Source organism: Pseudomonas sp. EpS/L25, assembly GCF_001512295.1.
Lineage (GTDB): Bacteria > Pseudomonadota > Gammaproteobacteria > Pseudomonadales > Pseudomonadaceae > Chryseomonas.
Genome location: NZ_LNUP01000014.1, coordinates 308607 through 364595, shown reverse-complemented (window position 1 = coordinate 364595; position 55989 = coordinate 308607). Strand labels below are relative to the sequence as shown.

Below are 55989 nucleotides of genomic sequence, written 5' to 3'. Positions count from 1 at the left end.
CTGCACGCTGCGCACCGCTTGCTCGGCCAGGGCCTTGAGGTCGGCCCGCGGCGTCTGGCCGGCGATCAGCACCACGCCGTTGTAGCTCACCACCACGATGTGCGAGCTGGCGAGATCGGGGCTGGCCTTGGAGATGTTGACCGAGGCCTTGGTCTCGATCAGGGCATCGTCCACGGTGCTACCCAGGGTACGGGTGCCGCGGTTGTCGTCGATGGGCTTGTCGCGGCTGGCGGTGACCACGTTGCTGCAGCCGGCCACGACGAAGGACAGCGCCAGGAGGGCGAGCAGGGGAGCTTTCTTCATTCTTCGCTTCCGAACAGTTGCTGATCGATCTGGTCGCACAGGCAGTGGATCACCAGCAGGTGCACTTCCTGGATGCGGGCGGTAACCTTGGCCGGCACGCGGATCTCGACGTCTTCGGGCAGTAGCAGCGAGGCCATGCCGCCGCCGTCGCGGCCAGTGAGAGCGACCACGGTCATCTCGCGGTCATGGGCGGCCTGGATCGCCTGGATGACGTTGGCCGAGTTCCCACTGGTGGAGATGGCCAGGAGGATGTCGCCGGGCTGACCCAGGGCGCGGATCTGCTTGGAGAACACCTCGTTGTAGCTGTAGTCGTTGGCGATGGACGTCAGCGTCGAGGTGTCGGTGGTCAGCGCCAAGGCGGGTAGGCTGGGGCGTTCGCGTTCGAAGCGATTCAGCAGTTCGGAGGAGAAGTGCTGGGCGTCGCCGGCGGAGCCGCCATTGCCACAGGTGAGGATCTTGCCTTCGTTGAGCAGGGCCGCGACCATGACTTGGCTGGCCAGATCGATATGAGGAATCAGGACTTCCATGGCCTGACGCTTGGTTTCGATGCTGTCCCGGAAGAGTTTCTGGATGCGGGCGTGGGTGTCCATCGCGATATCTTTGACCTGTGCAGTGGAGGGCCTCAGGCCTCGAAGGCCTGTTTGATCCATTCGAGAGCCTGAGGGGATGCGCCGGCCGCGGGGCCGATCGCGATCACATCGAACCGGCAGGGCCGCTTGGCCCAACGCGCTTCGGATTGCAGAAAGAGGGCGGCGCTGTTGACCAGTCGCTGCCGCTTGCGGGCATCTATGCTTTCCGCGGCGCCGCCCCAGGCGGTGTGCCTGCGGGCGCGTACCTCGACGAATACTACTGTATCGCCGTCGAGCATGACCAGATCGAGCTCACCGCCACGCCAGCGCCAGTTGCGCGCGATCAGTTGCAGGCCGCGCGCCTGGAGGTGCTGCAGGGCGCGTTCTTCGCCCTGCCTGCCACGCTTGAGATGCGGGGCCTCGGTCACGGCGTGCTGAGCGACGGTGGCACATCGCTAGCCGGCAGCGGCGCGGTGCCGGCGGGCAGCGGCTGGGCCGTGCCGTTGCGGAATTCCGCCCAGGGCAGGTGGCGCACCACGCGCTGATCGGCCGCGACGCTGAGGTTGCCGGAGAGTCCGGGCAGCTCGGAGTTGGGCAGTGCCTTGAGCTGCTGCAGATGCAATGCCAGCAGGTAGGCGTCGGCGCCCATGGCGTAGAGGCGCCCGATGCTGGTGCCGGCCTGGGGCCATTGGGCGGTGATCTTGGCGCGCAGCGGATTGCTCGGGTCGAGCAGCCAGGGCGTTTCGCAGAACAGGATGCCGTTCAGGTCCTGGTTGACGCCCGGCTCGTTCACCCCGCTGTTGAGGTTCGAGGTGGCGTACACCGGCAGGTCGCGGGCGTTCTGGTAGGCCAGGATCGGCTTGATCTGCCGGGCCTGGGCCGGTGTGGCGGCGAGGAAGATGAAGTCCATGCCCTGCCGCATCTGCAGCAGGCTGGTGATGCGGTTGGCGATCTCCACCGGCTGGCCGATCCGCTCGGCGGCGACCAGGCGCCCACCCAACTTCTGCCATTCATCCTGGAAGGCGGCCAGCACGCGGGTACCCCAGTCGCCTTGAGGCACCATGGCGCCGGCACTGCGCTTGCCATCGGCCCAGGCCCGGCGCGCGGCTTCGCGGGCTTCGTCCTCGGCGGCCAGGCCGAACTGGAAGAGCTGCGGCGGCTGGGCGCCCTGGCTGTCGCCATAGTTCAGGGCCAGGGTGTTGATCGGCAACTGCGGGCGATCGCTCAGCTGCTTGACCAGGTTCTTCTCCAGGGGACCCACCACCAGCTGGATACCCGCCGCCTGGGCCTGGCGATAGAAGGTGTCCAGGGTACCGATCTGGGAACTGTCGTAGACTGTCACGGCTGGCGCGGTCTGGCCGGCGGCCAGGGCTTCGTAGCGGGCGGCCATGAAGCCGTCCTGCAGGGCGCGGGCGACCCCGGCAAGCTGCCCTTGCAGTGGCAGCAGCAGGGCGACGCGGTTGAGCGGCTCGCGGGCCAGGGTCTTCAGGCGTTCCAGGTCATCGGGCAACTGCCGCGCGGCAGGATGGCCGGGATGCTGCTTCTGCCATTCCTCGATGGCGGCCAGTTGCTGGTCCAGGGCCAGGTTGCCGCGGGTGACGGCGGCCAGGGCCAGCCAGCCATTGAGGTCGGCGTCCTTGACGCTCTGGCGCAACTGGGCGTCCGGCAGGCTGGTGACCAACTGCCAGATCTGTTCACGGTTGTCGTGGGCGGCATCGCCATCGAGCAGCGGGCCAAGGAAGATCCGCTCCTGGACCGCGGCCAGCGCCTGGTTATTGGCCGCCAGGGCATCGGCCTTGGTCAGGCCGCTACGAATCTGCTGCTGGGCCGGCAGCTCGCCCAGTTGAGCGAAGCTCGGGTGGTCGAAGCGCTTGAGTGCCTGCGCCGGCTGCTTGTCCAGCAGGTCGAGCTGAGCCAGCAGGGTCTGGGCGAACATCTGCTGCGCCGGCTTGAGGCCTTCCAGATTGATGGAGCCGAGGATCTGCCGTGCCTCGCGGGAATTCTGCTCGGCATAGGCCTTGTCGGCCGCGGTCAGGCGCAACAGGTTGGCCTGCTCCGACTGACTGGCGCCGGCCTGGTTCAGCAGTTGCTCGATGCTGGCCTGGCTGGGCTGAGGCAACTCTCCGAGGTTACTCGTCATGGGCGTGCTGCTGCACGCGGCGAGCAGGGCGAAGGCGGTGGCGCAGAGCAGCGGACGCAGGCGGAACTTCATGCGGTGGTTCCTGAGCAAGGGTCGGGAAAGAGGCCGATTGTCTCACAGCACCCGGGTGCTGCGAACGCCGAGGGCGAGAGCGGCGTACACTGTTGGGCTATTTCCAGTCCATCAGGTTTCATCATGATTTCGCCGGGTACTCTTTATGTGGTTGCCACCCCCATCGGCAACCTGGACGACATCACCGCACGCGCGCTGAAGGTCTTGCGCGAAGTGGCCTTGATCGCCGCCGAAGACACCCGGCATTCGTCCCGCTTGCTGCGTCATTTCGGCATCGAAACGCCGCTGGCGGCCTGTCACGATCACAACGAGCGCGATGCCGGCGGACGCTTCATCACCCGTTTGCAGGCGGGGGACGATGTCGCCCTGATCTCCGACGCGGGCACGCCGCTGATCTCCGATCCGGGCTTCCACCTGGTGCGGGCGGCCCGTGCCCAAGGCATCAAGGTCTCGCCGATACCGGGCGCCTGCGCCCTGATCGCGGCGCTGTCGGCGGCCGGACTGCCGTCGGATCGCTTCAGCTTCGAGGGCTTCCTGCCGGCCAAGGCGGTGGGGCGCCAGGGGCGACTGGCCGCGCTGCGCGAAGATCCGCGCACCCTCATCTTCTATGAGGCGCCCCATCGGCTCGAAGAGTGCGTCGCCGACATGGTGGCCACCTTCGGTCCCGACCGGCACCTCGTGCTCGGCCGCGAGCTGACCAAGACCTTCGAGACCCTGCGGGGGCTGCCTGCCGAGGAACTGCTCGCCTGGATTCGCCAGGACCTCGATCAGCAGCGCGGCGAATGCGTGCTGCTGGTGGCCGGCTGGGCGGCACCCGAGGATGCCGAGGTCGATGCCGAGACGCTGCGGGTCCTGGATCTGCTGCTGGCCGAGCTGCCGATCAAGCGCGCCGCGGCCCTGGCGGCGCAGATCACCGGTGCGCGCAAGAACCTGCTCTACCAGCTGGCCCTGGAACGCAAAGCCGAGTGACTGGCGTTTCCTGGACATCTTTCCTTGTTATCCGGCACCAGTCTCTATACCCTTGCGCCGCGAGAGCCGACCGGGCAGTCGCTGTCGTGATCCGCAAGGATCGCGAGGGAGGAAAGTCCGGGCTCCATAGGGCGAGGTGCCAGGTAACGCCTGGGAGGCGTGAGCCTACGGAAAGTGCCACAGAAAATAACCGCCTAAGCGCGCAAGCGCCGGTAAGGGTGAAAAGGTGCGGTAAGAGCGCACCGCACGGCTGGCAACAGTTCGTGGCTAGGTAAACCCCACCTGGAGCAAGACCAAATAGGAATCCATAGGCGTGGCCCGCGCTGGATTCGGGTAGGTCGCTAGAGGCAGCCAGCGATGGTTGTCCCAGAGGAATGACTGTCCTCGACAGAACCCGGCTTACAGGTCGGCTCTCGCACTCCCTCTTTCCAGGCCCTCGCGCCTGGCGTCAAAACTCCCTCTTCACACATCACTTTAATCAATTGCGCCAATTGATTGACTTCATTTCCGTTTGTCGGAAATCGATGTCGTCCGTCTTGGCCGTGAACTCGTGCAATTTGCTTGAAATCCGCGTCCCACGCGGCCTGGGAACCCCCTCGCTTGCCTTGACTGAAAGTGGGCCTCCTCAATATAGTGGCGTCCGGTGGTACGAAGTGGGGCGAAGTGGGATTAAATGGCAAGGACAGCCTATTAGAGGACGCGAAATTGTTCCGGGGAGCGAACGCCATCAGTCTCGACGCCAAAGGGCGCGCCGCGATGCCGAGCCGGTATCGCGACGAGCTCATGGAGCGTTGTGCCGGCCAGCTCATCGTGACGATCGATGCCGTCGACCCCTGCCTCTGCGTCTATCCGCTACCCGAATGGGAAATCATCGAAAGCAAGCTGCGGCAGTTGCCCTCGCTACGTGAGGAGACTCGCCGCTTGCAGCGCTTGCTGATCGGCAACGCGGTGGACCTGGAACTCGACGGCAGTGGCCGCTTCCTGGTGCCACCGCGTCTGCGTGACTACGCCAAGCTGGACCGGCGCGTGATGCTGGTCGGCCAGCTCAACAAGTTCCAGTTATGGGATGAGGACGCCTGGAGCGCCGTGTGCGACGCGGATCTCCAGGCAATTAAGGAACCCGGCGGTATGCCGGATGAAATGCGCGATTTGATCCTGTGACCATGAACCCAGTCTTCCAGCACGTCTCCGTTCTCCTGGACGAGGCCGTACAGGCATTGGCGATCCAGCCTGCCGGCCGCTACCTGGACGGTACCTTCGGCCGCGGCGGTCACAGCCGGGCCGTGCTGCGCCTGCTGGGTGGGGAAGGGCGCCTGCTGGGCTTCGACAAGGATCCCCAGGCAATCGCCGCCGGCCAGGCGCTAGCCGTGGAAGACTCCCGTTTCGAGATCGTCCAGCGCAGCTTCGCCGAACTGGGCGATGAACTCGTCGCTCGTGGCTGGTCCGGCCAGGTCGACGGCGTGCTGCTGGATCTTGGCGTCTCCTCGCCCCAGCTCGACGATCCCGAGCGGGGCTTCAGCTTCATGCAGGACGGTCCGCTGGACATGCGCATGGACCCCTCCCGTGGCCAGAGCGCCGCGGCCTGGATCGCCACGGCCCCCGAGGCTGACATCGCCCAGGTGTTCAAAGAATTCGGCGAGGAGCGTTTCGCCAAGCGCATGGCCCGCGCCGTGGTCCAGCGCCGTGAAATCCAGCCCTTCGAACGCACCGGCGATCTGGCCAAGGTGCTCACCGAGGCCAATCCGGCCTGGGAAAAGGGCAAGCATCCGGCCACGCGCGCCTTCCAGGGGCTGCGCATCTATATCAACCGCGAACTGAGCGACCTGGAGCAGGGGCTGCAGGCGGCCTACGAGCAACTGGCGGTCGGGGGGCGGCTGGTGGTGATCAGCTTCCATTCGCTGGAAGATCGCATCGTCAAACAATTCATGCGCCGGCTGGCCAAGGGCGAGGCCGACCAGCTGCCGCGCGACCTGCCCATCCGCGCCAGCGTCTTCGAACCCTCCCTGCGCCTGCTGGGCAAGCCGGTCTATGCCAGCGAAGGCGAACTCGCCGCCAATCCCCGTGCCCGCAGCGCTGTCATGCGCGTTGCCGAGAAGCTGAAATGAGCCGCCTCTTCGTGAAGAAACTGCCCCTGGGCAGCAGCGTCATGCTGATCCTCTTCGCGGGCGTACTGCTCTCGGCGGTAGCGGTGGCCTACAGCGCCCATTGGAACCGCCAACTGCTCAACACCCTCTACGGCGAGATGGCCATCCGCGACAAGGCCCAGGCCGAGTACGGCCGGCTGCTGCTGGAGCAGAGCACCTGGACCGCCCACAGCCGGGTCGAGGCCCTGGCTAGCGGTCAATTGCAGATGCGCATCCCCGATCCGACCGAAATCCGGATGGTCAATCCGTGAAAGGCCTGATCGCGCGCCTGCCCTGGCGCTTCAGCCTGATCATCGGGCTGTTGTTGGTCATGGTCGGTACCATCGCCTGGCGCATCGTCGACCTGCACGTGATCGATCGCGCCTTCCTCAAGGGGCAGGGGGACGCCCGTAGCGTGCGGACCATCCCGATCCCCGCGCACCGCGGCCTGATCACCGACCGCAACGGCGAGCCGCTGGCCGTGAGCACCCCGGTCACCACCCTATGGATCAATCCCAAGGAGTTGATCGGCGCCGAGGATCGCTGGGCGACCCTGGCCGATGCCGTGGGGCAACCTCGGGGGGAGCTGGCCAAGCGCATCGAGCAGAATGCCAGCAAGGAATTCCTCTACCTCGCCCGGGGGCTGACGCCCGAACAGGGCGAGGCGGTGATGACGCAGGTCAAGGCGCACAAGATTCCTGGTGTCTACGACATCGAGGAATTTCGTCGTTTCTACCCGGCTGGCGAAGTGGCTGCTCACGTGGTCGGCTTCACCGACATCGACGACCACGGCCGCGAAGGTATCGAACTGGCGTTCAACGAGTGGCTGGCCGGCGTGCCGGGCCGCCGCCAGGTGGTCAAGGATCGCCGCGGCCGCCTGATCCGTGACGTCCAGGTCGCCAAGAACGCCAAGCCGGGCAATACCCTGGCGCTGTCCATCGACCTGCGCCTGCAGTACCTGGCCGCCCGGGAACTGCGCAACGCCCTGACCCAGTTCGAAGCCGAGGCAGGCAGCCTGACCATCGTCGACGTCAAGACCGGTGAGGTCCTGGCCATGGTCAACATGCCCACCTACAACCCCAACAACCGTCGTAGCCTCGAACCGGCCGCCATGCGCAACCGGGCGATGATCGACGTCATGGAACCCGGTTCGGTGATGAAGCCGATCTCCATGACCGCGGCACTGGCCAGCGGCCGCTGGAAGCCTACCGACAAGGTGAACGTCTATCCCGGCTCGCTGCAGATCGGTCGCTACACCATCAAGGACGTCTCCCACAGCGACGGCGCCCTGGACCTGACCGGCATCCTCATCAAGTCCAGTAACGTCGGCATGAGCAAGATCGCCTTCGACGTCGGTGGCGAAAACATCTACAACGCCATGCGCGCCGTGGGTCTGGGCCAGGACACCGGCCTGGGCTTCCCCGGCGAGCGCGTCGGCAACCTGCCCAACCACCGCAACTGGCGTCCGGCCGAGACGGCGACCCTGTCCTATGGCTACGGCCTGGCGGTGACCGCCGTGCAACTGGCCCATGCCTATTCGGTGCTGGCCAACGACGGTCGCTCGGTACCGCTGTCCATGGTGCGCCTGGACAAGGCACCGGCCAGCGACCAGGTGGTGGACGAGCGGGTCGCCAAGACCCTGCAGGGCATGTTGCAACAGGTGGTGGAAGCCCCCGGCGGCGCCTTCCGCGCCCAGGTGCCCGGTTATCACGTCGCCGGCAAGAGCGGTACCGCGCGCAAGACCAGCACCGGCACCCGCGGCTATGCCGAGAATTCCTATCGCTCCCTGTTCGCCGGCTTCGGCCCCACCAGCAACCCGCGCCTGGCGGCGGTGGTGGTGATTGATCGTCCGAGCAAGGGTGGCTACTACGGTGGCGTGGTGTCGGCGCCGGTGTTCAGTCGGGTGATGTCCGGCGCCCTGCGCCTGATGAACATCCAGCCGGACAACCTCCAGCCGCTGCCGGTGCAACAGCAGCAGGCCCAGGCCGCTGCCAGGACCTTGCTGGTCGGGGAGCGTGATCGATGAGCCGTCTGCTGAACGATCTCCTGCCAGGCGCTACCGCCGCCATCGAGATCGCCGGATTGGCGCTGGACAGTCGCGAAGTCCGTCCGGGCTTCCTGTTCCTCGCCGTCCCCGGGCTGCACAGCGACGGCCGTACCCACATCGCCGCCGCCGCCGCGCAGGGCGCTGCCGCCATCGCCTATGAAGCGGACGGCGCGCCCGCGCTACCGGCGCTGAACCTTCCCCTGATTCCCGTCCAAGGCCTGGCTGGGCAGCTCTCCGCCATTGCCGGTCGCTTCCACGACGAACCCAGCCAGCGCCTGGCGCTGGTTGGCGTCACCGGCACCAACGGCAAGACCAGCGTCAGCCAACTGATCGCCCAGGGCTGTGACCTGCTCGGCCAGCGCTGCGGCATCGTCGGCACCCTGGGCAATGGCTTCCATGGCGCCCTCGCCGAAGGCCGCCACACCACCCCGGACGCCATCAAGCTGCAGGCGACCCTGGCCGAGCTGGCCGCTGCCGGTGCCGCTACGGTGGCCATGGAAGTCTCTTCCCATGGTCTGGCCCAGGGCCGGGTGGCCGCGCTAGCCTTCAAGGTGGCGGTGTTCACCAATCTGACCCGCGACCACCTCGATTTCCACGGCACCATGGAAGCCTATGGCGAAGCCAAGGCCAGATTGTTTGCCTGGCCGGCACTCGGTACCCGCGTCCTCAATCTGGACGATGCCTTCGGCCGGGAACTGGCAGGGCGACCCAGTGCGGCGGCGACCCTGACCTACAGCCTGAGCGACCCGGCGGCCAGTCTCTATTGCCAGGATACCCAGTTCGATGACCACGGCGTGCGTGCCCGGCTGGTCACCGCCCAAGGCGAAGGCGAGCTGCGCAGCCAACTGATCGGTCGCTTCAACCTGAGCAATCTGCTTGCCGCCATTGGCGCCCTGCTGGGGCTGGGCCATCGGCTCGATGACATCCTCGCCATCCTCCCGCAGCTGCAGGGCCCCGCCGGGCGCATGCAGCGCCTAGGCGGCGCCGGTCGGCCGCTGGTGGTGGTGGACTACGCCCACACTCCCGATGCCCTGGACAAGGTGCTCACCGCACTGCGCCCCCATGTGGGCACCGCTGGCCGGCTGGTTTGCGTCTTCGGTTGCGGTGGCGATCGCGATCGTGGCAAGCGTCCGGAAATGGCTGCCGTGGCCGAGCGCCTGGCCGATCAGGTGGTGGTGACCGACGACAACCCGCGCACCGAAGATCCGGCCGTCATCGTCGCCGACATCCGCGCCGGTTTCCGGCAACCCGAACAGGTGCGCTTCGCTGGTCGTCGCGAAGCCGCCATCGCCCTGGCGATCGCCGAGGCCAAGCCGCAAGACATCGTGGTGCTGGCGGGCAAGGGCCATGAGCCTTACCAGGAAATCGCCGGTGTCCGCCATCCCTTCTCCGATCTCGACCAGGCCGAGCGGGCCCTGACCGCCTGGGAGCGCCAGCATGCTTAGATCCTTCACCCTGACCGAAGTGGCCGAGGCGCTGACCGGCAATCTGCTGGGGGCCGATGCCCTGTTCGACGGCGTCGGCACTGACAGCCGCAAGACGGTCGCCGGGCAGCTGTTCGTCGCCCTGACCGGCCCCCGCTTCGATGGGCATGCCTACCTGGCCGACGTGGCCGCCCAGGGCGCTGCCGCGGCCCTGGTCGAGCGCGCCGTCCCCGAGGTTCAGCTGCCCCAGCTGGTGGTGGCCGATACGCGCCTGGCGCTCGGCCGACTGGGCGCCTTCAACCGTGATCTGTTCCAGGGCCGGGTCGCCGCCGTGACCGGTTCCAGTGGCAAGACCACGGTCAAGGAATTGCTCGCTGCCGTCCTGCGTCAGCGGGGGCCGACCCTGGCCACCCAGGGCAACCTGAACAACGACCTCGGCGCGCCTCTGACCCTGCTGCAACTGGCCGCCGAGCACGCCTTTGGCGTCATCGAGCTGGGCGCTTCGCACGTCGGGGACATCGCCTATACCGTGAGCCTGACACGCCCGGATGTCGTTATCATTACCAACGCCGGTCAGGCTCACGTAGGTGAGTTCGGCGGCGTCGACCGCATCGTCGAGGCCAAGGGCGAGATCATCGAAGGCGTGGGCGAGGCGGGCACCGTGGTGCTCAATCGTGACGACGCCGCCTTCGCGACCTGGCAGCGCCGCGCTACCGGCCGCCAGGTTGTCGCCTTCGGCCTGGATGTCCGCGCTGATGTCCGTGCCACCGAGGTGAGCCTGGATAGCCAGGGCCGTCCAAGCTTCACCCTGCACACCGCCCAAGGCGAGGCGCGCATCACCCTGCAACTGCTGGGTGCCCACAACGTCGGCAATGCCCTGGCCGCCGCCGCGGCGGCCCTCAGCCTGGGCCTCGACCTGCCCACCGTCGCCCTTGGCCTCGCCGCAGCGGCGCCGGTCCAGGGCCGCACCCTGACCCGGACCAGCCAGCGCGGCGCCCAGGTCATCGACGACAGCTACAACGCCAACCCCGCTTCGGTGAAGGCCGGTATCGACCTGCTGGCCGCCCTGCCGGGCCGCCGGGTGGTGGTGCTGGGCGACATCGCAGAATTGGGCGAATGGACCGAGCAGGGCCACCGCGACGTGGGCGACCACGCCCGCGGCAAGGTGGACGCCTTCTACTGCGTCGGCCCCGCGATGGCCCATGCCGCCCGCGCCTATGGCGCCGAGGCCCGGCATTTCGCCGATCGCGAACAGCTGATCGAGGCCCTGGCGGACGAGGACCGGGCCGGAACCACCCTGCTGATCAAGGGATCCCGCAGTGCCGCGATGGACAAGGTCGTCGCTGCGCTCTGCGCCATCAATACCGAGGAGAAACACTGATGCTGCTGCTGTTGGCGGAGTTCCTGCAACAGTTCTACAAAGGCTTCGCCGTCTTTCAATACCTCAGCCTGCGCGGCATTCTGGGCGTGCTCACCGCCCTGTTGCTGTCGTTGTGGCTCGGCCCCTGGATGATCCGCACCCTGCAGATTCGCCAGATCGGCCAGGCCGTGCGCAACGATGGTCCCCAGTCGCACCTGTCCAAATCCGGCACCCCCACCATGGGCGGCGCCCTGATCCTGACCACCATCGGCATCAGCACCCTGCTGTGGGCCGATCTGCACAATCGCTATGTCTGGACCGTGCTGGCCGTGACCTTCCTGTTCGGCGCCATCGGCTGGGTCGACGACTATCGCAAGGTGATCGAGAAGAACTCCCGGGGCCTGCCCAGCCGCTGGAAGTACTTCTGGCAATCGGTGTTCGGCCTGGGGGCGGCGATCTTCCTCTACATGACGGCCAAGGCGCCGATCGAAACGACGCTGATCCTGCCGCTGCTGAAGAACATCGAGATCCCGCTGGGGATTTTCTTCGTTGTGCTGACCTACTTCGTCATCGTCGGCTCCAGCAACGCGGTCAACCTCACCGATGGCCTCGACGGCCTGGCGATCATGCCCACCGTGATGGTCGGCGGCGCCCTGGGCATCTTCTGCTACCTGTCGGGCAACGTGAAGTTCGCCGACTACCTGCTGATCCCCTACGTGGAAGGCTCCGGCGAGCTGATCGTCTTCTGCGGCGCCCTGATCGGCGCGGGCCTGGGTTTCCTCTGGTTCAACACCTATCCGGCCATGGTCTTCATGGGTGACGTCGGCGCCCTGGCGCTGGGCGCCGCCCTCGGCACCATCGCCGTCATCGTCCGCCAGGAAGTGGTTCTGTTCATCATGGGCGGCGTCTTCGTCATGGAGACCCTCTCGGTGGTCATCCAGGTCGCCTCCTTCAAGTTGACCGGCAAGCGCGTCTTCCGCATGGCGCCGATCCACCACCATTTCGAATTGAAGGGCTGGCCCGAACCCCGGGTCATCGTGCGCTTCTGGATCATCACCGTGATCCTGGTGCTGTTCGGTCTCGCCACCCTGAAGCTGAGGTAATCCCAGTGCTCATCGCTTCCGACCAGTTCCGGATCGTCGTCGGCCTCGGCAAGAGTGGCATGTCGCTGGTGCGCTTCCTCACGCGCCGGGGCGTGCCCTTTGCCGTGGCCGACACGCGGGAACAGCCGCCGGAACTCGCGACCCTGAGAACCGAGTATCCCCAGGTCGAGGTGCGCTGCGGTGAGCTGGATGCCGACTTCCTCTGCCGCGCCGCCGAACTCTACGTGAGTCCCGGCCTGGCCCTGGAAACGCCGGCCCTACAGCAGGCGGCTGCCCGTGGCGTACGGCTGTCGGGCGACATCGACCTGTTCGCGCGCCATGCCCAGGCACCCATCGTCGCCATCACCGGTTCCAATGCCAAGAGCACCGTCACCACCCTGGTCGGCGACATGGCGCAACGCGCCGGCAAGCGCGTGGCCGTGGGCGGCAACCTCGGTACCCCGGCGCTGGACCTGCTGGCCGATGACGTCGAACTCTACGTCCTGGAGCTGTCGAGCTTCCAACTGGAAACCTGCGAGCGCCTGAACGCCGAGGTGGCCACGGTGCTCAACGTCAGCGAAGACCACATGGATCGCTACACCGGCATGCCGGCCTACCACCAGGCCAAGCACCGCATCTTCCGCGGCGCCCACCAGGTGGTGGTGAATCGCGACGATCCGCTGTCGCGGCCCCTGATCGCCGATGGCGTGCCCTGCCTGACCTTCGGCCTGGGACGTCCCGATTTTCGTGCCTTCGGTATTCGCGAGGAGGAGGGCCGCCGCTACCTGGCGCTGGCCTTCGACAACCTGCTGGACGTCGAGGAACTCAAGATCCGCGGCACCCACAATCACAGCAATGCCCTGGCCGCGCTGGCGCTGGGCCAGGCCGCCGGACTGCCGCTGGATTCCATGCTGGAGGCCCTGCGTGCCTTTCGCGGCCTGGAGCACCGCTGCCAATGGGTGGGCGAGGTGGCTGGCGTCAACTATTACAACGACTCCAAGGCGACCAACGTCGGCGCCGCCCTGGCGGCCGTCGAAGGCCTGGGCGACGACATCGCCGGCCAACTGGTGCTGATCGCCGGTGGCGACGGCAAGGGTGCCGACTTCAGTGCCCTGCGCGAGCCCATCGGCCGGTACTGCCGCGCCGTGGTGCTGCTGGGTCGCGATGCGGCACGGATCGCCGAAATTCTGCCGGCCACGGTGCGAGAGGTGCGTGTCACCACCCTGGACGAAGCCGTGGCCGAGAGCCGCCGGCTGGCCCAGCCAGGCGACGCCGTGCTGCTGTCGCCGGCCTGCGCCAGCCTCGACATGTTCCGCAATTTCGAAGAGCGCGGACGGCTGTTCGCCCAGGCCGTGGGGGACTTGGCATGATCCTCAGCCTGCTGCGTCCCTATCCTTCGCCATTGGCCAGTCGCCACGGCATCGACCTCGACTTCCCGTTGCTGGCCGGCTGCCTGCTGCTGCTCGGCCTGGGCCTGGTCATGGTCACCTCGGCCTCGTCCGAGGTCGCCGCCGCCCAGTCCGGCAACCCGCTGTACTTCATGTACCGCCACCTCATCTACCTGGCCATCGGCTTCGTCTCCTGTGGCGTGGTGATGCTGATCCCCATGGCCACCTGGCAGCGCTTCGGCTTTCCCTTGCTGATCATCGCCTTCCTGCTACTGGTCGCGGTGCTGGTGCCCGGTATCGGTCGCGAGGTGAACGGCTCCCTGCGCTGGATCGGCTTCGGTTTCTTCAACGTGCAGCCGTCCGAGGTCGCCAAGGTCTTCGTGGTGCTCTACCTGGCCGGCTACCTGGTCCGTCGCCAGCACGAGGTGCGCCACACCTGGGCAGGCTTCTTCAAGCCCTTCATCGTCCTGCTGCCGATGGCCATGCTGCTGCTGCGCGAACCCGACTTCGGTGCCACCGTGGTGATGATGGGCGCTGCCGGCGCCATGCTGTTCCTCGGCGGTGTCGGCCTGTTCCGCTTCCTGCTGATGGTCGCCCTGGCGGTGCTGGCGGTGTTTGTCCTGGTGCAGACCCAGTCTTACCGGATGCAGCGCCTGATCACCTTCACCGATCCCTGGGCCGACCAGTTCGGTTCCGGCTACCAGCTGACCCAGGCGCTGATCGCCTTCGGTCGTGGCGGCTGGACCGGCCTGGGGCTGGGCAACAGCATCCAGAAGCAGTTCTACCTGCCCGAAGCCCATACCGACTTCCTCTTCGCCGTGCTGGCCGAGGAGCTGGGCCTGATCGGCGCCATGGCCACCGTCGGCCTGTTCCTTTTCGTCTGCGTCCGCGGCCTGTTCATCGGCCACTGGGCGGAGCAGTCCAAGCAGTTCTTCTCGGCCTATGTCGCCTACGGCCTGTCGATGCTGTGGATCGGCCAGTTCCTGATCAACATCGGCGTGAACGTCGGTCTGCTACCCACCAAGGGGCTGACGCTGCCCTTCCTCAGCTACGGCGGCAGCTCTCTGGTGATCTGCTGCGTGAGCATGGGCTTGCTGCTGCGCATCGAGTGGGAGCGCCGAACGCTGGTGGATACCGAGGATGTGGAATTCACCGAAGAGGATTTCGCCGATGTCCGCTAACGTCCTGATCATGGCCGGTGGCACCGGCGGGCACGTCTTCCCCGCACTGGCCTGCGCCCGGGAATTCCAGGCGCGCGGCTACACCGTGCACTGGCTCGGCACCCCGCGCGGCATCGAGAACGACGTGGTGCCCAAGGCCGGCATCCCCCTGCACCACATCCAGGTCACCGGCCTGCGGGGCAAGGGGGTGCGCTCCCTGGTGAAGGCCCCGCTGCAACTGAGCGGCGCGCTGTTGCAGGCCGTCGGCCTGATGCGCCGGCTCAAGCCGGTCTGCGTGCTGGGCCTGGGTGGCTTCGTCACCGGTCCCGGCGGCCTGGCGGCCAAGCTGTGCAACATCCCGTTGGTGATCCACGAGCAGAACGCCCACGCCGGTACCGCCAACCGCATGCTGGTGCCCCTGGCCGCGCGCGTCTGCGAAGGCTTCCCCGAGACCTTCCCGGCCTCGGCCAAGCGCCTGTCCACCGGCAATCCGGTACGGGCCGAACTCTTCAATGCGGTCACTCGTGCGCCGCTGGACGCGCGTCCGGCCAATCTGTTGGTGCTGGGTGGCAGCCTGGGCGCCGAGCCGCTGAACAAGCTGCTGCCCGAGGCCCTGGCGCAACTGCCGGCCGGACTGCGCCCGCAGGTCCGCCACCAGGCCGGTCGCCAGCATGCCGAAGTCACCGCCGAGCGTTATGCCCAGGCCGCCGTCGAGGCCGAGGTCCAGCCCTTCATCGGCGACATGGCCGCCGCCTACGCCTGGGCCGACCTGGTGATCTGCCGCGCCGGCGCCCTGACCGTGGCCGAGCTGACCGCCACCGGCCTGCCGGCGCTGTTGATTCCCTTGCCCCACGCCATCGACGACCACCAGACCAGCAACGCCCGCTTCTTGGAGCGTGCCGGTGCCGGCGTGGTGCTGCCCCAACATTCCACCCGCCCGGCGGATCTCGCCGCGCAGCTCACCGAGGTTCTGATGCATCCCGAACGTCTCGCCGACATGGCCACCCGCAGCCGTGCCCTGGCCAAACCCGAGGCTACCCGCGCGGTAGTGGACGCCTGCCTGGAGGTGGCTCGTGGTTAAGTCGCAAAGCGCCATTCAGGCCGAAGTTCGGCGTATGCGCAGCATCCGGCGCATCCATTTCGTCGGGATCGGCGGCGTCGGCATGTGCGGGATCGCCGAGGTGCTGCTGAACCTGGGCTACGAAGTCTCGGGGTCGGACCTCAAGGAATCCGCGGTGACCGCGCGCCTGCAGCAGTTCGGTGCGCGCATCTACATTGGCCATCGCGCCGAGAACCTGGACCAGGTCGATGTGCTGGTGGTATCCAGCGCCATCAACAAGTCCAACCCCGAGGTGTCCGCCGCCCTCGACCAGCGCATTCCCGTGGTGCCACGCGCCGAGATGCTCGCCGAGCTGATGCGTTATCGTCACGGCATCGCCGTCGCCGGTACCCATGGCAAGACCACCACCACCAGCCTCATCGCGTCGGTGTTCGCCGCCGAAGGCCTGGACCCCACCTTCGTCATCGGTGGTCGCCTCAACGCCGCCGGCACCAATGCCCAGCTCGGCACCAGCCGTTACCTGGTGGCCGAGGCCGACGAGAGCGACGCCAGCTTCCTGCACCTGCAGCCCATGGTCGCCGTGGTCACCAACATCGACGCCGACCACATGAGCACCTACGAAGGTGACTTCAATCGGCTCAAGCGTACCTTCGTCGACTTCCTGCACAACCTGCCGTTCTATGGCCTGGCCGTGCTCTGCGTCGACGACCCGGTGGTCCGCGAGATCATTCCCCAGGTCGCCCGGCCCACCGTCACCTACGGCACTGCCGAAGACGCCGACGTGCGCGCCGTGGACATCCGCCAGGAAGGCATGCGCACCCATTTCACCGTGCTGCGCGACGGCCATGCGCCCCTCGCCGTGTCGGTCAACATGCCCGGCGTGCATAACGTGCTCAACGCCCTGGCCACCATCGCCATCGCCACCGACGAGGGCGTCAGCGACGAGGCCATTCGCAATGGCCTGTCCGGCTTCCAGGGGGTAGGGCGGCGCTTCCAGGTCTATGGCGACCTGCCGGTCGCCGGTGGCAGCGTCATGCTGGTGGACGACTACGGCCACCATCCGCGCGAAGTCGCCGCGGTGATCAAGGCCGTGCGCGGTGGCTGGCCCGAGCGCCGGCTGGTGATGGTCTATCAGCCGCACCGTTTCAGCCGTACCCGCGATCTCTACGAGGACTTCGTCCAGGTCCTGGCCGACGCCAATGTCCTGCTGCTGATGGAAGTCTATCCGGCCGGCGAGGAGCCCATTCCCGGCGCCGACAGCCGCCAGCTCTGCCACAGCATCCGCCAGCGTGGCCAGCTCGATCCCATCTACGTGGAGCGGGGCGCCAACATCGCGCCACTGGTCAAGCCCCTGCTGCGTCCCGGCGACATCCTGCTCTGCCAGGGCGCCGGCGATATCGGCGCCCTGGCGCCCCAGTTGCTCAAGCACCCGTTGTTCGCCGGCGCCACCGCGCCGGCAGGAGGCTCGGCATGAGCCGTCACCTTTCCTCTTTCCTGCCGGCGACCCCCGTCGCCGGCGCACACGTGGAGGGCTGAACCTTGGTCGCCACCCTACGTCACAGCCAACCCTTCGGCCGCTCGCGGCAGGTCGAGCCGCGTGGTGCGAGCCGCCTGGTCGCCGAAGAGCCGCTATCGGTCCGTCTGCCACGTCCGAGCCTGGGGCTGCTCAAGCGCATCCTCTGGCCGTTCCTGCTGCTGGGCCTGGGCTTCGGTACCTACGAAGGCGCCCAGAAGTTGCTGCCCTACGCCGACCGGCCGATCGCCAAGGTCAGCGTCAAGGGCGATCTGTCCTACATCAGCCAGCAGGCGGTGCAGCAGCGAATCGCGCCCTTCGTGGGCACCACCTTCTTCCAGGTCGACCTGGCCGACATGCGCCACGAGCTGGAGACCATGCCCTGGATCGCCCATGCCGAGGTGCGCCGGGTCTGGCCGGACGAGATCAGCATCCGCCTGGAAGAGCAGATGCCCATCGCCCGTTGGGGCGACGAGGCCCTGCTGAATAACCAGGGTGAGGCTTTTGCCCCGCAGGATCTGGCCAACTATGACAATCTACCGCGGCTGTACGGGCCCAAGCGGGCGCAACAGCAAGTGATGCAGCAGTACCAGATGTTCAGCCAGATGCTCCGGCCGCTCGGTTACACCGTGGCGCGGCTGGAAATGCAGGAGCGTGGCAGCTGGTACCTCACCACCGGTCAGGGCCTGGAACTGGTGTTCGGTCGCGATCAACTGGTGGAAAAGATGCGGCGCTTCATGCGCCTGTACGATCAGGTGCTCAAGGCACAGATGGACAATATCGCGCGGATCGACCTGCGCTATCCGAACGGTCTGGCCGTGGCCTGGCGCGATCCCGCTATCGCCGCCGCCCCCGTGACCGAACCGGCCAAGCATTGAGGAGAAGTTTCTAACTATGGCAAGCGTGCAAAGCGGCAAGATGATCGTCGGCCTCGACATCGGCACTTCCAAGGTCGTGGCTCTGGTCGGCGAAGTGTCTTCCGATGGTCAGATCGAGATCGTCGGAATCGGCACCCATCCGTCGCGCGGGCTCAAGAAGGGCGTGGTGGTCAACATCGAATCCACTGTCGCCTCCATCCAGCGGGCCATCGAAGAAGCCCAGCTGATGGCCGGTTGCCGGATCCATTCGGCCTTCGTCGGCATTGCCGGCAATCACATCCGCAGCCTGAACTCCCACGGCATCGTGGCGATCCGTGACCGCGAAGTGAGCCCCGCGGACATCGAGCGAGTGCTCGATGCCGCCCAGGCGGTGGCCATTCCCGCCGACCAGCGCGTGCTGCACACCCTGGCCCAGGACTACGTGATCGACAACCAGGAGGGGGTGCGTGAACCCCTGGGCATGTCCGGCGTGCGCCTGGAGGCCAAGGTCCATGTCGTGACCTGCGCCGTCAACGCCGCCCAGAACATCGAAAAGTGCGTCAGACGTTGCGGCCTGGAAGTCGACGACATCATTCTCGAGCAATTGGCGTCGGCCTATTCGGTATTGACCGACGATGAAAAGGAATTGGGCGTCTGCCTGGTGGATATCGGCGGCGGCACTACCGATATCGCCATCTTTACCGAGGGCGCCATTCGCCATACCGCGGTGATACCTATTGCTGGCGACCAAGTCACAAATGACATCGCCATGGCGTTGCGGACCCCAACGCAATATGCCGAAGAAATCAAGATTCGGTATGCTTGTGCCTTGGCGAAGCTGGCCGGCCCGGGTGAAACCATCAAGGTTCCCAGCGTAGGTGATCGTCCGCCGCGAGAATTATCGCGTCAGGCTCTCGCAGAAGTGGTCGAGCCCCGTTACGATGAGCTATTTACGTTGGTGCAAGCGGAATTGCGCCGCAGTGGTTACGAGGATCTGATCCCGGCAGGGATCGTACTCACCGGTGGTACCGCGAAGATGGAAGGCGCGGTCGAGCTGGCCGAAGAGATTTTCCATATGCCAGTACGCCTGGGGGTGCCCCAGACGGTGAAGGGACTGACGGATGTCGTCAGCAATCCTATCTATTCCACAGGCGTCGGCTTGTTGCTTTATGGTCTGCAAAAACAGACCGATCCTTTGCCGGTTGTTTCTGGCGGATATAGCAGCGAAACCAAATCCACAGTCCTGGAACGCATAAAGCGTTGGGTCCAGGGCAACTTGTAATTCACAATTAAACCGCGGCAGTAGGCGAAGATCCGAAAGGAAGAGAGGGGACCATGTTCGAACTCGTAGACAACATTCCACAAAGCGCCGTGATCAAAGTCATCGGCGTGGGCGGTGGCGGTGGCAACGCCGTTAACCACATGGTCAAAAGCGGAGTCGAAGGCGTCGAATTCATCTGTGCAAATACCGACGCCCAGGCCCTGAAGAACGTCACATCCCGTACCGTGCTGCAACTCGGCCCAGGCGTCACCAAGGGGCTGGGTGCCGGCACCAACCCGGAAATCGGTCGCCAGGCGGCCATGGAAGATCGTGAGCGCATCGCCGAAGTCCTCGAAGGCGCCGACATGGTCTTCATCACCACCGGCATGGGCGGTGGCACCGGTACCGGCGCCGCACCGATCATCGCCGAGGTCGCCAAGGAAATGGGTATCCTGACCGTCGCCGTGGTCACCCGGCCGTTCCCCTTCGAAGGCCGCAAGCGCATGCAGGTCGCCGATGAAGGTATCCGCGCCCTGTCCGAATGCGTCGACTCGCTGATCACCATCCCCAACGAGAAGCTGCTGACCATCCTCGGCAAGGACGCCAGCCTGCTGGCCGCCTTCGCCAAGGCCGACGACGTCCTCGCCGGCGCCGTTCGCGGTATCTCCGACATCATGCAGCGTCCCGGCCTGATGAACGTCGACTTCGCCGACGTCAAGACCGTGATGGGCGAGATGGGCATGGCCATGATGGGTACCGGCCACGCCAGCGGCCCGAACCGCGCACGCGAGGCCACCGAGGCCGCCATCCGCAACCCGCTGCTGGAAGACGTCAACCTGCACGGTGCTCGCGGTATCCTGGTCAACATCACCGCCGGTCTGGACCTGTCCCTGGGCGAGTACGCTGCCGTGGGCGAGATCATCGAAGACTTCGCGTCCGAGCACGCCACCGTCAAGGTCGGCGCGGTCATCGATCCGGAAATGCGCGATGAACTGCACGTCACCGTGGTCGCTACCGGCCTCGGCGCGCGCATCGAGAAGCCGGTCAAGGTCGTGGACAACACCACCCAGACCCTGGCCGCCGCTCGCCAGGAGTCTGCGCCGGTCAACTACGACGACCTCAAGTACCCGACCTCGATGCGCTCCGGTCGTGGTAGCCAGAACCTTGGAGGTTCGGCGGCGGCGGCCAAGGTCAATCCAAACGACGACCTGGATTACCTGGACATTCCGGCCTTCCTGCGTCGCCAGGCTGATTGATCGGGTGTATCACAAGCGCGGGTGTGATTAGTGGGCATCGATTTTCGCTTCTGTTATCATCGCGATTTCGTTGACCACCATTCGCACCCTGCGACCGAGCGGCCCTGGCATGATTAGACAACGCACCCTCAAGAACACCATCCGCGCGACCGGCGTGGGCCTGCATTCCGGGGAAAAGGTATACCTGACCCTGAAACCGGCTCCCGTGGACACCGGCATCGTGTTCCGTCGTACCGATCTCGATCCGGTCGTGGAAATTCCGGCCTGGGCTGAGAACGTGGGTGAAACCACCATGTCGACCAACCTGTTCAGCGATGACGGCGTCAAGGTCGGTACCGTCGAGCACCTGCTGTCGGCCATGGCCGGCCTGGGGATCGACAATGCCTACGTCGAACTGTCGGCGGTCGAAGTCCCGATCATGGACGGTAGCGCCGGTCCCTTCGTCTTCCTGATCCAGTCCGCAGGTCTGCAGGAACAGGAAGCGGCCAAGCAGTTCATTCGCATCAAGCGTGAAGTGAGCGTCGTCGATGGCGACAAGCGCGCTACCTTCGTGCCCTTCGACGGCTTCAAGGTGACTTTCGAGATAGATTTCGATCATCCGGTCGTCAACAACCGTACCCAGAAGGCTTCGGTGGACTTCTCGAGCACTTCCTTCCTCAAGGAAGTCAGTCGCGCCCGCACCTTCGGCTTCATGCGTGACCTGGAATTCCTGCGTTCGCACAACCTGGCCCTGGGTGGCAGCGTCGACAATGCCATCGTGGTGGACGAGAAGGGTGTGATCAACGAAGACGGCCTGCGCTACGAGGACGAATTCGTCAAGCACAAGATCCTCGACGCCATCGGCGACCTCTATCTGCTCGGCAAGAGCCTCATCGGCGAGTTCCGTGGCTACAAGTCCGGCCACGCCATGAACAATCGCCTGCTGCGCGCGCTGCTGGCCGATCGCGATGCCTGGGAAGTGGTGACCTTCGAAGACTCCGGTCTGGCCCCCATCTCCTACATGAGACCCGCGGCTGCCGTCTGAGCCCGGTCCCATAAAAAAGCCCTGCATCTGCAGGGCTTTTTTATGGGCGTCGACATGCCTAGCGCCGACTCAGGGGCTCGCCCTGGAAGCTGACACCGGCCAGGCCATGGGCGATGAGCGCGCGGATGTTGGCGTGGTCGCTGCCCTCGGGGGTCTGCAGCACGCTGCGATAGTGCTCGCCAAAGGCCAGCAAGGCCTCTTCGTCGCTCAGGCCTTCGAGCTTGGCCAGACCCAGGGTCTGGCAGGAGCCTTCGTTCTGGCCGGCTGCGTTGTGCACCTCGCCGTTGTGAAAGGCGGTGGGCTGGTAGTGGTAGTGCGCGGCGACGAATGCCAGGGTATCGGCGAATGCATGAGTACCGCTGGCAAGGCTGGCGCGGAAGCTGGAGAGGTCGCTCATTTGGACTGCCGCTCCTGGAAGGCGGCGGCCTGGGCGGGGCTGGCTTCGGTCTGGTGCTGGGCCTTCCAGTCGGCATAGGGCATGCCGTAGACCGCCTCGCGGGCGTCATCGAGGCTCAGCTCCAGGCCTTTCTCGTCGGCGGCCGCCTTGTACCATTTGGACAGGCAATTGCGGCAGAAGCCGGAGAGATTCATCAGGTCGATGTTCTGCACATCGGTGCGCTTGCGCAGGTGCTGGACCAGGGTGCGGAAGGCCGCGGCCTCCAGTTCCAGGCGATCTTGTTCGGTCATGGGTGACTCCTCGGGCTAGCGGCGGCCGTGGCGCAGATGGCGCCCGCCGTTGACGGTGAAGGTGCTGCCGGTCGCGTACTGGGTCGACAGCAGATAAAGCACGGTATCCACGATGGGATCGGCGCCGGGTTCGAAATCCAGCAATGCCTTGTCCAAAGTGGCCTGGCGATAGGCCTCGTCGGCGCCTTCCTTGAAGATCAGCAGGCCCGGGGCGATGGTGTTGACTCTTACGGTGGGGGCCAGGGCTTCGGCGAAGGACAGCGTCAGGTTATGAAGGGCGGCCTTGGTGGCGGCGTAGCCTATGTGGTTGCGGCTGCCGCGGGTCGCACTGTCGTCGCCGATATGGATGATGTCGGCGCGCGGTGCGGCCAGCAGCAGATCCTGCAGGCCCAGGTTGAGGTGATAGGGCGCTTCCAGGTGCAGGCGATAGAGCAGGCGCAGATTGTCCAGGCCATCCTCCGCCCACACCGAGGCGTTGTGCACGATGCCACGCAGGGCCTGATGGCGTTCGTGCAGTTGCTGCAGCAGGGCAGTGCGTTGCATCTCTTCGGCCAGGTCGACCTGATAGGCCTCGATCTCCAGCTCGCGCAGCGGCCCTGGATTGCTGCGGTAGACAGCGATGACCGGTTGGCCTGCGGCGAGCAGTCGACGGGTCAGGGCGAGGCCGACACGGCGATTGGCGCCGGTGACCAGAAGGGGAAGGGTTGCTGACATGGACGGTACCCGATCCTGATGAGCGAAGCGGCCAGGGAGCTGACTCCCTATTGTACGCATTCGACTCATCAGGCAGCAGGCCGATCCCTGCCGATCTAGCGGGCACCACCTCTGAGATGATCGGCGCGGGAGGGGGCGCCATGCAGCCAGCCCTTGAGCGCCCGCGTGATCAGCGGAATGAAGACGCAGACCATCACCGGCGTGAGGATCAGGGTACTCAGCAGGATGCGCGGCAACAACGGCAGGTGCGCGAGATAGTCGCCGAAGGCGGCATTGAACAGCAGCGAGATGGGAAAGAAGGCCAGCCAGACGGCGATACTCTGCTTCCAGCGGGGCGGAGCCTGCAGGCCAGTGCCGAACCAGTCGTCCATGCCCTGGGCACGCCGTGCCTGAGGGGCTTCGAACAGGCCCTGGCCACGCTCCAGCCAGCGGCGTCGCGTCTCGGAGTGTTCCCACTCGTCGAGGGTGCGCGGGCAGGCGAAGCGGAAGATGATCTGCACCAGGTTGTCACCGGGCGGCGGGGTCAGGACACCCGAGCCGAGATAACCGGGATAAGCCGTCGCCAGGGCTTCGCCTTCGCGCAGCCAGACCAGGAAGGCGTCGTATTGGCCGGCCGCGACGCGGCGCGCGACCATGAGGGTAACGGGCTGGTTCATGCATCAACTCCGGGCGATCGGGCCGGATAGGCCGGACGCCGTCAAGCTGCCGGATAGGCGAGCGAGGTGGCGAAAGAATGCCTGGGGTAGCAGGCGCCGCTAGCATAGCAAGCCTTGAGACAGCGTGGCAGCGCCTGACGTTTCCAGGATCGCAGGGGCGCAAGAACGACCTCGTTCGAGGCATACTGACCGGCCGTCACAGCTCGAGGTCTGCATGAAAGTCGCACTCTTGAATGGATCGGTATTCGGTACCGCGGAAGACATCGCGCGCCAGGTGAAGGCCCGGCTGACCGCGGCGGGCCATGAGGTCTGGCACCAGCCGAATGCCGATCTCGCCAGTCTGGAGGCCTTTGCCCCCGAGGCGCTGCTGGCCATCACCTCGACGACCGGCATGGGTGAGTTGCCGGCCAACCTGGAAACCCTGTACTTCCAGCTGCGCGATCGTCTGCCGCCGTGGCGCGGCCGGCCGGGGGCCGTGCTGGCCCTCGGCGACTCCAGCTATGGCGATACCTATTGCGGCGGCGGCGAGCTGATGCAGGAGCTGTTCGTCGAGTTGGGACTGCGTGAGCTGCTGCCCATGCTACGGATCGATGCCAGCGAGACGGTGACGCCGGACGTGGACGCCGCGCGCTGGGCGGACACCGTGGTCACGGCCCTCGCGGCCGACCTTTCCTGAGGGGCAAAGCTGCTTTACCCGGACCGCCCGATTCGCTGCGCCCCGGCGGCTGTCCTCGACCCGCCAGCCTGCGTATCCTTGCAGGCTGAATTCTTTGCGAGATGGAGCCCTGGGTGAATAGATATCTGCGCCTGGCTCTGGAACTGTGCGCCCTGGGGGCGCTGTGGGGGCTGGGTACGCTGCTGGCGAACTACTTCGCCTGGCCGGTACCGGGTGGCGTGGTGGGGCTGGCGATGTTACTGCTCCTGCTGGCGGCGCGGATCGTCGAGCCTGAGTGGCTGCAGGGTGGCGTCCGCGTGCTGCTGGGCGAGATGTTGCTGTTCTTCATTCCGGCCTTGCTGAGCCTGCTCGACTACGGTCCTCTGCTACGTCATGAGGGCGTGCGCATCCTGCTGGCCATCCTGCTCAGTACCGTACTGACCATGGTGGCCACGGCCCTGGCCGTGGACTGGATGTTCCGCCGGCGGGGACGTCGCGATGCTTGATTTGCCCGGACTCTTCTGGCTGCTGCTGACGCTGGCCGGCTACGGCGTAAGTCGCGTGCTCTATGCTCGGCTGCGCTGGTACGTGGTCAGTCCGATCATCTTCGTCACCGTGCTGCTCTATGCCACCACGCTCTGGCAGCAGGTCAGCTACGCCCAGTACGCCCACTACAGCCGTTGGCTGATCACCTTGCTGGGCCCGGCGACGGTGGCCTTCGCGGTGCCCATCTGGCAGCAGCGACGCCTGCTGGCGCGTTACTGGCAGGCCCTGCTGGTAGGGCTGTGCGTCGGCAGTGGAGTCGCCATCGGCAGCTCCTGGTTGCTGGCCCGGCTGCTGTTACTCGATGACCGGGTGCTGCTGTCCATGCTGCCACGCTCCATCAGCACGCCCTTCGCCATGCCGATGTCGGCCGACGTCGGTGGGGTGCCCGAGCTGACCGCCGCCTTCGTGATGATCACCGGGCTGGGTGGCGCCATCCTCGGCAGCCTGCTGATCAAACTGCTGCCGCTCAAGTCGGCCCTGGCCCGTGGTGCCCTGTTCGGCATGGGGGCCCATGGCGTCGGCACCAGCAAGGCCTATGAGGTCGGCTTGGAGGAGGGCACCGTGGCTGGCCTGGTCATGGTGCTCGCCGGTCTGAGCAATCTGCTCGGTGCCCAGCTCGTACTCTGGTTGCTGCGTGGCTAGTGTGGTGTTTCAGCCGTTATCTACACAATGTTGGCGGCGCTTTTTCGGCCGCAGCGGCGGACCGTCCTGGCGGCGTTGCCACTCCTCGCCATGGCTCTGCTATGACTCGTCGCGGCGCCTAGCCCAGTCGGAACGCCGAACCGCCCAAAAAACACTCCCCAATGCTTGCGCGAACTCCGGAAACAACACTCTAGTGCAGCGTGGTCGCGGGCGTGCCAAGCTGCTCGAGACGTCGCCGCAGCTGATCGCGTTCGGCGTCGTCCTCGCTGATCAGCAGGGCATGTTGCAGGTCGTAGCGCTGGGCCTGGGGACAATCGAGCTGGCGATAGAGGTCGGCCCGCGCTAGATGGTCGGCGACACCGGCCGCGCCGAATTCGATGACCCGCTGGGCATCCTTGAGCGCTGCCAGGGGCTGGTCGCCCTGCCGATGCAGCTCGCGCAGGTTGCGTGACAGCCGCTGCATCATCTGGCGGGGCGTGAGCGGTGTCAGGTGGGTGGCCTGCAGGCGCGCGTTGGCGCCGAATTGATCCACCAGCAACTGGCGACAGTCGCTCATGTACAGGCGGCGGCCGCCGAAAGGCTCGAGCAGGTGGTCGGCGCCGGGGACGCGCAGCAGGAAGTGACCGGGAAAGCCGATGCCCTGCAGGTCGATCTCCAGTCGCCGGGCCAGTTCGAGCGCCACCAGGGCGATGGACAGTGGCTGGCCGCGGCGGCGGGCCAGCACCTCGTCGAGCAGCGCCGCATCGGGGCGGAGCGGCCATTCCGCCGCACGGAAGCCCGCCTCGCACAGCTGCCGCAGCAATGCCTGGGCCCGCTCGGACTGACTGGCATCGCCGTCTAGGCGGGCATCCAACTGCAGGGCCAGGTCGTCCAGCGAGCGCAGCAGCGCCCGGGGTTCGAGTGCCTGACGATGCTCGGCCGCGATCCACAGGGCTGCTTCCAGCAGTCGCGGTTCGGTGCGGTCCAGACAGGCGAGACAGGCAAGGCGCGGCTCCACGGCAGACTCCAGGCCCTCGGGGCTTTTCCTCACGTTTTTAGCCTGTGCGGGCGCGCCCGTCCAGTCTGCGACAGTACAGCGCTGGCCGGTCGTTGCGCTTGTCGCTATAAGATGACCCTGGGGTGCGACCTAGCACGCCTATCGAATGGGAATTTTCAGCATGGATGAGTCTTTGAGCGAGCGTCTTCGCCAGCGTATGCAGCAAACGGCCGATGGCCTGGGCAAGCCGCTGGCCGGCCTGCCGGGTGTTCACCGTGTGTCTGGAGGGAGCAACTGAGTATGAAGTGGGCAAACAGCAGTCGCAAACGCATGCACGACGGGGCGAATTCGCTCGGCAATCTACTGGTGGAAGGCTTCCACTACTTCGGCCTGTTTGCTATCGGCGCGGCCACGGCCTGGGCCTCGGTGATGGCCTTCATGGGCATGGTCGACAAGGGTCAGGCGAACATCGATGACATTCTCCTGCTCTTCATCTACCTGGAGCTGGGTGCCATGGTCGGCATCTACTTCAAGACCAACCACCTGCCCATCCGCTTCCTGCTCTACATCGCCATCACGGCGTTGACCCGCTATCTGATCGGCGACGTCTCGCACCACCGGCCACCGGATGTCGGGCTGCTGTATCTCTGTGGCGGGATCTTCCTGCTGTCGCTTGCGGTGCTGGCGGTCCGGGTCGCCTCGAACAAGTTTCCCTCCAGCAGGGCGCTCGACGCCACAGGTGATGCGGTGGGCGAGGGCAGGGGCGACCGGTAGCGCGCGGAGCGCTTGCCGGTTCGTCAGCCAGGCGCCGCGCTGCCAGGCTGACAAATCGGCTAACGGTCCAGTGGCGCCAGCAGCTGGGCCAGATCGCTCTCGGTGAGGCGCCAGTCGCCGCTGTTCTCGCTGAGGATGCCAGCGCTCAGCCGGGCCTTTTCCAGCTGGAGTTGCTGGATGCGCTCTTCCAGGGTACCGCGGGCGATCAGCTTGTAGACGAATACCGGACGGTCCTGGCCGATGCGGTAGGCGCGGTCGCTGGCCTGTTGCTCGGCGGCTGGGTTCCACCAGGGATCGAAGTGGATGACGGTGTCCGCAGCGGTCAGGTTGAGGCCGCTGCCACCGGCCTTGAGGCTGAGCAGGAACACCGGTACCTCGCCATTCTGGAAGCGCTGCACCGGCGTGCGCCGGTCGCGGGTCTCACCGGTCAGGCTGACGTATTCGATGCCGCGCTGATCCAGGTCCGCCGCGATGAGATCGAGCATGCTGGTGAACTGCGAGAACACCAGGACCCGGCTGCCGCCCGGTAGCAGGGCGTCGAGTCTTTCGTTCAGCGCCGCCAGCTTCGCCGAGGGCTTGGCCACGCTCTCGTCTTCGTTGGGTACCAGGCGCAGGTCGCAGCAGACCTGGCGCAGGCGCAGCAGCGCGTCGAGGATCAGCAGTTGGCTGCGACCTATCCCCTGGCGGGCGATTTCGGCGCGTACCCGCTCGTCCAGCATCAGGCGTAGCGCCTCGTAGCGCTCGCGCTGTGCCGTGCTGAGTTCCACCAACTGGACGATCTCGGTCTTCGGCGGCAGTTCGCTGGCCACCCGCTGCTTGGTACGGCGCAGCATGAAGGGCCGCACCCGCGCCTTGAGCGCCGCCAGGCGCTGGACGTCGCCCTCGCGTTCGACGGGGATGCGGTAGTGCAGCTTGAAGGTCTTCTCATCTCCCAGCCAGCCGGGCATGAGGAAATGGAATTGCGACCAGAGCTCGCCCAGGTGGTTTTCCAATGGCGTGCCGGTCAGACAGAGGCGGTGGCGGGCGCGTAGATGGCGAGCGGCCTGGGCGGCCTTGGTGGCGGCGTTCTTGATCGACTGGGCCTCGTCCAGCACCTGCAGGTGGAAGTCGTAGCCGGCCAGGCGCTCGGCATCGCGAGGGAGCAGGGCATAGGTGGTGAGCACCACGTCATGCTCGGGAATGCGCTCGAAGCGGCTGCTGCGGGCGCTGCCCTGCAAGGTGAGGACCCGCAGGCCGGGGGCGAAGCGGGCGATCTCGTCCTGCCAGTTGGGAATCAGGCTGGTGGGCATGACGATCAGCGCCGGGGCGGTCAGGCGTCCGGCGGCCTGCTCGACGAGGATGTGCGCCAGGGTCTGCAGCGTCTTGCCCAGGCCCATGTCGTCGGCGAGGATGCCGCCGACCTCCAGTTCGCGCAAGGCCTGCAGCCAGGCCACGCCTTCGCGTTGGTAGGGGCGCAGTTCGGCGTGCAGGGTTTCCGGCAGGACCACCGGCTCGGCGGCATAGCTGCGCAGTCGCTCGGCGAAGCTGCGCAGGCGTTCGCCGCCCTCCCACTCCAGGGGCAGGCGTTCGTCCAGCTCGGCGAGGCGCGCGGCGTCCAGGCGCGGTAGACGCAGGGCACGTTCCTGGGCCAGGCCGGTCGTCGCATAGAGCTCGCCCAGCACCTGCAGGATCGGCTTGAGCCGGCCCAGGGGCACGGCGACTCGCTGGGCGCGTCCTTGCTGGCCGGCCAGGCGCGGCGGATCGATACGCAGCAGCACGGGTTCGTCGTCGGCGCGCCTGGCCAGGGTCGCGGGTTCGTATTGCGAGGGTTCGCGGCGAATGGCCTCGATCAGCAAGGGGATCAGACTGACCCGGCGCTGCCCCAGGCGGATGCCCAGTTCGACGTCGAAGAGACTGGTGGCGGTGGTCTTGTCCTCGACTTCCTCGAGATGCCCATACCAGCCCTCGACGGGCGTGAGGTCGAAGGTGAATTCGGGGTGGGCCTCGATCTGCCAGCCGGTCTCGCGCAGGGCGGGGAGCCCCTGCTGGACGAATCTGAGCCAGGCGGGATCGTCGGGCAATTCGAACATCTCGCCACTGTCGTCGGGCAGGGCGGCGCTGCGGCGGGTCGCCGGGCGCAGGCCGAGATCGAGCAGCGTCTGGCGCCAGCGCTGTTCGGCCTGCAGCTGGCGGGCGGGGTAATCGGCACTCGGGCTTCTGGGCGGGGCGCCGAACAGCCGCTGCCTGCCGTACTGGAAGGCCAGAGCCGCCCGATGGCGAACGGTCGGCCGCATCTTGCCGACGTGGCGGTCATAGTCGATCTGGGTATGGCTGCCCAGGGTCAGCACCGGCTGCGGTAGGTCCTGGTTGACGACCGGCGCGGTCGGCAGTTCGGCCTGGTCGCGCTGGAGGCGTTCCAGTTCGATGAGGGCCGCAGCAGCATGCTTGCACTGGCGGCCGACCGGGCAGGTGCAGCGGGCATCCACCCGCCAGGTGCTCTCACCTGGCCGCAGGCTGATCGCCTGGCGATAGGCCGGGCCTGCCGGACTGCTGCATTCGGCGTAGAGCTGTCCCTTGGCGGCCGAGTGGATACGCACCAGACCGTCCAGCGCCAGGCGCCGACCGCGCTCGTAGTTGCGCTCCGTGAAGGCGCCTTTCCAGTCCTGCCACTTGAGCCGTTCGAAACGTAACGCCATCGTTCACCCAGGCTGTTCGCACCAAACCGGCTATTCTGCCACAGTCGCTCAATAGCTCGTCGGACTCCCTTGCACTATGTGAGAATGAGAATACAGTGCAATTAAGGAGATCGAGGGCGAGGCGATGCGCGAGCAACCGATAGTGAATCTGACCTTGGCCGGTACCCGCTCCGCGCTGGATCGGCGAGAAGGGCGGCTGCGCTCGCTGCAGCGGGTCCTGCTCGTGGTCTGCAGCCTGGGTGTACTGGGCGCCGCGGCGCTGCACCTGGGCTATCTCGCGCTTGGCGGCCGTTGATCCTCCAGGTTGTCAACGCCCATCAAAAAGCCCCGACCAGTCACCTGGCCGGGGCTTTCTCTACCGCGTCCTTCGCAGTCGACGCGGGGAGGGTCAGACCAGCAGATCGCCCACGCGGTACATCTTCATGGTGTTGGTGCCGTCGCGCTTGGTGTAGCTGTCGCCCTTGGTCAGGATGACCCAGTCACCGTGCTCGACGATGCCGCGCTTGAGCAGCTCGTCCACTGCCGCCTGGCTCACCTTGTTCGCCGGCATCGAGGTCGGGTCGAAGGGGATGGTGTGCACGTTGCGGAACAGCGCGGTGCGGGCCTGGGTGGCGCGGCTGGAGGCGAAGGAGAAGATCGGCACCGAGGAGCGCAGGCGCGACATGATCAGCGGGGTGTAGCCGGTGTCGGTCAGGCTGATGATGGCCTTCACGCCGGGGAAGTGGTTGGCCACGTAGATCGAGGCCAGGGCGATACTCTCGTCCCAGCGGGTGAAGGTCTGGCCCAGGCGATGGCTGGACAGCTTGCTGGTGGGCTGCTTCTCGGCGCCGACGCAGACGCGCGCCATGGCCTTGACCGCTTCCACCGGGTACTGGCCGGCGGCGCTCTCGGCGGAGAGCATCACGGCGTCGGTGTTGTCCAGCACGGCATTGGCCACGTCGGAGACTTCCGCGCGGGTCGGCATCGGGCTGCTGATCATCGACTCCATCATCTGGGTCGCGGTGATCACTGCCTTGTTGAGACGGCGGGCGTGGGAAATGATGCGCTTCTGGATACCCACCAGCTCGGCATCGCCGATTTCCACGCCGAGGTCGCCACGGGCCACCATGACGGCGTCGCTGGCCAGGATCAGACCATCCAGGGCTTCGTCGTCGGCCACGGCCTCGGCGCGCTCGATCTTGGCCACCAGCCAGGACTTGCCACCGGCGGCTTCCATCAGGCGCCGGGCCTCGTTCATGTCTTCGGCGTCACGGGGGAAGGATACCGCCAGGTAGTCGACCTCCATGGAGGCGGCCAGCTTGATGTCTTCGCGGTCCTTGTCGGTCAGGGCCGGTGCGGTCAGGCCACCACCGCGACGGTTGATGCCCTTGTGGTCGGACAGCGGCCCGCCGATCAGGGTCACGCAATGCAGTTCGGTGGCGGTCACGCCTTCCACGCGCAGGACCACGCGGCCATCGTCCAGCAGCAATTCGTCGCCCACGCGGCAGTCGGCGATCAGGCCCGGGTAGTCGATGCCGACCACTTCCTCGGTGCCCTCGGTGCGGGGATGGGCGATGGACAGGCGGAAGGGATCGCCGACCTTGAGTTCGATGCGCTTGTTGACGAACTTGGCGATGCGGATCTTCGGACCCTGCAGGTCGCCGAGCAGGGCGACGTGACGGCCGTGCTTGGCGGCGAGTTCCCGTACCAACTGGCCACGGGCCCGGTGCTCGTCGGGCGTTCCATGCGAGAAGTTCAGGCGGGCGACGTCGATGCCGGCGATGATGAGCTGCTCGAGGACTTCCGGAGAATTGCTGGCCGGGCCCAGGGTAGCGACGATCTTGGTACGGCGATAAATCATGCAGTCTTTCCTTTAGCGGATTGCAATCATGAGTCGACGCCTCAGAACCTGTTCACGATCTGCTGCGCGTCGGCCAAACGGCGTTGAAAAGGCCCTGGAAGGCCAGCCCCGTCGGAATGCTCGTTTACCATTCGTAAGCTCGAGCGCGAGTCCGATCCGCTTCCTCAGGCATTTTCGCCTTGTTTGTCTCTAGCTCGCGAGATCGTGAGCAGGTTCTTGGCGCCGAGTCGACGTAGAACACGGAGCGCGACTCATTGTAGCGCCGTCGCGTGGCCAGCACATGACGGCTTTTCGCAGCTTCGTCACACCAGTGGTCGTTTCTGCTCAAGAAGCGGGCCCCTGCGCCGATCTAGCGGACAGGAGGACTTTCCATGCGCCCTTATCTTTGCCTGTTCCTGTTGCTCGGCCTGACCGGCTGCACCAGCGTCTCGATGAATTCCTATCTCGATGCCGCCTACAAATCCTATTCCGAGGGCGACTGCAACAACGCCCTGCTGCAGATCTCCCAGGCCGAGCGCAAGAGCCGCGCCCGGCCCTGGCTGCAGCCGGAGATGTCCATGCTGCGCGGCCAGTGCCTGGAGCAGCAGCAGCTCTATGCCGACGCGGCCCAGACCTATCGCTTCATCCAGACCCGCTATCCGGCCAGTGAATATGCCTACCGGGCCCAGGCACGACTGGACACCCTGCGTCAAATGGGGCTAGATGGAACAGCGGCCGTCGCGACGCCCCAACCGGTGCGAAAACTACCGCAGCGCTGAGCTTTCCAGGACGTTGTCGGTAAAGTGGCTTTACCGTGTGCAGGATGAACGCACCATGACTCAGAATCGTCGTATCGAGCGCCACCAGCTGCCCTACTACCTCAAGGTATTCAACCGCTTCACCGACAAGCCCATGGGCTACATCGGCAACATTTCCCGCGAGGGACTGCTGATGATCAGCCAATTGCCCATGCTGGTGAACGCGCGGTTCGAGCTGCGACTGAAGATTCCCGGGCAGGATGGCCAACTGCACTTCATCGACTTCGATGCCCGCTGCCAGTGGAGCCACGAAGACGTGACGCCGGGCAACTACGATTCCGGCTTCAGCATCGCCGAGCCGCCGGTCGAATTCGCCGAGCTGATCGGCGTGTTGCAGCACTATTTCACCTTCGGTCGACTCTCCCAGTCAGCGGTCTGACCCTCGTCGGCCGCCTCCCACAGCGCCAGCAGGCGCGTCTGCAGACTCGCCGCGCCGCTCGCCGGCAACCAGGTGATACCCAGCCGCGCCAGGCGCAAGGCCAGGCGTTCGTGGCGAATCTGGGTTTTCCAGGCCTCGGCGTAGGCCCTGGCCGTGCGCGGCCCGCTTAGCTGCCTCGGCTCCAGCGGGCCGCCTGGCAGGGTTCCGACCAGCCAGAGCGTCAGGCCGCGGCGAGCGACCTCCAGGCGCGCGAGCCACTCCAGGCGCTCTTCTGCCATAGGCGTCACCACCACTATCAGTCCATCCGGACCGACCTGGCGGCACAGCTGCGCCAGGACCGCCTTGAGCTCGCCACCCGTACCGGGTTGCAACGCGACGGTCGGGGGCAGGGGGGGATTGCGTCCGGGGGCAGTGGCGGCGAGCAGGCGCAGGTTCGGATCGAAGCCATAGACGCGGACGGCGTTGCCACTGGCGGCGACGTGCCTGGCGAAGCCCAGGGCCTGGTCCTGATCCTGCTGCCAGGCGCTACGACCCGCCGGCGCACGGCTGTCGAGCAGCAGATGCAAGGTATGCGGACGTTGCCGGGCGCGATCGGCGATGAACCGCGCAGCGGGCCGTTGCCAGAGTCCTGCCCAGTACCAGCGGGGATGCCAGCGTTCCAGCGCGGCCAGCCCCAGGAGCAGGATCGCGCCGGCTGCGGGCAGGGCTTGCCAGCGCGGTGGCAGGGCCAGGCCCAGCACCAGGCTGGCAAGCGTCAGGCTGGCCAGCCCGAGCAGCAGGCGGCGACTCGGCCTCACGGGCGCGGCGCCGGACACTGTCCCAACAACTTGAGGATCTGCCCATCGAGACTGTCGCCCTCGAACTCCCGCTCCGGAGTCAGGCGGACGCGCGGCCGCAGGACGCCAGGTAGCGCCTGGCGCACGTCCTCGGCGGCGACGCTGTCGCCACCCCTGAGGAAGGCCAGTGCCTGGGCGAGGCGCAGCAGTGCCTGGGCCGCCCGGGGGCCGGCCCCCTGCTCGAAGGCGGGCCAGTCGCGGGTCAGCCGGATCAGGCGCAGGCCGAACCCCAGCACCGGTTCGGCCACCGGCAGGCTGGCGACCAGGCGTTGCAGCGGCGGTAGATCCTTGGCCTGTAGCAGCGGGCGCAGGGCCGCGGCCTCCAGCGGATCGGCATGCCCCTGTTGCACCGCCTGGCGCAGGGCTAAGAGCTCCTGAGCCTCCGCCGGCCAGTCCAGGCGCAACTGGGCGAGGAAGCGATCACGCACCGCCAGGGGCAGGTCGCTACCCGGACTGCGGGTGGCGATCACCATGAACGGATTGGACAGAGGGACGCTGCGTCCTTCCAGGATCAGCTGGCGCGTCTGCAGGGCCTCGGTCAGCAGATTCTGGACGACGGCCGGCGCGCGGTGCAGGTCCTCGATCAGCAGCAACTGATTGAACAGCGGTCCGCGTCGGAGCCGGGCACTCTCGGCGCCGGCCTCCACGACTATCTCACCGGCCACCTCGGCCACGGTCTGCCCCGCATGGCCATGCAGGCGGCCGAAACTGGTTTCCAGGCTGGCCGCCAGGGCGCGGACCAGGAGCGTCTTGCCGGCCCCGGGCGGTCCTTCGAGTAGCAGGTGGCCGCCGGCCAGCAGGGTGGCCAGCAGTCCGTCCACCGCGAGCTCCTGCTGCGGTAGCACCTTGAGCAGCGCTTGCCGCAACGCCTGCAGCCGCGCCACGGCTCGGGCCTTGACACTGGCCTCGCCAGTGTCCGCCACGGTTCCTTCGGGAGGGGAGCTATCGGTCATCGGGAGTCCTCGGAGGTTGGGAGCGCAGGGCCAGCCGCAGTTGGCGCAGTTGCATGACGCGCAGGGTGATCTCGCGACCGCCGGGCCGGGCCGGACAGGGACGCATGGCTTCGCCGACCGCGCGGGTGGGCAGGCCGCTCAGGCGGGCCAGGTATTGCCAGCGTTCGGCCACGCCCTGGTCGGCCAGTTCGGGACGACGACGTTGCAGTTGGCGCTGGATGTCACGCTGCAGGGTGGCGATCAGGTCCGGCCAGGGCTCCGGCGGTCGAGCGTGGCGGGCCGCCCCCTCGAGACGGCGTCGCCAACGCCAGACGATCAGGGTCGCCAGCAGCATGGCAAAGGCCAGGCCGAAGCGCTGTAGCGCCTCTTGCCAAAGGGGAACAGGTGGCGCAGGGGCGATGAGGACGACTGGCGCGCCCTGGGTCAGGTACCACAGCAGCCAGGCATTGTCGTACTGGCCGAGCCGGGCGTTGCTCCAGAGCTCGGTGTCCGACAGCAGGGTGACGCTGCCTTCGCCCCAGGGCAGCAGCAGCATGTGGGTAGCGCTGGCACTGCTGGCCCAAGCCGTGGCCTGGTCGCCGACGTCGAACAGATGCCGGCTGTCGTCGAAGCCCAGGTAGGCCGGGGCATCGTCCTCGGCCAGATAGAGCTGGGTCAGGTTGGGCCACAGCGGTAGCGCCATGATGGGTGGCACGGCCCCGCCCAATTCACGGGTCGGCATCGGTCGCACGCCCAAGGTGGCGCTCAGGGCCAGGGTGCTGTCGTCCGCGACCGCCACGAGATGGCCACCGGCTTCCACCCAGTCCAGCAGGTCCTGGGCCTGTTGCTCCTGGAGCGGCGGGTTGCCGGCAAGCCAGAGCCGTACGCCCTGGGCCGGCAGGTCGTCGAGGCGCTCGGCGGGAAAGCGCGTCACCGGGCTGCCGAAGTGCTGCAGGAAGGCGGTGGCCAGGGCCTGGGGCTCAGGGCTGCGAGAGGCTGTCGCGGACAGCTGAGCAGCGATCTGGCGGGCCGCCTGGCTATCGAGCCCTTGGTGGATCAGCCGCAGGCTGGCCGGTCCGCTGTCGGATTGGGGCGGCAAGGGGCAGGACAGCGGCTCCGACTGGGCCAGGCAGGTGAGGGGTAACGTCAGGGCGAAGAGCCAGGCGCCCAGGCGCCGGCCGGCGAGGCGACACCAGGCGCGAGGGAAGAGCCGATCGACTGAACGCATGCAGGAAAAGCTACGCCTGGAAACAAGGAACCAGAGCCTAGCGGTGCGGGTGATCCCGGGCAAGGCGATAGGCGATGCTAGACTGCGCCGATTCTAGTGTGGTGTTCAGAAGTTCGCGCAAGAATTGGCGAGTGATTTTTGTCTTCGGGCCAGGCGCCACGAAGAGTCATAGCAGGGCTATGGCGAGGAGTGGCAACGCCGCCCGGAGGCAAAAAGCGCCGCCAAAATTGTGTAGATAACTTCTGAAACACCACACTAGGTTCTGTACGAAAAATGCCTGCGCTTGGTGATGCTTCGTTGAAAAAGGCTTCGGAATGCTCATTTACCGCTCGTAAACTCCGCTTCCTCAGCCTTTTTCGCTCGCCTGACCTTCGCTCGGCGACTTTTCGTACAGAACCTGGGGGAGGGTAGTGTGACGCAGAGCATCTTCTGGTACGACTTCGAGACCACCGGCATCGATCCTCGCCGGGATCGCCCGCTGCAAGTCGCCGGGGTGCGTACCGATCTGGACCTCACGGAGATCGGCGAGCCGCTCAATCTGCATTGTCGCTTGAGCGAGGATGTCCTGCCGCACCCGGCAGCCTGCCTGGTCACCGGTATCCTGCCGGAAACCTTGCAGCGGCTGGGGCTGCGCGAGCGGGACTTCATCCAGCGTCTGCATGCCGAGCTCGCCCGGCCGCAAACCTGCACGGTCGGCTACAACAATCTGCGTTTCGATGACGAGATGCTGCGCCACAGCCTCTATCGCAACTTCCACGATCCCTATGGCCGGGAGTGGCAGCAAGGCAACAGTCGCTGGGATGTGCTCGGGCTGATCCGGGCACTCTATGCCTTTCGCCCGGAAAGCCTGAACTGGCCGCAGGAGAATGACCGCGTGTCCCTGCGCCTGGATCGCCTGACCCTGGCCAACGGCATCGAGCACACCCAGGCCCACGACGCCCTGGCGGATGTCCGGGCGACCCTGGCCCTGGCGCGTCTGGTCAGGCAGCGCCAGCCGCGGCTCTATGACTATCTCTGGTCGCTGCGGCAGAAGAAGGCGGCCCAGGCGCGGATACGCCTGCTCGAGCCCGTGCTGCACGTCTCCGGTCGTTTCAGTGCCGAACGTCACTTCCTCGCCCCCGTCCTGCCGCTGGCCTGGCATCCGGTGAATCGCAATGCGCTGATCGTCTGCGATCTCGCGGCAGCGCCGGACCCGCTGTTCGAGCTGGATGCCGAGGCCCTGCGCCAGCGACTCTACACCCGCCGCGACGCCCTGGCCGCGGAGGAGCTGCCGGTGCCGCTCAAATTGGTGCAGATCAACAAGTGCCCTATCCTGGCGCCGTTCAGCGTCCTGCGCCCGGAGGACCAGGAGCGGCTGCAGTTCGATACGGCTGCAGTGTGGCGGACGGTACGACAGATCCTCGACCGGAGCGAAGTCTGGCGTCCCAAGCTGCCGCGGATCTATGACGCGTCCACCATCCAGACGGAAACGCCGGACGCTGAATTGAGACTTTACGACGGCTTCATCGATGCCGAAGAACGGCAACTGTGCGATCAACTTCGCCAGTGTCCCCCCGCGGAACTTGGCGAACGAACTTGGTCCTTTCGTGACGACCGGCACCCGGAACTTTTCTTTCGTTACCGGGCGCGCAACTTCCCGGAGTTGCTGACCGCGCAGGAGGCCACACTTTGGCGGCAGTTCTGCCGTCGGCGATTACTCAGGGGGGAGGCGGAGGGGCAGCTGACCTGTGGTCAATTCCTCACGCTGACCGAGGAGTTTCGTCGCGAGGCGTCCGTCGATCAATTAGCGGTACTCGATGCCTGGACCGAGCATGTTCGGAGCCTGGTCGCGCGCCTGGATGAAAGTCTCGACGATGCGACATGAAGTCGCGCTTGTCCAATTCCGGCGAACTCTTGAGTTTCAGTTGGCGTAGCGCCGATGGAAATAGGCGTGGATCTTATGCCGACTCCAACCGAGTCGAGAGGGCACTGAAGAGTGGCTGCCACTGCCAGGGTCGGTGACAGTCTGGTGCTAGGCTCTGTACGAAAAGTGCCTGCGCTCGGCGACTTTTCGTACAGAGCCTAGTGTGCGTGGCGGAGTCAGAGTGCAGTGGCCAGTACTGGGCCGCGGCCATTGCCGTCGGACCCAGCCGCCCCGCCAGGCCGCGCAGGGCAAAAAAAACGCCGGCAAGCCGGCGTCTTTTCGATCAATCCAGGAGCGTGGCCCAGGATTCCACTTCGTCGGAGCCCCACTTGGCTTTCCACTCCTTGAGCGTCTTGTGATTGCCGCCCTTGGTCTCGATCACTTCGCCGTTGTGCGGGTTCTTGTATTGCTTGACCTTGCGCGCGCGCTTGGGAGTGCCGGATGCATTGCTCTTGTTGGTGCGAGCTTGACGCGCCGGTTTGGCATCGGCATCGAGAATGCCGATGATGTCACGCAGGGACTTTTGATATTCGCCCATCAACGAACGGAGTTTCTTTTCGAACTCCAGTTCCTTTTGCAGCTTGTCGTCCTCTTGCAGGGACTTCAGGCGCTCCTGCAGTTCCTTGATGGCTTCTTCGGTCTGACGATATTCGTTGATTAGCGACATGATTGGCCTTTGCTCGGTGGTGGTGCAAAAAAGATAACTGGGCCAATCATAGATTGGCTATTGAGATAAGTAAACAGGCCACGGAAGACGTTCAATATTTAATATTCGCGCTGCGGAAAGACCTGGAACAAGGGATGTGACGCCGCTTGTTAAACGCCTGCATTGGCGCCGGAAACTTGTGCTTTGCTAGTTGTCCGCTCTCCGCCTATCCGCGGCTGCGAATCCCGGTGTGATCACCGCTGCGCCGCTCGACGCTGCCGGCGACTGCGCCTAGAATGCAGCCCCTTTTCGCGCGAGGTTTTCCTATGCAAACGTTTCGTCTGGTGATCGCCTGTCCGGACGGGGTAGGTATCGTGGCCAAGGTCAGCAACTTCCTGGCGACCTATAACGGCTGGATTACCGAAGCGAGTCATCATTCGGATACGGAAAGTGGCTGGTTCTTCATGCGCCACGAAATCCGCGCGGATTCCCTACCGTTCGATCTGGCAGGCTTTCGGCAAGCCTTCGCGCCCATCGCCCGGGAATTCTCCATGCAGTGGCGCATCACCGACTCGGCCCAGCGCCAGCGCGTGGTGCTCATGGCCAGTCGCGAATCCCATTGCCTGGCGGATTTGCTGCATCGTTGGCACAGCGGCGAGCTGGACTGCGAGATCCCCTGCGTCATCTCCAACCACGATACCCTGCGCAGCATGGTCGAGTGGCACGGCATACCCTTCTTCCATGTGCCGGTCGATCCCAGTGACAAGCAGCCGGCCTTCGACGAGATCTCGCGGCTGATCGAACTGCACCAGGCGGACACCGTGGTGCTCGCGCGCTACATGCAGATCCTGCCGCCCGAGCTGTGCCAGCGCTATGCCCACCAGGTGATCAACATCCACCACAGCTTCCTGCCGTCCTTCGTCGGCGCCAAGCCTTATCACCAGGCGGCGCAGCGGGGCGTGAAGCTGATCGGCGCCACCTGTCACTACGTGACCGAGGCACTGGACGCCGGTCCGATCATCGAGCAGGACGTGGTGCGCGTCAGCCACAGGGACAATGTCGAGGACATGGTTCGCCTGGGCAAGGACGTGGAGAAGATGGCGCTGTCCCGCGGTCTGAGATACCACCTGCAAGACCGGGTCATGGTGCATGGCAACAAGACCGTCATCTTCGACTGACGTGCAGTCCGCTGCGGCGGCCCCCGGCACGGCCGAGGCGCCGCCGCGGCTGGGCGAGGGGTGCCTGGCCCGCTACGACCTGCAGGCCGCGGACGAGCACCTGGGCGCCGACTTCAGCGCGGCCGCGGCCCTGTGGCGCCGCCTGCAGGCGGAAGCGGTCGATCCGGCCGCCGCCGACGGGGAAATCGCTCAGTCGTCCTGAAGCTCGTTGTCGGCCACGGTCTTGGCCTTGAGATCGGCGATCTTGCGGACTTCCGAGGCGAACACCTCGTCCTGCACGGTAGGACGTTTCTTCCAGGGTTTGCGATCGGGCTTGGGCTGTGCAGCGTAGGTGACGATTTCGCCACCGTAGACATCCTGATAGCGCTGGGCCTGGCGTTCCAGTTCAGCGCGAAGTTGATCTTTGGTCACGGGTTCGATCTTGTTCGAGTGTCGCGAGAGGGGGAGAACTCTTCGAAGGGCTCTCCGGGGTGGGCGCGCCCCGGGCGCGGCTGCCGAGTCTAGCCGCCGCGTGGCACTTTGCCTACTGGGCGAGGATGCGCATCGACAGGTCGATGGCCTTGACGTCCTTGGTCAGGGTGCCGATGGAAATGTAGTCGACCCCGGTCTGGGCGATGCCCAGCAGGGTGGCCTCGTTTACCCCGCCGGAGGCCTCCAGCTTGGCCCGGCCGGCGGTGAGGGCGACGGCGGTGCGCATGTCCGCGAGGCTCAGCTCGTCGAGCATGACGATGTCGGCGCCCGCGGCCAGGGCCTGTTCCAGTTCGCCGAGATCTTCCACCTCCACCTCCACCGGGCGACCGGGCGCCAGTTGGCGGGCGGTCGTCACTGCCTGGGCGATGCCGCCGCAGGCCGCGATGTGGTTTTCCTTGATCAGGAAGGCGTCGAACAGGCCGATTCGATGGTTGTGGCAACCGCCGCAGGTGACCGCGTATTTCTGGGCGCGGCGCAGGCCGGGCAGGGTCTTGCGGGTATCCAGCAGCTTCACGGCGGTGTCCTGCACCAGATCCGCATAGTGCCGACAGCGAGTGGCGGTGCCGGAAAGCAACTGCAGGAAATTGAGGGCGCTGCGTTCGCCGGTGAGCAGGGCGCGAGCCGGGCCCTGGAGTTCGAACAGGACCTGGTCGGGCGCGACCCGGTCGCCGTCGCGCACCTGCCAGCTGACCGCGACGCGGGGGTCCAGTACGCGGAAGACTTCGTCGACCCAGGCCGTTCCCGCCACGACTGCCGCCTCGCGGGTGATGATCCGCGCGCGCGCGCTCTGCCGCTCGGGGATCAGGCCCGCCGTGAGATCGCCGCTGCCGATGTCTTCGCGCAGGGCGGCGGCGACGTTTTCGGTGACGACCTGGGCGAGGTCGGGCAGGATAGCGCTGGACATGAGGGTACTCCGATGAGGGGCCACAGGGGGCGGACGGGCAACTTTAGGGGACGTTGACGATCTGAGATAGACAACGTTGAATTGTTCGGAGGGCAGGCGTTGTCTGACAGGTGCCTTGTGAACCCTGTCATGTACTGTGCAGATGCCGATTGGTCGATGCCTTAGCTGAGCAAATAATGGCACATCGACAACGTTTCACCTCGCGGCCAGGGCGGCCAACGTTGTTCAATGCTCCTGTAGTGGAACGCGATTCAGCCGAACGCAAGAACGGTTGTGGGAGGCGGTGGTGCAGAACGACGTAAATGTGGTTCATTTCAAGGCGCTCGGGGAGTCCTCTTCCCGATTGCCCGCAGTGCTTTTGCCGGTCAGAGATCGCGCCGCTCAGCGACTCAACGCTTCCTTGCAGCAGCTCTTCGACAATGCCGACGATGCCCTGTTCGAGATGGCCGATCGTGCCGGCAGCAACCAGGAACAGAGCCTCTACTTCGAGGCGATGCGTGACCTGCGTCTGAGACGCAAGAGCATAGAGCGCAGTTTTCTCCAGCAGTACTTCGAGCGCTTCGCCGCCCTCAACAACCTGGTCAGCGGCAAGCCGGAGGTGCGCCTCGATAGCGTGTCCTACGAAGACCTGAGCCTGGTGCAGAACGATGCCCTCGAGGAGAGCGTCGCGGTGGACACCATGGTGGCCAAGGCGCTGAGCAACAACGCCATGGCCATCAGCCACCTGACCATCAGGTTCAATACCCAGCTGTCGAGCAAGCTCGATGACGGGACCCATCCCCTGGGCCCAAGGCGCCTGTGCGAGGCCTTCGTCGAGGCCTGCCGGGACCTCGATACCGACATCAAGGTCAAGCTGATCATCTACAAGCTGTTCGAGCGCTTCGTGCTCAACGGACTCGGCCAGCTGTACGCGGAATCCAATCGGCAACTGGTGGAGGCAGGCGTATTGCCCCAGCTCAAGGCCATTCCCCAGCAGGTGCCGGGGCGCAGCGCCAAGGGCTACAGCGGTCGTACCCCGGCCCACGTCAACAGCGAAGACGATGGCCAGGAACTCTTCGGTACCTTGCAGAGCCTGCTGGCCCAACTACGCGTACCCGCCTCCGCGCCCGTAGCGGGGGCCTCCAGCGGCAGCGGCGAGTCCTTGGCGGCCGGGGCCGACCAGGCGATCACCAGCTACGATCTCATGCGGCTGCTGTCCCATCTGCAGCAGCAGATTCCCAGCCAGTCCCTGGATGGTTATGACCTGCGGGCGCAGCTGGACACCGCCCTGGGTCGCATCAGCGAACGCTCCGGCCGAAAGCGGGTGGTGGGGCAGGTCGACGAAGACGTCATCAACCTGGTGGGAATGCTCTTCGAATTCATTCTCGACGACCTCACCCTGCCGGATTCGCTCAAGGCGCTGATCGCACGGCTGCAGATTCCCATGCTCAAGGTCGCGGTGCTCGACAAGACGTTCTTCAGTCGCGGCAGCCATCCGGCACGGCGCCTGCTGAACGAGATCGCCGCAGCCTCCCTCGGCTGGGGCGAGCAGAGCGACCTGCAGCGCGACGGGCTGTACCAGAAGATCGAGCAGATCGTGCAGCGGCTGCTCACTGATTTCGTCGACGATCCGGAGATCTTCGCCGAGCTGCTGGCCGACTTCATGGCCTACGTCAGCGACGAGCAGCGTCGTAGCGAACTGCTCGAACAGCGCACCCGCGATGCCGAAGAGGGGCGGGCCCGGGCCGAGATCGCCCGGCTGCAGGTGGAGCATGTGCTTAGCCTGCGTCTGCAGGAGCACCCGCTGCCGGCGGCCGTGCAGCGGGTACTGCGCGAAGCCTGGAGCCAGGTATTGCTGTTGACCTGCCTGAAGCAGGGCTACGAGTCTAGCGAGTGGCGCGCGGCGCTCCAGACCATGGACGATCTGATCTGGAGTATCCAGCCGCACCACGACGTGGCCTCGCGCCAGCGACTGCTGGAAATGGTGCCTGGCTTGCTCAAGGCCCTACGGGAAGGCCTGGCGAGTGCGGCCTTCGATCCCTTCTCCACCTCGGAGTTCTTCACCGAACTGGAATCGCTGCACGTGCAGACCTTCCAGCAGGCCCGTGCCGAGGTCGTGGAGGGCACCAGCGTCGCGGCACCGGGTATGCCTTCGGCCAGCGTGGTGGTCGATGCACCCTTCGAGTTGCCAACGGCCGCCGAGCGCATCGCGGGCTTGACGGACGAGTCCCTCGACTGGGTGGATAGCCTGTCGGTCGGTGCCTGGCTCGAGATCCAGGATGAGGACCAGAAGCTGCGCTGCAAGCTGGCCGCGGTCATTCGTCCGATGGGCCGGCTGGTGTTCGTGAATCGTACCGGCATGAAGGTGCTGGATCGCACGCGCGACGAGCTGGCCCTGGATTATCAGGAAGGCCGGGTACGGCTGCTCGACGATGCGCTGCTGTTCGACCGGGCCATGACCTCGGTGATCGGCAACCTGCGTGGCCAGTCGTCCTGAGGCGGTGCCGGAATGAAAAAGCCGTCCCTCGGGGCGGCTTTTTCATTCCTGAACACTAAGCGCTAGTGCAGCTTCAGGCGTGGCTCGGTCTTGCGCCTCAGGTGATCGCCCGCGAACAGCGCCAGGGCACGCAGCGGGCCGTAAAGCGCGACCTGGTGCATGCGGTAGAGGGACACATAGAAGGTCCGGGCCAGCCAGCCTTCCAGGGTCAGGCTGCCCAGGGCACCGCCCATGAGGTTGCCGACCGCGCTGAAGCGCGACAGCGAGATCAACGACCCGTAATCCTTGTAGACGTATTCAGGCAGCGGCTTGCCTTCCAGGCGCGCCTTGAAGGTCTTGACCAGCAGGAAAGCCTGCTGGTGCGCGGACTGGGCGCGGGGCGGCACGGTACGGGTGTCGCCGGGTGTCAGGGGGCAGGCGGCGCAGTCGCCCAGGGCGAAGACGTTCGGGTCGCGGGTGGTCTGCAGCGTCGAATCGACCACCAGTTGGTTGATGCGGTTGGTCTCGAGGCCGGCCAGGTCCTTGAGGAAGGCCGGGGCGCGGATACCGGCCGCCCAGACCTTGAGGCTGGCGGGGACGAATTCGCTGGCGGTCTGCAAGCCGTCGGCACGGACTTCCTTGACCGCCGAGCCGGTGAGGACCCGCACGCCGAGCTTTTCCAGGGTGCGTTGCGCCTGGCCGGCGATGCGCTCGGGCAGGGCCGGGAGGATGCGGGGGCCGGCCTCGACCACGGTGATGCGCAGGTCTTCCGGGCGGATGCGGTCCAGGCCATAGGCCTGCAGCTCTTCGGCGGCGTTGCGCAGCTCGGCGGCCAGCTCCACACCCGTGGCCCCGGCGCCGACGATGGCCACCTCGATGAATTCACCCGGCTGTTCGCTGACATGGGCGCGCAGGTAGTGGGTCAGCAGCTTGCGGTGGAAGCGCTCGGCCTGGGCGCGGGTGTCGAGGAAGATGCAATGATCCGCAGCGCCCGGCGTGCCGAAGTCGTTGGTGGTGCTGCCGATGGCCAGCACCAGGGAGTCGTAGCCGATCTCCCGCTCGGGCACCAGGATGGCGCCATCGTCTTCGATGGCCGCCAGCTGGACCTTGCGGCGCTCGCGATCCAGGCCGGTCATGCGGCCCAATTGGAAGTCGAAGTGATTCCACTTGGCCTGGGCCACGTAGCTCAGCTCGTCGTCGGTGGAGTTGAGCGAGCCGGCGGCGACCTCGTGCAGCAGGGGCTTCCAGATGTGGGTGGCATTGGCGTCGATCAGCACGATCTGCGCCTGGCGGCGCTTGCCGAGGCTACGGCCCAGGCGGGTCGCCAGTTCCAGGCCGCCGGCGCCGCCGCCGACGATAACGATGCGATGGGTCATGGACAGTACTCGTAGAGAAGGAAAGCCTGGGTCGGTCCGGGCGCGTCGCCGCAAGCGGGCGCAGTCCCGGATCGACCGGAATTTGGAGGCGTCGAGGCGCTGGGCGCGGATCGAGGCTGCTGCCGCTGACGTTGGGCGAAAAGCAGCGATTTTCAAGAGAAAGGGCGGGCATCTGCCGAGGGAGACCCTGCACGACGACGGAAGGTAGCGCTAGTTTAACCGGGCGGGCGCGGTCATTCGACCCTCGGCCGACCGGGGTCAATCCAGTACCTCGACGATATCTTCCAGGCGGATGATGCCGCTCTCCAGCACCCGCGCGGTAAGACCGCCGTGGCCGCGCATGGCCTGGAAGGTGCCGGGCCCCAGGCGTTCTTCCAGGCGGGCGCAGGGTTGGCACCAGCCGGTGGTTTCCAGCACGGCCTGGCCGATGCGGAAGCGACGATTCTTCAGGCTGAAGAGATTGATGCCGGCAATGGCCAGGTTGCGCCTGAGATCGGCCGGTGCGATCGGCCGGCCGGTCAGTGCGGCGACCACCGGCAGATGCTCCCACTGAATGAGGGTGACCTGGCGCTGGTTGCGAGGGGTGGGGCGGGCATGATCGCCGGTCAGGCCGGCATCCCGGCGAGCTTCCACGGCATCGATCTCGACCATCGGCGCACGGCCGGCGGGTCTGACACCGATCCAGCGGACCGCGCCCCGCTGGGGAACCTGGGCGAGCAATTCGTTCAGTGGAATCATGCAGTCCTCGATACCATGGTGGTGCCTGTCGAATCGGTAGGGCAGGATAGCGACCTCGTTGGATCACTCAAGAGAGGATGCCATGCGCGCAAGAGCCCTGGCGTTGTTGTTGTCGTGTCTGTTGCTGCCCTTGACCGCCCTGGCGCTGGAGCCGGGCGAGCGGGTCGCGCCCTTCACGCTGCTCGACCAGCGCGACCAGCCCTATACCTTCGACGATCGCCTGCAGGTGCTGCTCGTCGCCCGCAGCATGACCGGCTCGGGACTGGTCAAGGAAGCGATGCGCGACCAGCCGGCGGCGTTCATCGACGGCACCCGGGTGGCCTACATCGCCGACATCAGCAGCATGCCGGCGGCCATCACCCGGATGTTCGCCGTACCGGCGATGCGCAAGTACGCTTATCGGGTGCTGCTGGACCGGGAGTCGCGCATCGTGCCGCGCTTTCCCGGTGCGGCGGACAAGGTGCTCTGGGTGATGCTCGATCATGGCCGCTTCGTCGGCCAGCGCGAATTCAGCGACGCCACCGCCCTGCGTGACGCGCTCAAGGCCAAGGCGCGCTGATGGCAGGGGCGTTCGTCGAGGGGTGGTACCGCGAGGCGCAACGCTGCCCGTCGCCCAACCATAACGAGCGGCCCGCGGGGACGGTGGTGTCCCTGCTGGTGATTCACAATATCAGCCTGCCGCCCGGGCAATTCGGTACGGGGTGCGTCCAGGCCTTCTTCCAGAACTGCCTCGATCACAGCGCCCACCCGTTCTTCCAGGAGATCGTCGACCTGCGGGTGGCGGCCCACTTCCTCATCGAGCGCCAGGGTGCCGTGACCCAGTTCGTCTCCTGCGACCAGCGGGCCTGGCACGCCGGGGTCTCCCGTTTCGACGGTCGCGAGAACTGCAACGACTTCTCCGTCGGCATCGAACTCGAAGGCACCGACGATCTGGCCTATACCGACGCCCAGTACCTTGCCCTGGGCCGGCTGACGCGGGCCCTGCAGCGGGCCTATCCCGCGATCACCGCCGAGCGCATCCAGGGCCACAGCGACATAGCGCCGGGACGCAAGACCGATCCCGGTCCGGCCTTCGATTGGGCGAGGTTGCACCGTGGATTGGGCGTCGACGGATCCTAGGCGAAATGGCTGTCGTCCCAACCGAACACCGCGCAGGCATTGCGCGTGGTGGTCGCCGCCAGGGTTTCGGCCGGGACGTCCCACAGCGGCGCCAGGGCGGCGCAGATGGCCGGTAGATGGGTGGGGCTGTTGCGCCGGTCTGGATGCATGACCGGCGGCATGTCGGGCGCGTCGGTCTCCAGCACGATGCTATCCAACGGCAACTGCGGCAGTACCCGCTGCAGTCTTTTCGCCTGCGGCCAGGTGGGCGCACCGCCCAGACCGAGCTTGAAGCCGAGGCGCAGGTATTCGCGGGCTTCCTCGTAGCTACCGGAAAAGGCATGGGCGATGCCGGCCCGAGGTGGCTTGAGGCGCTTCAGGATCTTGACCACGTCGGCATGGGCGCGGCGTACATGCAGCAGCACCGGTAGCTCCAGCTCCATGGCCAGATGCACCTGCTGCTCGAAGAACCAGGCCTGGCGCGCCTTGTCCGGGGCCTCGATGAAATAGTCCAGGCCGATTTCGCCGATGGCACAAAGCCGTCGATCGTCTCGAAGGTCCAGGCAGAAGGCCCGCAGCGCCTCGATATCGGCTTCCTGGTGACGCGACAGGTACAGCGGATGCAGACCTGGTGCGGCGTACAGGCCCGGGTTTTCCGTGGTCACTCGCCAGAGTTGCGGCCACTGCTCGCGCTCCACGCCGATCAACACCTGGCGCACCACGCCCAGGCGCGCGCACTCGGCCAGCAGGGCGGGCCGCTCGGCGTCGAAGCCCGGATAGTCCAGGTGGTTATGGGTGTCGATCAGCGGGCTCATGGCAGGCGGCGCTTGAGCACCCGCGGGATGGCCCGGACGCCGGGCAGGTACTCGTCGTTTTCCAGGGCGCCCAGCATCAGTTCCAGGGCGCGCTCGGTGATGACCTCGTGCTGCTGGGAAATGGCGTTGACCTTGAACGGCAGGTAGTCCAGCAACTGGGTGTCACCGAAGGTGGCCAGGCGCAGGCTGGCGCCGGCCGCGAGCGGGTGGTCCCGCAACACGTCCAGCACGCCCTGCAGCAGGACGTAGGAGGTGGTCAGCAGGGCCTCGGGCCAATGGCCGAGTTCCTCGATCATCGCCTGGGCCTGGGTGCGGCCGCCCTCACGGCCGTAGTGAGGCGCATGGCGTTCCCAATGCCGTGCCGGGTGATCGGCGATGGCTGCGGCGAAGCCTGCGGCGCGCTCACGGCTGATGACCAGGTCGGGACGTGCGCCGATCAGGGCGATGCTGTGGGTGTCGGGGGTGAGCAGGGTGGCCGCCAGCTGCCGGCCGGCGGCGTGATCGTCGCTCACCACCGAGCAGAACTGCGCCGGATCGAGCTGACGGTCGATGGCGATGATCGGGATGTTGTGTTCCTGCAGTTGCCGGTAGGGCGCGTCGTCCTCGGCCAGGCTGCTGGCGGTGAACAGGCCGTCGCAGCGCCGGGCGCGAAACAGCGCGATGAGCTGGCGTTCGCTGTCCGGATCGTCGTCCGTGCAGGCGATCAGCAACTGGTAGCCGCGCGCCCGGGCGCGTCCCTCCAGTTGCTTGGCAAGGCGGGCGTAGCTGGGGTTTTCCAGATCGGGCAGCAGAAAGCCTAGGGTGTGGGTGGCCCCGCGGCGTAGACCGGCAGCACGCTGGTCGGGCTGGTAGCCATGGGCTTCGACCACGGCCATGACCCGCGCCACGGTCGCCGCGCTGATACGTCTTTGGGCCGCCTTGCCGTTGATGACATAGCTCGCCGTGGTGAGGGATACGCCGGCCAATTGGGCGATGTCGCTGAGTTTCACGCCTGTTCCTCATCGGACCTGCCCTTGCCGCGCTGTACGGCGCGAGCGAGGCGGTCTTTATTGTGTGTTGTGCTTCAAGGATCGGTGATTATCGAGTAACGTTCCAGTCCCATCGGGTGAAACGTTTCAGCTTTCTGTTGTCCGAGGGCTGACACTTATCTGCCCAGGCCCTGCGCCGCCGCTTCCGGCGCCTTTGCAGGGCCGAGCGAGCCGGCAAGCATCTATTACAAGAAAGGCACGGCGCCAGGATCGGGCGCGCGGCGCCGGAGGTATCCTTCCATGTTCGAACTCAATGCCCAGCATATCCGCATGGCCCAGCAGGCGCCGGACAAGGCGACCGCCCTGGCCATGCTCGCCGAGTCCCTGGTGACCGACGGTCTGGTCGCCCCGGGTTATCTCGACGGCCTCAAGGCCCGCGAAGCCCAGGGCTCCACCTACCTCGGCCAGGGTATCGCCATTCCGCACGGGACGCCCCAGACCCGCGACCAGGTGTTCGTCACCGGCGTGCGGATGATGCAGTTTCCCCAAGGCGTGGACTGGGGCGACGGGCAACTGACCTACCTGGCCATCGCCATCGCCGCCAAGTCCGACGAACACCTGCGCATCCTGCAGCTGCTGACCCGCGCCCTGGGCGAGAGCGAGCTGCAACAGGCCCTGCGCGAGGCCCGCGAGCCCCAGCAGATCCTCGACCTGCTGCAGGGTGCGCCCCAGGCCCTGGCCCTGGACGAAGAGCTGGTGCAGCTGGCCATCGACGCCGAGGACCTGGAAGACCTGGCCTGGCAGGGTGCGCGCATGCTCAAGCACATGGAGTGCGTGGGTGCCGGCTTCGCCGGTGCCTTGCAGGCCAGCCAGCCGCTGCCGCTGGGCGACGGCCTCTGGTGGCTGAACAGCGAGACTTCGGTGAAGCGTCCCGGACTGGCTTTCGTCACCCCGCTGCAGACCCTGCAGCATCAAGAACAACCGGTGCGTGGCCTGTTCTGCCTGGCCAGCCTGGGGGAGGGCCACCGCGCCCTGCTCGAACGCCTGTGCGATCTGCTCGTCGCCGGGCGTGGCCAAGAGCTGGCCCAGGCCACCTCGCGGCGCGCCGTCCTCGAGGCCCTGGGCGGGGAAGTCGCCCCGGACTGGCCCAGCGCCCAGGTGGTGCTGGCCAATGCCCACGGGCTGCACGCCCGTCCGGCCAAGGAGCTGGCGCGGCTGGCCAAGGCCTATGACGGCGAGATCCGCGTGCGCGTCGACAACGGCGCCCCGGTCTCGGCCAAGAGTCTGTCGCGACTGCTGGCGCTCGGTGCCCGCCGCGGCCAGACCCTGGAATTCCTGGTCGAGCCCGGCACCCCGGCCGCAGCCGCGCTGAACGATCTGGTCGGCGCCGTACAGGGCGGCCTCGGCGAAGAAGTCGAGCCGGTCACCGCCAGCACGCCGGCCCCGGCCGGTGCCGCCCGAGTCACCGCCATCAGCCTGGTGGACCCTGCCGAACAACTACCGCTGGCACCGGGCGACCATGCCCAGGCCGTGGCCGCCGCCCCTGGCCTGGCCGTGGGCCCGGCCCATGTGGTGGCACCCCAGCACTTCGACTACCCCGCCACCGGCGAAGGCGCCGCCGTCGAACGCCAGCGCCTGGACGCCGCCCTGGCCACCGTGCGCGCCGACATCGAGGCGCTCATCGCCCGCAGTGAAGCCAGTGCCCTGCGCGAGATATTCCTGACCCACCTGGAGATGCTGGAAGACCCGGATCTGCAGCAGGGCATCGCCGCCCGGCTCAAGGGCAACGCCAGCGCCGCTGCGGCCTGGGACGCCCAGATCGAGGAGGCGGCCAGTCAGCAGGAGGCCCTGCACGACAGGCTGCTGGCCGAGCGAGCGGCCGACCTGCGCGATATCGGTCGCCGGGTACTGGCTCAGCTCTGCGGCGTCGAAGCAGTGCGTGAACCGGCAGAACCCTATGTGCTGGTGATGGACGAGGTGGGACCCGGTGACGTGGCGCGGCTGGATCGCGAGCGCGTCTGCGGCATCCTCACCGCCCGTGGTGGCGCCAGCTCCCACAGCGCCATCGTCGCCCGCGCCCTGGGCATTCCGGCCATCGTCGGTGCCGGTCGCCGGGTGCTGGACCTGGCGCCGCGCAGCGTGCTGCTGCTGGATGGCGACAAGGGCACCCTGGAAGTCGCCCCGAACCCCGAGCGCATCGAGGCCGTGCAGCGCGAGCGCGCGGTCCAGGCCGAGCGCCGTCGTGCCGCCGAGGCACGGCGCTTCGACAGCGCCACCACCCGTGACGGCCACCAGGTCGAGATCGCCGTGAACCTGGGCGACACCGCCCAGGCCGGCGCCGCGGTGGAGCAGGGCGCCGAAGCCGTCGGCCTGCTGCGTACCGAACTGGTGTTCATGAGTCATGACCAGGCACCCGACGAGGCCACCCAGGAGCAGGAGTACCGCCGTGCCCTCGACGGCCTGGCCGGCAAGCCGCTGGTGGTGCGCACCCTGGACGTCGGTGGCGACAAGCCGCTGCCCTACCTGCCGCTGCCGCCGGAAGAGAATCCCTTCCTCGGCATCCGCGGCATCCGCCTGACCCTGCGCCGCCCGGAACTGCTGGAAACCCAGCTGCGTGCCCTGCTCAAGGCCGCCGATGGCCGCCCGCTGCGGATCATGTTCCCCATGATCGGCCGGGTCGAGGAGTGGCGTCAGGCGCGTGACATCCTCGACCGCCTGCGCCAGGAGATACCCACCACCGATCTGCAGGTCGGCATCATGATCGAGGTGCCCTCGGCTGCCTTGCTGGCACCGGTGCTGGCCCCGGAGGTGGACTTCTTCAGCGTCGGTACCAACGACCTGACGCAATACACCCTGGCCATCGACCGCGGCCACCCGCTGCTGTCCGGCGAGGCCGACGGCCTGCACCCCAGCGTGCTGCGCCTGATCGACATGACGGTGCGCGCCGCCCATGCCCACGGCAAGTGGGTGGGCGTCTGTGGCGAACTGGCGGCCGATCCCCTGGCGGTGCCGTTGCTGGTGGGCCTGGGGGTGGACGAGCTGTCGGTCTCGGCACGTAGCGTCCCCCTGGTCAAGGCACGGGTGCGCGAGCTGGAGCTGCGCCTGGTGCAGTCCTGCGCTGCCCGGGCGCTGGAGCTGGCCACCGCCGCCGAAGTGCGGCAGAGCGTGGAGGCCCTGCGATGAGCCGCATCCTCACCCTGACCCTCAACCCGGCGCTGGACCTCACCGTCCAGTTGCCCGAGCTCAAGCCCGGCGCGGTGAATCGCAGCGAGGCGGTGATCGTGCATGCTGCCGGCAAGGGCGTCAACGTCGCCCAGGTGCTGGCCGATCTCGGCCATGAACTGACGGTGAGTGGCTTCCTTGGCGCTGATAACGCTGCCGCCTTCGAAGCCCTGTTCGCCCGCCGCGGCTTCACCGACGCCTTCGTCCGGGTAGCCGGCGAGACCCGCAGCAACCTCAAACTGGCCGAGGCCGACGGTCGCATCACCGACATCAACGGACCCGGCCCGGAGGTGTCCACCGCTGCCCAGCAGGAGTTGCTGGCGACCCTCGACCGCCTCGCCGCGGGGCATGACGCCGTGGTGGTGGCGGGCAGCCTGCCGCGCGGGGTGACCCCCGAGTGGCTGGCCGCCCTGATCGGTCGCCTCAAGTCGCTGGGCTTGCCGGTGGCGCTGGACACCAGCGGTGCCGCCTTGCGCGCCGCCCTGGCCGCCGGCCCCTGGCTGATCAAGCCCAATACCGAGGAGCTGGCCGAAGCCTGCGGTGCTCCCGCCGAGTCCGCCACCGAGCAGGCGCTGCTGGTCGAGCAACTGCGCGCCCTGGGCATCGAGCACCTGGTGATCTCCCAGGGCGCCGACGGTGTGCGCTGGTACGGTCAGCAGACCCTGGAGGCCCAGCCACCCAAGGTCACCGTGGCCAGCACCGTCGGCGCCGGGGATTCGCTGCTGGCCGGCATGCTGCACGGCCTGCTCACCGGCCAGACACCGGAACGGACCCTGACCAAGGCCACCGCCATCGCCGCCCTGGCGGTCACCCAGATCGGTTTCGGCATCAAGGATCCCGCGCAGCTCGCTGCCTTCGAAGACCAGGTGCGCGTGCGCCGCCTGCCCGACTTTCCGCTAGAACAAGAATCAGGGGTAACCCCATGAACATCGCCATCGTCACGACCTGCCCGACCGGCATGGTCACCAGCGTGCTCAGCGCCCGCCTGCTGGATGCCGCTGCCCAGCGCCGCGGCTGGACCACCAGCGTCGAAATCCACGACGGCCCCGAGGCCACCCTGCTCAGCGACGACCAGGTGGCGCGCGCCGAACTGGTGGTCGTGGTCCACACCGGTCCCGTCGACCTGGGTCGCTTCGTCGGCAAGCGCGTCTACCGCGCCACCCCGGCGGAAGCCCTGCGTGACGTCGATGCCTTCCTGCAGCGCGCCGCCAGCGAAGCCAAGGTCCTCGAGCAGGCCCCGACCACGGGCACCGCCGCTGCCCCGACGCCCGCCAGCGCCAGCGAGACGCCACGCCTGGTGGCCATCACCGCCTGTCCGACCGGCGTCGCCCACACCTTCATGGCCGCCGAGGCGCTGCAGAACGCGGCCAAGAAACTCGGCTATCGCCTGCACCTGGAGACCCAGGGCTCGGTAGGGGCGCGCAATCCGCTGCCGGCCGAGGCCATCCGCGAGGCCGACGTGGTACTGCTGGCCACCGACATCGAGGTCAACGTCGAGCGTTTCGCCGGCAAGCGTGTCTACCGCTGCGGCACCGGCGTCGCCCTCAAGCAACCCGAGGCGACCATCAAGAAGGCCCTGGCCGAAGGGGAGACCCTGGCCGGCAGCGCCGCGTCGACGGCCGGTGAAGCTGCCAAGCCCGCCAAGAAGGAAGGCGCGGGCGTCTACAAGCACCTGCTCACCGGGGTCTCCTACATGCTGCCGATGGTGGTGGCGGGCGGTCTGCTGATCGCCCTGTCCTTCGTCTTCGGCATCGAGGCCTTCAAGGAGCAGGGCACGCTGGCAGCTGCGCTGATGCAGATCGGCGGTGAATCGGCGTTCAAGCTGATGGTCCCGGTGCTGGCCGGCTACATCGCCTATTCCATCGCCGACCGCCCGGGCCTGGCGCCCGGCATGATCGGCGGCTGGCTGGCGGCGAGCCTGGGCAGCGGCTTCATCGGCGGCATCATCGCCGGCTTCCTGGCCGGCTACGTGGCCAAGGCCATCGCCCAGCACGTGAAGCTGCCGGCCAGCGTCGAGGCGCTCAAGCCGATCCTGATCATCCCGCTGTTCGCCAGCCTCATCGTCGGCCTGGTGATGATCTACCTGGTCGGTACCCCGGTGGCCGGCGCCCTGAGTCGGCTCACCGACTTCCTCAACAACCTGGGCACCAGCAACGCTGTGCTGCTCGGCCTGATCCTCGGCGCCATGATGTGCATCGACTTCGGCGGGCCGATCAACAAGGCCGCCTACGCCTTCACCGTCGGCCTGCTGGCCTCCAAGACCTACGGGCCGATGGCCGCCACCATGGCAGCCGGCATGGTGCCCCCCATCGGCATGGGCATCGCCACCCTGCTGGCGCGCCACAAGTTCGCCCAGAGCGAGCGCGAGGCTGGCAAGGCGGCCTCGGTGCTGGGCCTGTGCTTCATCTCCGAGGGAGCGATTCCCTTCGCCGCCAAGGACCCGCTGCGGGTGATCCCGGCCAGCGTCATCGGCGGCGCCCTGACCGGCGCCCTGGTGATGCTGTTCAACTGCAAGCTGATGGCGCCCCACGGTGGCCTCTTCGTGCTGCTGATCCCCAATGCCATCAGCCACGCCTGGCTGTACCTGGGCGCCATCGCCGCCGGCAGTGTGGTGACCGGGGTGATCTACGCCGTGCTCAAGCGCAACGAGGCGGCGACGGAACTGGTCCCCGCGGCCTGATGCCAGCCCTGGCAACACGGCGGTAACAAGCGGTTACACTGGGAGGCCCTGGCCTCCCGGTGCTCTCGCGTCCATGTCCGATCCCGTCTTTCCCGATACCGATCCCGAAGTCGCTGCCCGCCGCCAGCTGCACCTGCAGCGTCACCGCCGCCGTCGCCGTCTGCGCGAATGGCGCCAGCGCATCGCTTTCTGGGTCGGGGCCGTATTGGTGGGGTTGGCCGGTCTGGCCTTCGCCTGGCTGGCCGATGCCGCCTTCGGTCTCTTCCAGAACGTGTTGCAGCACAGCGCCGTCTGGCCCTGGCTGGTGACGCCTCTGGGATTCGCCTTGCTGGTCTGGCTGACGCAAGGCGTGCTGCGCGACGCCCGTGGCAGCGGCATTCCCCAGGTCATCGCCACCCTCGAACGGCCCGACGCGGACCTGCGCGCCCGCCTGCTGGCGCCGCCCATCGCCCTGGCCAAGTTGCTACTCACCGCCGGTGCGCTGCTGGTGGGCGGCTCGGTGGGTCGCGAGGGGCCCACCGTGCATGTCGGCGCCGCGCTGCTCTATGGCTTCGGCAAGCGCCTCGGCCTGCACGGTCGCCGGACCCTGTCCGGACTCATCCTCGCCGGCGGCGCCGCGGGTATCGCCGCGGCCTTCAACACGCCCCTGGGCGGGGTGGTCTTCGCCATCGAGGAGCTGACCCACACCTTCGAGCAGCGCTTCAGCGGCCTGGTGCTGACCGCCGTATTGCTCGGCGGCATCGTCACCCTGGGCATCGTCGGTCCCTATAGCTACCTCGGCGCCCTGGACCTGCACCTGGCCTGGGGCCTCGGCTGGATCGGCGTGGCCGTCATCGGCATCATCGGCGGTCTGCTGGGCGGTTGCTACGGCCGCCTGGTGCTGCCCACCGACAAGGGCTGGCTGGGACGCCTGAACGCCGTCCGCCGCCGTCGCCCAGTGGCCTTCGCCGCCGGTTGTGGCCTGGTGCTGGCCGCGCTGGGACTACTCTCCGGCCAACATGTGTTCGGCACCGGCTATGCCGAGACCCACGCCATCCTGGCCGGCGAGCCCGTGACCAGCGGCGACTTCCTGCTGTGGAAATTCCTCGCCAACGTCGTCTCCTACCTGGCCGGCGTACCGGGCGGCCTGTTCTCGCCCTCGCTGGCGGTAGGCGCGGCCCTGGGCCCCTGGTTGGTCGACTGGCTGCCCGGCATCGGTCTGGCCCAGTGCGCCTTGCTGGGCCTGGCCGCCTACCTGGCCGGGGTCACCCGCACGCCGCTGACCGCCACCGTCATCACCCTGGAACTGGCCCACAGCCCGGACATGGCGCTGCCGGTACTGGCCGCCTGCCTGCTGGCTGCCGCCGTTTCCGGCTGGCTGATGCCGGTACCGCTCTACCATGCCCTGACCCGGCAGGTGCTGGACGCCGTGACGCCCCGGCGTCCCTGAGCCTGGTCGTCCCGTTTCGGTGGCGGGCGGCTGGTGTGGATTCAACCGGTGAACGCAACACACTAAATCCTGCGTAAGCAGGAGGGTGTTGCAGATGAAACAAAGACCTCGGATCTACTACACCGAAAGCCAGAAAGCGTTGATGTGGGATCGCTGGAAGG

General features: G+C 66.7%; 54 protein-coding genes and 1 other RNA gene (1 of these 55 cut by a window edge). 34 read left to right on the top strand and 21 right to left on the bottom strand.

The window, feature by feature from the left end; all coding sequences use genetic code 11:
* The 4 genes in view from AR540_RS16600 to AR540_RS16585 are tightly spaced (at most 32 nt apart) and all read right to left on the bottom strand, a layout consistent with a single transcriptional unit that may run on beyond the window.
* Window positions 1-303 carry the 5' portion of a BON domain-containing protein gene (locus AR540_RS16600; RefSeq protein ID WP_059230309.1) on the bottom strand. Its footprint begins 270 nt before the window's first position, so 303 of the gene's 573 nt are visible here — the first part of the coding sequence; the start codon lies at window positions 301-303; its stop codon lies off the left edge, out of view.
* Window positions 300-893 carry a phosphoheptose isomerase gene (locus AR540_RS16595; RefSeq protein ID WP_007162067.1) on the bottom strand — a complete coding sequence of 198 codons (594 nt, stop codon included), beginning with the start codon at window positions 891-893 and terminating at the stop codon, window positions 300-302. The genes AR540_RS16600 and AR540_RS16595 overlap by 4 nt, the downstream gene beginning before the upstream one ends.
* A 32-nt stretch (window positions 894-925) precedes the next feature.
* On the bottom strand, window positions 926-1300 hold the full coding sequence (locus AR540_RS16590; protein ID WP_059230308.1) for a YraN family protein: 375 nt from the start codon (window positions 1298-1300) through the stop codon (window positions 926-928).
* Window positions 1297-3084 carry a penicillin-binding protein activator gene (locus tag AR540_RS16585; protein WP_059230307.1) on the bottom strand — a complete coding sequence of 596 codons (1788 nt, stop codon included), beginning with the start codon at window positions 3082-3084 and terminating at the stop codon, window positions 1297-1299. The genes AR540_RS16590 and AR540_RS16585 overlap by 4 nt, the downstream gene beginning before the upstream one ends.
* Window positions 3085-3210: 126 nt before the next feature.
* On the opposite strand from AR540_RS16585, the gene rsmI reads away from it, so the two are divergent.
* The 17 genes from rsmI to lpxC all read left to right on the top strand — a co-directional run bounded on the left by rsmI (window position 3211) and on the right by lpxC (window position 21608).
* A complete protein-coding gene (rsmI, locus tag AR540_RS16580; RefSeq protein ID WP_442963801.1) occupies window positions 3211-4053 on the top strand; it encodes a 16S rRNA (cytidine(1402)-2'-O)-methyltransferase in 843 nt (280 codons plus the stop codon).
* A 62-nt stretch (window positions 4054-4115) separates the two neighbouring features.
* An RNA gene (gene rnpB, locus AR540_RS16575) (RNase P RNA component class A) lies at window positions 4116-4471 on the top strand.
* 287 nt (window positions 4472-4758) lie between these two features.
* Window positions 4759-5214: a division/cell wall cluster transcriptional repressor MraZ gene (gene mraZ / locus AR540_RS16570; RefSeq protein ID WP_058763651.1), complete on the top strand. Its 456-nt coding sequence runs from the start codon at window positions 4759-4761 to the stop codon at window positions 5212-5214.
* A gap of 2 nt (window positions 5215-5216) precedes the next feature.
* The gene (rsmH, locus tag AR540_RS16565; RefSeq protein WP_059230305.1) at window positions 5217-6158 is read left to right on the top strand and encodes a 16S rRNA (cytosine(1402)-N(4))-methyltransferase RsmH; all 942 of its coding nucleotides are present in this window, start codon (window positions 5217-5219) and stop codon (window positions 6156-6158) included.
* Complete coding sequence (gene ftsL / locus AR540_RS16560) at window positions 6155-6448, top strand: cell division protein FtsL (RefSeq protein WP_059230304.1); 294 nt, start codon at window positions 6155-6157, stop codon at window positions 6446-6448. The genes rsmH and ftsL overlap by 4 nt, the downstream gene beginning before the upstream one ends.
* A 59-nt stretch (window positions 6449-6507) precedes the next feature.
* On the top strand, window positions 6508-8202 hold the full coding sequence (locus AR540_RS16555) for a peptidoglycan D,D-transpeptidase FtsI family protein (protein WP_442963800.1): 1695 nt from the start codon (window positions 6508-6510) through the stop codon (window positions 8200-8202).
* Complete coding sequence (locus AR540_RS16550) at window positions 8199-9668, top strand: UDP-N-acetylmuramoyl-L-alanyl-D-glutamate--2,6-diaminopimelate ligase (protein ID WP_059230302.1); 1470 nt, start codon at window positions 8199-8201, stop codon at window positions 9666-9668. Before AR540_RS16555 ends, AR540_RS16550 begins: the two co-directional genes overlap by 4 nt.
* Entirely contained in the window at window positions 9661-11028 is a 1368-nt protein-coding gene (locus tag AR540_RS16545) for a UDP-N-acetylmuramoyl-tripeptide--D-alanyl-D-alanine ligase (RefSeq protein WP_059230301.1), read from the top strand. The genes AR540_RS16550 and AR540_RS16545 overlap by 8 nt, the downstream gene beginning before the upstream one ends.
* A complete protein-coding gene (gene mraY, locus AR540_RS16540) occupies window positions 11028-12110 on the top strand; it encodes a phospho-N-acetylmuramoyl-pentapeptide-transferase (protein WP_059230300.1) in 1083 nt (360 codons plus the stop codon). The genes AR540_RS16545 and mraY overlap by 1 nt, the downstream gene beginning before the upstream one ends.
* A 5-nt stretch (window positions 12111-12115) precedes the next feature.
* Window positions 12116-13459, top strand: a complete 1344-nt coding sequence (murD, locus tag AR540_RS16535; RefSeq protein ID WP_082707030.1) for a UDP-N-acetylmuramoyl-L-alanine--D-glutamate ligase — start codon at window positions 12116-12118, stop codon at window positions 13457-13459.
* On the top strand, window positions 13459-14658 hold the full coding sequence (gene ftsW, locus AR540_RS16530) for a putative lipid II flippase FtsW (protein WP_153014266.1): 1200 nt from the start codon (window positions 13459-13461) through the stop codon (window positions 14656-14658). Before murD ends, ftsW begins: the two co-directional genes overlap by 1 nt.
* Window positions 14648-15718 (top strand): undecaprenyldiphospho-muramoylpentapeptide beta-N-acetylglucosaminyltransferase, encoded by a 1071-nt coding sequence (gene murG, locus AR540_RS16525; protein ID WP_059230298.1) that lies wholly within the window; start codon window positions 14648-14650, stop codon window positions 15716-15718. Before ftsW ends, murG begins: the two co-directional genes overlap by 11 nt.
* Before the next feature lie 34 nt (window positions 15719-15752).
* Complete coding sequence (gene murC, locus AR540_RS16520) at window positions 15753-17171, top strand: UDP-N-acetylmuramate--L-alanine ligase (RefSeq protein WP_059230297.1); 1419 nt, start codon at window positions 15753-15755, stop codon at window positions 17169-17171.
* Window positions 17172-17236: 65 nt separating this feature from the next.
* A complete protein-coding gene (locus AR540_RS16515) occupies window positions 17237-18088 on the top strand; it encodes a cell division protein FtsQ/DivIB (RefSeq protein WP_059230296.1) in 852 nt (283 codons plus the stop codon).
* A gap of 16 nt (window positions 18089-18104) precedes the next feature.
* A complete protein-coding gene (ftsA, locus tag AR540_RS16510; protein ID WP_059230295.1) occupies window positions 18105-19349 on the top strand; it encodes a cell division protein FtsA in 1245 nt (414 codons plus the stop codon).
* A gap of 53 nt (window positions 19350-19402) precedes the next feature.
* Complete coding sequence (gene ftsZ / locus AR540_RS16505; RefSeq protein WP_059230294.1) at window positions 19403-20584, top strand: cell division protein FtsZ; 1182 nt, start codon at window positions 19403-19405, stop codon at window positions 20582-20584.
* A gap of 109 nt (window positions 20585-20693) precedes the next feature.
* Window positions 20694-21608 (top strand): UDP-3-O-acyl-N-acetylglucosamine deacetylase, encoded by a 915-nt coding sequence (gene lpxC / locus AR540_RS16500; protein ID WP_059230293.1) that lies wholly within the window; start codon window positions 20694-20696, stop codon window positions 21606-21608.
* A gap of 58 nt (window positions 21609-21666) precedes the next feature.
* On the opposite strand, the gene AR540_RS16495 is transcribed toward lpxC, so the two are convergent.
* The 4 genes from AR540_RS16495 to AR540_RS16480 form a co-directional block, all read right to left on the bottom strand.
* Window positions 21667-22005 carry a HopJ type III effector protein gene (locus tag AR540_RS16495; RefSeq protein ID WP_059230292.1) on the bottom strand — a complete coding sequence of 113 codons (339 nt, stop codon included), beginning with the start codon at window positions 22003-22005 and terminating at the stop codon, window positions 21667-21669.
* Complete coding sequence (locus AR540_RS16490) at window positions 22002-22295, bottom strand: DUF1244 domain-containing protein (RefSeq protein WP_059230291.1); 294 nt, start codon at window positions 22293-22295, stop codon at window positions 22002-22004. The genes AR540_RS16495 and AR540_RS16490 overlap by 4 nt, the downstream gene beginning before the upstream one ends.
* Before the next feature lie 15 nt (window positions 22296-22310).
* Window positions 22311-23009: a dihydromonapterin reductase gene (gene folM, locus AR540_RS16485; protein ID WP_059230290.1), complete on the bottom strand. Its 699-nt coding sequence runs from the start codon at window positions 23007-23009 to the stop codon at window positions 22311-22313.
* A 95-nt stretch (window positions 23010-23104) separates the two neighbouring features.
* Complete coding sequence (locus tag AR540_RS16480) at window positions 23105-23665, bottom strand: hypothetical protein (protein WP_059230289.1); 561 nt, start codon at window positions 23663-23665, stop codon at window positions 23105-23107.
* Window positions 23666-23879: 214 nt separating this feature from the next.
* Here AR540_RS16480 and AR540_RS16475 point away from each other — a divergent pair, with 214 nt between their 5' ends.
* The 3 genes from AR540_RS16475 to AR540_RS16465 all read left to right on the top strand — a co-directional run bounded on the left by AR540_RS16475 (window position 23880) and on the right by AR540_RS16465 (window position 25508).
* Window positions 23880-24341 (top strand): flavodoxin, encoded by a 462-nt coding sequence (locus AR540_RS16475; RefSeq protein ID WP_059230288.1) that lies wholly within the window; start codon window positions 23880-23882, stop codon window positions 24339-24341.
* Between the two features lie 101 nt (window positions 24342-24442).
* Complete coding sequence (locus AR540_RS16470; protein WP_059230287.1) at window positions 24443-24826, top strand: CidA/LrgA family protein; 384 nt, start codon at window positions 24443-24445, stop codon at window positions 24824-24826.
* The gene (locus AR540_RS16465) at window positions 24819-25508 is read left to right on the top strand and encodes an LrgB family protein (protein ID WP_059230286.1); all 690 of its coding nucleotides are present in this window, start codon (window positions 24819-24821) and stop codon (window positions 25506-25508) included. The genes AR540_RS16470 and AR540_RS16465 overlap by 8 nt, the downstream gene beginning before the upstream one ends.
* A 190-nt stretch (window positions 25509-25698) precedes the next feature.
* Here the strand turns inward: AR540_RS16465 and AR540_RS16460 are convergent, their stop codons facing one another.
* On the bottom strand, window positions 25699-26505 hold the full coding sequence (locus AR540_RS16460; RefSeq protein ID WP_059230285.1) for a SirB1 family protein: 807 nt from the start codon (window positions 26503-26505) through the stop codon (window positions 25699-25701).
* A gap of 279 nt (window positions 26506-26784) precedes the next feature.
* Here AR540_RS16460 and AR540_RS16455 point away from each other — a divergent pair, with 279 nt between their 5' ends.
* Window positions 26785-27258: a phosphate-starvation-inducible protein PsiE gene (locus tag AR540_RS16455; protein ID WP_059230284.1), complete on the top strand. Its 474-nt coding sequence runs from the start codon at window positions 26785-26787 to the stop codon at window positions 27256-27258.
* Window positions 27259-27317: 59 nt separating this feature from the next.
* Here AR540_RS16455 and AR540_RS16450 read toward each other — a convergent pair whose 3' ends face one another.
* Window positions 27318-29933 carry a DEAD/DEAH box helicase gene (locus AR540_RS16450; protein ID WP_059230283.1) on the bottom strand — a complete coding sequence of 872 codons (2616 nt, stop codon included), beginning with the start codon at window positions 29931-29933 and terminating at the stop codon, window positions 27318-27320.
* A gap of 142 nt (window positions 29934-30075) precedes the next feature.
* On the opposite strand from AR540_RS16450, the gene AR540_RS25770 reads away from it, so the two are divergent.
* A complete protein-coding gene (locus AR540_RS25770; RefSeq protein WP_177339242.1) occupies window positions 30076-30228 on the top strand; it encodes a hypothetical protein in 153 nt (50 codons plus the stop codon).
* A gap of 93 nt (window positions 30229-30321) precedes the next feature.
* On the opposite strand, the gene pyk is transcribed toward AR540_RS25770, so the two are convergent.
* The gene (gene pyk / locus AR540_RS16445; RefSeq protein ID WP_059230282.1) at window positions 30322-31773 is read right to left on the bottom strand and encodes a pyruvate kinase; all 1452 of its coding nucleotides are present in this window, start codon (window positions 31771-31773) and stop codon (window positions 30322-30324) included.
* Window positions 31774-32144: 371 nt separating this feature from the next.
* On the opposite strand from pyk, the gene AR540_RS16440 reads away from it, so the two are divergent.
* Together AR540_RS16440 and AR540_RS16435 are read left to right on the top strand one after the other, a co-directional pair.
* Window positions 32145-32531, top strand: coding sequence for a tetratricopeptide repeat protein (locus tag AR540_RS16440; RefSeq protein ID WP_059230281.1), 387 nt, complete (start codon window positions 32145-32147; stop codon window positions 32529-32531).
* 55 nt (window positions 32532-32586) lie between these two features.
* Window positions 32587-32949, top strand: a complete 363-nt coding sequence (locus tag AR540_RS16435) for a PilZ domain-containing protein (RefSeq protein ID WP_059230280.1) — start codon at window positions 32587-32589, stop codon at window positions 32947-32949.
* Here AR540_RS16435 and AR540_RS16430 read toward each other — a convergent pair.
* Genes AR540_RS16430 through AR540_RS16420 form a run of 3 tightly spaced genes read right to left on the bottom strand, consistent with a single transcriptional unit; the run spans window position 32910 to window position 35945 of the window.
* Window positions 32910-33746: a hypothetical protein gene (locus AR540_RS16430; protein WP_236712083.1), complete on the bottom strand. Its 837-nt coding sequence runs from the start codon at window positions 33744-33746 to the stop codon at window positions 32910-32912. The genes AR540_RS16435 and AR540_RS16430 overlap by 40 nt on opposite strands.
* On the bottom strand, window positions 33743-34738 hold the full coding sequence (locus AR540_RS16425) for an AAA family ATPase (RefSeq protein WP_059230278.1): 996 nt from the start codon (window positions 34736-34738) through the stop codon (window positions 33743-33745). The genes AR540_RS16430 and AR540_RS16425 overlap by 4 nt, the downstream gene beginning before the upstream one ends.
* Window positions 34728-35945, bottom strand: a complete 1218-nt coding sequence (locus AR540_RS16420; protein WP_059230277.1) for a DUF4350 domain-containing protein — start codon at window positions 35943-35945, stop codon at window positions 34728-34730. Before AR540_RS16420 ends, AR540_RS16425 begins: the two co-directional genes overlap by 11 nt.
* Before the next feature lie 412 nt (window positions 35946-36357).
* Here AR540_RS16420 and sbcB point away from each other — a divergent pair, with 412 nt between their 5' ends.
* On the top strand, window positions 36358-37809 hold the full coding sequence (sbcB, locus tag AR540_RS16415; protein ID WP_059230276.1) for an exodeoxyribonuclease I: 1452 nt from the start codon (window positions 36358-36360) through the stop codon (window positions 37807-37809).
* Between the two features lie 322 nt (window positions 37810-38131).
* Here sbcB and mvaT read toward each other — a convergent pair whose 3' ends face one another.
* Window positions 38132-38515 carry a histone-like nucleoid-structuring protein MvaT gene (gene mvaT / locus AR540_RS16410; protein ID WP_059230275.1) on the bottom strand — a complete coding sequence of 128 codons (384 nt, stop codon included), beginning with the start codon at window positions 38513-38515 and terminating at the stop codon, window positions 38132-38134.
* Between the two features lie 305 nt (window positions 38516-38820).
* On the opposite strand from mvaT, the gene purU reads away from it, so the two are divergent.
* Both purU and AR540_RS16400 read left to right on the top strand, forming a co-directional pair.
* The gene (gene purU / locus AR540_RS16405) at window positions 38821-39672 is read left to right on the top strand and encodes a formyltetrahydrofolate deformylase (protein ID WP_059230274.1); all 852 of its coding nucleotides are present in this window, start codon (window positions 38821-38823) and stop codon (window positions 39670-39672) included.
* A gap of 1 nt (window position 39673) precedes the next feature.
* The gene (locus AR540_RS16400; protein ID WP_236712082.1) at window positions 39674-39874 is read left to right on the top strand and encodes a hypothetical protein; all 201 of its coding nucleotides are present in this window, start codon (window positions 39674-39676) and stop codon (window positions 39872-39874) included.
* On the opposite strand, the gene AR540_RS16395 is transcribed toward AR540_RS16400, so the two are convergent.
* Both AR540_RS16395 and nadC read right to left on the bottom strand, forming a co-directional pair.
* Window positions 39862-40083, bottom strand: a complete 222-nt coding sequence (locus AR540_RS16395) for a hypothetical protein (protein ID WP_059230272.1) — start codon at window positions 40081-40083, stop codon at window positions 39862-39864. The genes AR540_RS16400 and AR540_RS16395 overlap by 13 nt on opposite strands.
* 112 nt (window positions 40084-40195) lie before the next feature.
* Window positions 40196-41047, bottom strand: coding sequence for a carboxylating nicotinate-nucleotide diphosphorylase (gene nadC / locus AR540_RS16390; protein WP_059230271.1), 852 nt, complete (start codon window positions 41045-41047; stop codon window positions 40196-40198).
* Between the two features lie 286 nt (window positions 41048-41333).
* On the opposite strand from nadC, the gene AR540_RS16385 reads away from it, so the two are divergent.
* Window positions 41334-43523 carry a DUF1631 domain-containing protein gene (locus AR540_RS16385; RefSeq protein WP_059230331.1) on the top strand — a complete coding sequence of 730 codons (2190 nt, stop codon included), beginning with the start codon at window positions 41334-41336 and terminating at the stop codon, window positions 43521-43523.
* A 62-nt stretch (window positions 43524-43585) separates the two neighbouring features.
* Here the strand turns inward: AR540_RS16385 and AR540_RS16380 are convergent, their stop codons facing one another.
* Both AR540_RS16380 and AR540_RS16375 read right to left on the bottom strand, forming a co-directional pair.
* Window positions 43586-44878 (bottom strand): NAD(P)/FAD-dependent oxidoreductase, encoded by a 1293-nt coding sequence (locus tag AR540_RS16380; protein ID WP_059230270.1) that lies wholly within the window; start codon window positions 44876-44878, stop codon window positions 43586-43588.
* A 258-nt stretch (window positions 44879-45136) separates the two neighbouring features.
* On the bottom strand, window positions 45137-45616 hold the full coding sequence (locus tag AR540_RS16375; RefSeq protein ID WP_059230269.1) for an MOSC domain-containing protein: 480 nt from the start codon (window positions 45614-45616) through the stop codon (window positions 45137-45139).
* A gap of 82 nt (window positions 45617-45698) precedes the next feature.
* Here AR540_RS16375 and AR540_RS16370 point away from each other — a divergent pair, with 82 nt between their 5' ends.
* Window positions 45699-46175 (top strand): FAD/FMN-containing dehydrogenase, encoded by a 477-nt coding sequence (locus AR540_RS16370; protein ID WP_177339246.1) that lies wholly within the window; start codon window positions 45699-45701, stop codon window positions 46173-46175.
* Entirely contained in the window at window positions 46175-46735 is a 561-nt protein-coding gene (gene ampD / locus AR540_RS16365; protein WP_059230267.1) for a 1,6-anhydro-N-acetylmuramyl-L-alanine amidase AmpD, read from the top strand. The genes AR540_RS16370 and ampD overlap by 1 nt, the downstream gene beginning before the upstream one ends.
* On the opposite strand, the gene AR540_RS16360 is transcribed toward ampD, so the two are convergent.
* Together AR540_RS16360 and cra are read right to left on the bottom strand one after the other, a co-directional pair.
* The gene (locus AR540_RS16360) at window positions 46732-47529 is read right to left on the bottom strand and encodes a TatD family hydrolase (protein WP_059230266.1); all 798 of its coding nucleotides are present in this window, start codon (window positions 47527-47529) and stop codon (window positions 46732-46734) included. The two genes, ampD and AR540_RS16360, sit on opposite strands and share 4 nt — an antisense overlap.
* Window positions 47526-48518, bottom strand: coding sequence for a catabolite repressor/activator (gene cra / locus AR540_RS16355; RefSeq protein ID WP_059230265.1), 993 nt, complete (start codon window positions 48516-48518; stop codon window positions 47526-47528). Before cra ends, AR540_RS16360 begins: the two co-directional genes overlap by 4 nt.
* Window positions 48519-48797: 279 nt before the next feature.
* On the opposite strand from cra, the gene ptsP reads away from it, so the two are divergent.
* From ptsP to AR540_RS16335, 4 genes are all read left to right on the top strand, one after another.
* Window positions 48798-51680 (top strand): phosphoenolpyruvate--protein phosphotransferase, encoded by a 2883-nt coding sequence (ptsP, locus tag AR540_RS16350; RefSeq protein WP_059230264.1) that lies wholly within the window; start codon window positions 48798-48800, stop codon window positions 51678-51680.
* The gene (gene pfkB / locus AR540_RS16345) at window positions 51677-52645 is read left to right on the top strand and encodes a 1-phosphofructokinase (protein ID WP_059230263.1); all 969 of its coding nucleotides are present in this window, start codon (window positions 51677-51679) and stop codon (window positions 52643-52645) included. Before ptsP ends, pfkB begins: the two co-directional genes overlap by 4 nt.
* Complete coding sequence (locus AR540_RS16340) at window positions 52642-54399, top strand: PTS fructose-like transporter subunit IIB (protein ID WP_059230262.1); 1758 nt, start codon at window positions 52642-52644, stop codon at window positions 54397-54399. The genes pfkB and AR540_RS16340 overlap by 4 nt, the downstream gene beginning before the upstream one ends.
* 73 nt (window positions 54400-54472) lie before the next feature.
* Complete coding sequence (locus tag AR540_RS16335) at window positions 54473-55828, top strand: chloride channel protein (protein ID WP_059230261.1); 1356 nt, start codon at window positions 54473-54475, stop codon at window positions 55826-55828.
* Window positions 55829-55989: the final 161 nt, after the last annotated feature.

Bases quoted from the DNA above. Each gene is read 5' to 3' on its own strand.
- ftsL (WP_059230304.1), top strand. From the start codon at position 6,155: ATGAGCCGCCTCTTCGTGAAGAAACTGCCCCTGGGCAGCAGCGTCATG.
- AR540_RS16475 (WP_059230288.1), top strand. From the start codon at position 23,880: ATGAAAGTCGCACTCTTGAATGGATCGGTATTCGGTACCGCGGAAGAC.
- AR540_RS16420 (WP_059230277.1), bottom strand. From the start codon at position 35,945: ATGCGTTCAGTCGATCGGCTCTTCCCTCGCGCCTGGTGTCGCCTCGCC.
- mvaT (WP_059230275.1), bottom strand. From the start codon at position 38,515: ATGTCGCTAATCAACGAATATCGTCAGACCGAAGAAGCCATCAAGGAA.
- pfkB (WP_059230263.1), top strand. From the start codon at position 51,677: ATGAGCCGCATCCTCACCCTGACCCTCAACCCGGCGCTGGACCTCACC.
- AR540_RS16465 (WP_059230286.1), top strand. From the start codon at position 24,819: ATGCTTGATTTGCCCGGACTCTTCTGGCTGCTGCTGACGCTGGCCGGC.
- rsmH (WP_059230305.1), top strand. From the start codon at position 5,217: ATGAACCCAGTCTTCCAGCACGTCTCCGTTCTCCTGGACGAGGCCGTA.
- AR540_RS16440 (WP_059230281.1), top strand. From the start codon at position 32,145: ATGCGCCCTTATCTTTGCCTGTTCCTGTTGCTCGGCCTGACCGGCTGC.
- pyk (WP_059230282.1), bottom strand. From the start codon at position 31,773: ATGATTTATCGCCGTACCAAGATCGTCGCTACCCTGGGCCCGGCCAGC.
- AR540_RS16545 (WP_059230301.1), top strand. From the start codon at position 9,661: ATGCTTAGATCCTTCACCCTGACCGAAGTGGCCGAGGCGCTGACCGGC.
- AR540_RS16380 (WP_059230270.1), bottom strand. From the start codon at position 44,878: ATGACCCATCGCATCGTTATCGTCGGCGGCGGCGCCGGCGGCCTGGAA.
- AR540_RS16455 (WP_059230284.1), top strand. From the start codon at position 26,785: ATGAAGTGGGCAAACAGCAGTCGCAAACGCATGCACGACGGGGCGAAT.
- AR540_RS16595 (WP_007162067.1), bottom strand. From the start codon at position 893: ATGGACACCCACGCCCGCATCCAGAAACTCTTCCGGGACAGCATCGAA.
- mraY (WP_059230300.1), top strand. From the start codon at position 11,028: ATGCTGCTGCTGTTGGCGGAGTTCCTGCAACAGTTCTACAAAGGCTTC.
- murC (WP_059230297.1), top strand. From the start codon at position 15,753: ATGCGCAGCATCCGGCGCATCCATTTCGTCGGGATCGGCGGCGTCGGC.
- AR540_RS16585 (WP_059230307.1), bottom strand. From the start codon at position 3,084: ATGAAGTTCCGCCTGCGTCCGCTGCTCTGCGCCACCGCCTTCGCCCTG.
- AR540_RS16340 (WP_059230262.1), top strand. From the start codon at position 52,642: ATGAACATCGCCATCGTCACGACCTGCCCGACCGGCATGGTCACCAGC.
- AR540_RS16435 (WP_059230280.1), top strand. From the start codon at position 32,587: ATGACTCAGAATCGTCGTATCGAGCGCCACCAGCTGCCCTACTACCTC.
- AR540_RS16450 (WP_059230283.1), bottom strand. From the start codon at position 29,933: ATGGCGTTACGTTTCGAACGGCTCAAGTGGCAGGACTGGAAAGGCGCC.
- AR540_RS16495 (WP_059230292.1), bottom strand. From the start codon at position 22,005: ATGAGCGACCTCTCCAGCTTCCGCGCCAGCCTTGCCAGCGGTACTCAT.
- AR540_RS16375 (WP_059230269.1), bottom strand. From the start codon at position 45,616: ATGATTCCACTGAACGAATTGCTCGCCCAGGTTCCCCAGCGGGGCGCG.
- AR540_RS16480 (WP_059230289.1), bottom strand. From the start codon at position 23,665: ATGAACCAGCCCGTTACCCTCATGGTCGCGCGCCGCGTCGCGGCCGGC.
- AR540_RS16490 (WP_059230291.1), bottom strand. From the start codon at position 22,295: ATGACCGAACAAGATCGCCTGGAACTGGAGGCCGCGGCCTTCCGCACC.
- lpxC (WP_059230293.1), top strand. From the start codon at position 20,694: ATGATTAGACAACGCACCCTCAAGAACACCATCCGCGCGACCGGCGTG.
- ftsA (WP_059230295.1), top strand. From the start codon at position 18,105: ATGGCAAGCGTGCAAAGCGGCAAGATGATCGTCGGCCTCGACATCGGC.
- AR540_RS16555 (WP_442963800.1), top strand. From the start codon at position 6,508: ATGGTCGGTACCATCGCCTGGCGCATCGTCGACCTGCACGTGATCGAT.
- AR540_RS16550 (WP_059230302.1), top strand. From the start codon at position 8,199: ATGAGCCGTCTGCTGAACGATCTCCTGCCAGGCGCTACCGCCGCCATC.
- murG (WP_059230298.1), top strand. From the start codon at position 14,648: ATGTCCGCTAACGTCCTGATCATGGCCGGTGGCACCGGCGGGCACGTC.
- ptsP (WP_059230264.1), top strand. From the start codon at position 48,798: ATGTTCGAACTCAATGCCCAGCATATCCGCATGGCCCAGCAGGCGCCG.
- AR540_RS16360 (WP_059230266.1), bottom strand. From the start codon at position 47,529: ATGAGCCCGCTGATCGACACCCATAACCACCTGGACTATCCGGGCTTC.
- AR540_RS16370 (WP_177339246.1), top strand. From the start codon at position 45,699: ATGCGCGCAAGAGCCCTGGCGTTGTTGTTGTCGTGTCTGTTGCTGCCC.
- purU (WP_059230274.1), top strand. From the start codon at position 38,821: ATGCAAACGTTTCGTCTGGTGATCGCCTGTCCGGACGGGGTAGGTATC.
- ftsZ (WP_059230294.1), top strand. From the start codon at position 19,403: ATGTTCGAACTCGTAGACAACATTCCACAAAGCGCCGTGATCAAAGTC.
- ampD (WP_059230267.1), top strand. From the start codon at position 46,175: ATGGCAGGGGCGTTCGTCGAGGGGTGGTACCGCGAGGCGCAACGCTGC.
- nadC (WP_059230271.1), bottom strand. From the start codon at position 41,047: ATGTCCAGCGCTATCCTGCCCGACCTCGCCCAGGTCGTCACCGAAAAC.
- AR540_RS16425 (WP_059230278.1), bottom strand. From the start codon at position 34,738: ATGACCGATAGCTCCCCTCCCGAAGGAACCGTGGCGGACACTGGCGAG.
- AR540_RS16335 (WP_059230261.1), top strand. From the start codon at position 54,473: ATGTCCGATCCCGTCTTTCCCGATACCGATCCCGAAGTCGCTGCCCGC.
- AR540_RS16470 (WP_059230287.1), top strand. From the start codon at position 24,443: ATGGAGCCCTGGGTGAATAGATATCTGCGCCTGGCTCTGGAACTGTGC.
- folM (WP_059230290.1), bottom strand. From the start codon at position 23,009: ATGTCAGCAACCCTTCCCCTTCTGGTCACCGGCGCCAATCGCCGTGTC.